Source organism: Dactylosporangium sp. CA-233914, assembly GCF_050942935.1.
GTDB lineage: Bacteria > Actinomycetota > Actinomycetes > Mycobacteriales > Micromonosporaceae > Dactylosporangium.
This window is the reverse complement of record NZ_CP192030.1, coordinates 3,581,123-3,637,045: the sequence shown is the minus strand read 5'-3', so window position 1 is coordinate 3,637,045 and position 55,923 is coordinate 3,581,123. Positions and strand designations below refer to the sequence as shown.

Sequence of the window (55,923 nt, the reverse complement as noted above, 5' to 3'; positions counted from 1 at the left end):
GGCGATCGCCGACGCCATGGTCAGCCCGACCTCCTGGACCGCGTCGCACCCCGCCTCGCGAGCGTGGTAGCCGGTGATCGAGATGCCGTTGAACCGCGGCAGGTGCTCCGAGGCGAACTCCACCACATCCGCGACGAGCCGGATGGACGCCTCGGGCGGGAAGATGAACGTCTTGCGGGCCAGGAACTCCTTGAGGATGTCGTTCTGCAGCGTACCGGCGACGTCTTCCAGCCGCGCCCCCTGCCGCTCGGCCGCGACCAGGTAGAAGGCCAGGATGATCGGCGCCGTCGCGTTGATGGTGAAGTTCACGGACAGCTGGTCGATCGGCAGGCCGGCGAAGACGGCCTCCATGTCCTCGACGGTGTCGATGGCGACGCCGACGCGGCCCACCTCCGCGGCCACGTCAGGTGAGGTGGAGTCGTAGCCCAGTTGGGTCGGCAGGTCGAACGCCACCGACAGCGCCGTCTGGCCCTGCGACAACAGGTAGCGATAGCGGGCGTTGGTGTCCTCCGCCGAGCCGTACCCGGCGTACTGCCGCATGGTCCACAGCCGTTCCCGGTACATGGTCGAGTAGGGGCCACGGGTGAAGGGTGCCTGCCCGGGCCGGCCCAGTCGATCGTCCAGACCGGGCGCGACGCTGTGCGCGAAGTAGATCGGTTCCAGCGGGATGCCCGAGTCGGTGGTAGCCGCCGGTGTCTCGTCATTCATCGTCCGCCCTGCCCTCCCTGGCGATGTCGAAGATCCGGTTGACGACATCCGGCAGGGGCGTTCCGGCGGGGAAGACGTCGCGCACGCCGAGTGCCTTGAGCCGGTCGACGTCGGCGGGCGGAATCGTGCCGCCGACCACGATGGCCACGTCGTCGAGGTCCGCCTCGTGGCGGGCGCGGATCAGCTGATCGGCCACGGCGATGTGTACGCCGGAGAGCACGGACACGCCGATCACATCGACGTCCTCGGCTCGTGCGGCACCCACGATCTGGCTCGCGGACTGCTGGAGGCCGAGATAGAGCACCTCGGCCCCGGCGTCGCGCAGCGCCATTCCGACGACCTTGACGCCTCGGTCATGCCCGTCGAGCCCTGGCTTGGCCAGGATGACCCGCGGGCGCACGAACGCCCGCGCCCTCACGTGTTCCCCTGGTCCCCAAGTGCCAGCGCCGCGAACGTCGTGTAGACCTTCGTGGCCTCGACGAGATCGTCGATGGACAGGTGCTCGTCGGCGCAGTAGACCGGCTCGCCACCGGGCCCGAAAATGATCGTCGGCACCTTGGAGCCGAAGCTCGCGGTATCGCCGAGCCAGCCGGCCGCCAGCAGCGGCGGCTCGCTGCCCCGCACCGCGCGGACCGAGTCACGCATCAGTTCGACAACACGGTCACCCGGGTTGGCCAGGTAGCCGGACTTCACGTCGGCCAGCGTGACGTCCGCCCTGAACCGCGGGTCACGGGCCGTGGCCGCCTGCAGGCATCGGTCGATCTCCGCCCGCACCTCCTCAACGGACACGCCCGGCTGGGGCCGGCAGTCGACCCGGATGACGCACTCGTCCGGAATCATCGACGGACCGCCCGGCGGGAGCCCACCGTAGATGCGCCCCGGCGCCATGTACGTCTCCTCGCCGAACAGGTCGGCCACCCAGCTCTCCAGCTGAGGGGTGAGCCGCGACTGGTCGAGCTCGAGCACCGCGTGCGCGGCGAGCATGTTCGCGTTGACGGCAAGCGGCTTGTGACAGGTGTGCGCGGACGTGCCGCGGACGGTGATGTCGAAGTAGTACCGGCCGCGGTGGCCCAGGAAGATCTCGTTGCCGGACAGTTCGCCGAGCACCGCCAGGTCGGCCGGGTGCTCCTCGAAGTAGACGATGGAGCCCCGTTGGTCGCCCATGTGGTCGGACACGGCGGCCATCGCGACCGATCCGGCCAGGGGGACGCCGGAGTCGCGCAGTGCCTCCATGGCCACGATCTGGCAAACCAGCGCCGCCTTCATGTCCATGATGCCGTGGCCGTAGATGGCGTTGTCGATGAGCTCGCCGGAGAACGGGTCGGTCTTCGACCATCCGTGGGAGACCGGCTTGGTGTCCATGTGACCGGTCATGACCACGCGGGGCCCAGCGCCGAAGTTCAGCTCACCGATCGCGTTCGGTCGCTCCGGCAGCACCTCCTGCAGCGCCGTCTTCTCAAAGCCGGCGTCGCGCATGACGCCGACCAGGAACTTCGCCAGCGGGCCCTCGTCGCCGAGGACGCTCGGGATCCGGCAGACCTCTTGCACCAGGGCGGTCAGCCGGTCGTACTTGATCGCGTTCACCGCACGAGCGGCAGCACCAGCGTTCACCTCGGTGGTCATGCGTGGTCCTTCCTGAAGCGGGTCAGCGTCTCAGATCTGATATGCAATCTACCTCGACGATCTGAGCCTGTCACCGGTCCAGGGCCGGCAAAAATCTAAGATCTAATGTCTGAGTCGCGCCGAGTCGATCGACGGGCGGGTACGAGGACGCCGGACAGCGCCGGGATCCGATCGGCATCGGATCCCGGCGCTGGTCGAGTACACCGAGCCGGTGGCGCCGGGCCTGTGGCGGCGATACCTGATGCTGCTGCTGGACGGGCTGCGCTACGGCGCGACGGCGCTGCCGGTGGCGGCGCCGGACCTGGACACCCTGGCGGAGATCGGGCAGCGGTGGACGCCGCCGCGCCGGCCGGCCACCGGGTGACCAGCCCGGGCCATTGGGTGCCGGTGAGCCCGGGCAGCAGCTTGGCGGTGATGGCGCGGAGCTGTTCGACGTGATCGTCGGTGAGGTGGGCGCCGCCGTCGCGGCCGGCCGGGTTGGTGCGGACCCGGTCCGGCCGCGAGGCGCTCCCGCGCTTCAGCAGCAGCGCACGGAAGTGCCGCTCTTCAGCCGCTCGAACTCCCGGCGGGTCAGCGGGGCTCCCGCCGTGCGGTGTTTCCGGTGGTGCACGACGTAGTGGTCGTAGCTGGTCTCGCCGGCCAGTTCGCGCAGATACCACCAGAGCCGCGCCAGCCGGTGCTGTAGGTTCATCGGTCGCTGTCCCCATCGCCGGCCGCCGCGATGACGAGTTCCCGCCGCTCGCCGCCCGTGGTGAAGAGGCCGGACGGTGCGACGATCACCGATTCCACGAACGGCGCCTCCGTCGTCGGGAGTTCCCGGCCCCGGACGACTGCCTGCAGGCACACCCGCGCTCCGTCGACGATCACGATGATGATCAGGACCGCGAAGAGCACCGACAGGACGCCCTGCACCGTGGAGTTGGTGACGACCTGTTGCATCTGGTCGAGGTTCTTGGCGGGTGCGAGCACCTTGCCCTGCTCGAGTGCGTCGGCGAAGCGCTGGCGCTGGGCGAAGAAGCCCATCTTCGGGTCGGCGGAGAAGATCTTCTGATAGCTGGCGGTCAGCGTCACCGCCACGTCCCAGGCCAACGGGATGGCGGTGACCCAGGCCCATTTGAGCCGGCCGCTCTTGACCAGGATGACCGTGACGACCGTCAGCGCCACGGCGGCGAGCAGTTGATTGGCGACGGCGAACAGGGGGTAGAGCTGGTTGATGCCGCCGAGCGGGTTGGTGACGCCGGTGTAGAGGAAGTATCCCCAGGCACCGACAACGGCCGCGCTCGTCAGCCACAGGCCGGGCCGCCAGCTGACCCGGCCGAGCGGCTTCCAGATGTTGCCCAGCGTGTCCTGGAGCATGAACCGGCCGACCCGGGTTCCGGCATCGACGGTGGTCAGGATGAACAGCGCCTCGAACATGATCGCGAAGTGGTACCAGAACGCCTTGAGGCTCGCTCCGCCGAGGAAGCCGGAGAAGACCTCGGAGATGCCGACCGCGAGCGTCGGCCCGCCACCGGTGCGCGACACGAGCGTCGGTTCGCCGACGGCGGCGGACGCGGCCTGCAGGGTATCGGGGGTGACGGTGAATCCCAGGTTGGTCACCGCCGTCGCGGCGCTCTGGAAGGTCGCGCCGACGACGCCGCCGGGTGAGTTCATCGCGTAGTACAGCCCAGGGTCCAGCATCGACGCGGCGATGATGGCCATGACCGCGACGAACGACTCCATCAGCATGGCGCCGTAGCCGACGAGCCGGACCTGCGACTCCTTCTGGATCATCTTCGGCGTGGTGCCCGAGGAGATCAGGGCGTGGAAGCCGGACAGCGCTCCGCAGGTGATGGTGATGAAGGCGAACGGGAAGAGGGCGCCGGCGAAGACCGGGCCGTTGCCGGTAGAGGCGAATTTGGTGACGGCTTCGTTCTGCAGGACCGGGTTGGTCAGCAGGACGCCGACCGCGAGCAGCCCGATCGTTCCGATCTTCATGAACGTGGAGAGGTAGTCGCGTGGTGCCAGCAGCATCCAGACGGGCAGGACGGAGGCGACGAAGCCGTATCCGACCAGGCAGAAGACCAGCGTTTCGGGCTTGAGGGTGAAGATGCCCGCCCAGCTGGAGTCCTGGACCCAGCCGCCCGCGGCGATGGCGAGGACCAGCAGGCCGACGCCGATCACGCTGGCTTCGACCACCCGGCCCGGTCGGAGCATCCGCATGTAGACGCCCATGAACAGGGCGATCGGGATGGTCATGGCGATGGAGAAGGTGCCCCAGGGCGACTTCGCGAGCGCGTTGACCACGATGAGCGACAGGACGCCGAGCAGGATGATCATGATGGAGAAGACGGCCACCAGGGCCGCGACGCCGCCGACGCGGCCGATCTCGTCCCGGGCCATCTGGCCGAGGCTTTTCCCGTCGCGGCGCATGGACAGGAACATGACCACCATGTCCTGCACGGCTCCGGCGAAGACGACGCCGACAATGATCCAGATGGTTCCGGGCAGGTAGCCCATCTGCGCCGCCAGGACCGGCCCGACCAGCGGCCCGGCGCCCGCGATCGCGGCGAAGTGGTGGCCCAGCAGCACGCGGCGGTCGGTGACGTGGTAGTCGATGCCGTTGTCCAGCCGCTCCGCGGGCGTGGCCCGCCGGTCGTCGACCTTGAGCACGCGCCGGGCGATGAACCGCGCGTAGAACCGGTAGGCGATCGCGTACGAGCACAGCGCCGCGACCACCAGCCAGATCGCCGAGATGCGCTCGCCGCGGGCCAGGGCGATGATTCCCCAGGCGACCGCGCCGGCGATCGACACGGCCGTCCAGATCACGATGGACCGTACGCCCGGGCGGGCCCGGGTCGTCGGGGTGAAAATGCTCATGCATGTTCTCCAGGGTGGGGGTGTCCGCCCGGATCGGTCCCTGGCGCGCGGACCCCGGGGTCCGTGCGCCGCAGCAGCAGATGGCTGGCCGCCATCAACGCCACACTGAGGAAGATCCAGGCGAACTGGAACCAGTAGAAGAAGGGCAGCCCTGCCAGCCGGGGCGTGGTCCGCGCGTACAGCGGGACCCAGAGGATTGCCACGAGCGGCAGTGCCAGGCCGGTGTAGGCGGCGACCCTGATCGCTTTGCGGAATCTCGCCACACCGGCCTCCCGAGCAGTCGTCGACGATGCCTGAATGTTGCGCACCCATGTCATACGGTTTACTGCCCGATTGCCTCTTGTTTCGCGTCAACCAATCCGGGAGCGTGCGCAACACACAGAGGACTGAGAGGGTGCCCATGGTCGATCCCGCCAGCACCACCGCGTTCGCGCTGGTCGTCGCCGGCACGTCGCTGCTCGCGATCGTCGCGCGGCGTTTCCGGGTCCGCGACGAGCTACCGACGCTCGACGGCTGGGCGTTGGCGGGGCGGCAGTTCGGGCCCGTCCTCACCTGGTTCCTGCTCGGCGGCACGATCTACACCGCCTACACGTACGCCGCGGTGCCGGGCCTGGTGTACGGCATCGGGGCCCTGGGGTTCTTCGCGCTGGCGTACACGGTGATCGTCTACCCGCTGGCCTTCGTGCTGCTGCCGAGGCTGTGGCGGGTGGCGAAGGACAACGGCCACACGACGGTGGCCGACTACGTGCGGGCCCGCTACGACTCGCCGCTGCTGGCGCTGGCGGTGGCGCTGACCGGAATCCTCGCCACCATGCCGTACATCGCCCTGCAACTGATCGGCATCCGCGCGGTCCTGGTCGCCGGCGGCCTCTACCCCACCGACGGGATCGCGGGCGACCTCACGCTGGTCGCGGTGTTCGCGGTGCTGGCCGGCGCCACATACCGCAGCGGACTGCGCGCACCGACCGTCATCTCCCTGGCCAAGGGGGTCCTGGTGGGCACCACGGCCGTCGGCGTCGTCGTGCTCGTGCTCGCCCGGCTCGGCGGGCCACCGGCGGTATTCCGGGCCGCCGAGGACGCCATCACCGCCCGCGGCATACCGGAGGCATCCTTGACCCTCACCCCCTCGCACTACACCACCTACGCCACGCTCGCGCTCGGCTCCGCGCTCGCGCTGCTCATGTATCCGCACGTCCTGACCGCGTCCTTCGCCGCTTCCAGCGGCGACCGGCTCCGAAAGGCGATCATCGGGTTGCCGGCGTGGACCGCGGTGCTGGGCCTCTTCGCGCTGCTCGGCGTCGCGGCGCTCGCCGCGGGCGTGCAGGCCAGGCCCGGCAACGCCGAGGCGGCAGTGCCGCTGATGGTGCGGGAACTGACCTCACCGGTCGCCGCGGGGCTCGTGTTCGGTGCCCTCGCCGTCGGGGCGCTGGTGCCCGCCGCGGTGATGTCGGTCGGCGCGGCGACGTTGTTCGTCCGCAACGTCTACGTCGAGTACTTCCACCCGACCGCGACGCCGAAGCACCAGGCCCAGATCGCCCGCGCGGTATCGCTGGTGGCGAAGTTCGGCGCGCTGGCGTTCATCTTCGGCCTACCGGACCAGGACGCGATCAACCTGCAGCTTCTGGGCGGGGTGTGGATCCTGCAGACGTTCCCCACGGTGGCGCTCGGGCTGTTCACCCGCTGGCCGCACCGCACCGCGCTGCTCGCCGGCTGGCTCGTCGGCATGGTCGCGGGGACCATTCTGGTGGCCTCCGGCGGCTTCTCTTCGGTCATCTCGTTCGCCGGCGTGCACGTGTACGTCGCGCTCGCCGCGCTCGTGCTCAACCTCGCGGTCGCCGCCGCGCTGACCCCAGCGCTGGACCGGCTCGGCGTGGCCCGGGAGCTCGGCGGCACCGCCGCCGGGGCGGTGGCCCCGTGACCCAGCAGGTCTCGTCACGCTCGCTCGCACCGGCCGCCGACCCGGCGCCGGCCAGGCTGGACCCCGCCGGAGTGAACCTCGCCGGCCTCGAACGCGAGGCCGCACTGGCCAGGCTCTTCGACGCCAACCACACCCCGCTGCTGCGCCTGGCGGTACTGCTCGGCGCGCAGGGCGAGGCCGAAGACATCGTCTCGGAGGCGTTCTACGAGCTGTACCGGCGATGGCACCGATTACGCAATCACGACGCCGCACTGAGCTACCTGCGCGCCGTCGTGTGCAACCTGGTGCGGATGCGGGTGCGTCGGCTGCAGGTGGCGCGCAGGCACGCGGAGCAGGTGATCGAATCGGTCGGGTCAGCCGAGGCCGAAGTGCTGCTGCGCGACGACCAGCACGCCCTGGTGGAGGCGATCAAGCGGCTCCCGGCCCGGCAGCGGGAAGCGCTGGTGCTGCGGTACTGGCTGGATCTGCGAGAATCGGAGATAGCCGCGGCGATGGGCATCTCGGCCGGCGCGGTCAAGTCACACACGTCGCGGGGTATGGCCACGCTCACGCGCTTACTGGAGGAGCGAAGATGAGTGGCGTTCCACCGGGTCAGGCTCCCGGCAAGACACCCGGAACCGGTTCGGCCGCAGGCTCCGGGGTCGCCGAGGAGCAGCTTCGCGACGTGTTCGACGCACTCGCCACGTCGGTGCACGGCGCGCCGAACCGCTACCCGGCCGCACTGGCCGACTGGCGGCGCCGGGAACGCCGGCGGCGGATCGTGGTGGCGATCCTCGCCGCGGTGATCTTCGCGCTGGCCGACATCATCGGTCTGTGGGCACTCGGCCGGGCCGACGTCAACACGCACATCATCTTCAACGACCGGCCGGGCAGCAGCATCGAGGCGCCGAGAAGCGGTATCGGGCCGCCGCCGTAGCCGGCACCTCCGCCGTGCGTCAGCCCACGGTCGCCGCGCCGGCGGTGAACCCCGCGACGAACCGCTTGAGCAACAGGTTGAAGACCACCGCGACGGGCACCGCGACGAGTACGACAGCGCCCTGCAGGGACTGCCAGTAGAACAGGTCGCCGCGGATCAGCTCGGTGGGGATCCCGGTCGAGACAACCTTCCCGGCGGTGGGTGAGACGAACGCGATCGCGTACAGGTACTCGCTCGCGCACAAGACGAAACTGAGCACCGCGACCGCAACCAACCCGGGCACCGCCAGCGGCAACGCGACACGGCGGAAGGCGGCGAACCGGCTGCAGCCGTCGACCAGCGCCTGCTCCTCGACCTGCAACGGAATCGCGCTGAAGAACCCCATCAGCAGCCAGACCGACACCGGTACGGTCAGCGTCGGATAGACCAGCACCAGGGCCCAGTCCGAGTCCTGCAGGCCGGCGGCCGCCACGAGCCGCGACAGCGGCAGGAACAGCACGCTCGGCGGGACCAGATAACACAGGAAGATCGCCATGCCGAGACGGCCGGCCCACGCCCATCGCAGCCGTGCCAGCGCGTAGCCGGTCGGCGTGGCGAGCAGGAGCGTGGCCGCGACTACCGCCGTACCGACCCAGACCGTGTTCCACGCGAATGCCGGAAAGGCCGTGTGCCGCCACAGGTACGCGAGGTGATCGGCGGTCGGCGGTGCGTTGAACCAGAACGGGTTGTGCGCCGGGTCGTACAGGTCCCGGTTGAGTTTGACGGCGGTAACCATGCTCCACAGGAACGGCGCCGCGCCCAGCAGCGCGACCGCGTAGGCCGCCACGTGTACGGCGACACCGCCCAGCCGTTGCCGCCGCCGCGCCCGCTCGGCGCGCCCCGCGGGAATCATCGGGCCACCATCCGGCGTGCGAGGCCGAGGATCGTCAGCGTCGCGGCCACCAGGACCGGTAGCAGGAACAGGGCCACCGCCGCGCCCTGGCCGACGTCGCCGCCGTCGATGCCCCTGCGGAACGCCAGTGTGGCGAGCACCTCGGTGGAGTGGGTCGGGCCGCCGTTGGTCAGGACTCGCACCACCGCCATGTCGCTGAACGTGAAGATCGCGCAGAACAGCCCCGCTATCGCAACGATCGGGGCGGTCAGCGGTACCGTCATGAAACGGGCCCGCAGCCAGCGGCCGGCGCCGTCGATGCGGGCGGCCTCATAGATGTTGCGGGGTATCGCCACGAGCCGGGCCATGATGATGACGGCGGTGAGCGGGGTGAGCCGCCACGCCTGCACGGCCACGACCGAGGCCATGGCCGTCGACGGCCGGCCGAGCCAGTTGACGCTGTCCCCGGCGCCGAGCAGGCCGAGCTCCCGGCCGGCCCAGTCCAGCGGCGAGTAGACCGAGTCGAGCATCCACAGCCACGCGACCGACGACACGGTGACGGGGGTGACCCAGGGCAGCAGCACGCACAGCCGCACCAGCCAGCGTCCGTACACCCGGGCCAGCATCAGCCGGGCCACCACGTTCCCGCCGACCACGGCCAGCGACGTGGTCGCCGCGGTGATGATGCACGTGTTGAACAGTGCTTGCCAGAACACGGGATCGGCCAGCACGACTTCGATGTCGGCCAGTCCGGCCCAGTCGAAGGACGGGTCGGCGACGGTCACGTCCGACATGGCGTACGCGACGGCCAGGACGACCGGCCCGAGGATCAGGGCGGCGACATAGCCGACGGTCGGCACGACGAACACCGATGCCAGCACGCGATCGCGATCGCGGACGCGGCGCCCACGCGGCGGGAATGCATGGTGTCCCATCACGCCACCAGCCCTCGAGCCCGCCATTTGGCGTAGACGGACCGAACCCGCGCCGCGGCGTCAGCGACCGCAACCGCGGCGCTGACGTCGCCGCGCGCCGCCCGGGCGAACATGTCAGGGATGACGAAACCGCTGGCGACCTCCCCGATGGCAGCGTTAGCCGTACCGGGGTGACCGAGGTCGGCGCTCCACCGGGCGGCATCGACGAGCAGCGCCAGTTTGCCGGGCGGGTCAGCGCGAAACGGGTCGCACCGCAGCCAGGGCGCAAGCTGCGGGGTACAGCTTGGCCAGGCGCACAGGTCGTACAGCATCGACGAGTAGGTGGCGGCGGCGAAGTTCGCGGTGTAGTGCAGCAGGAACTCCTGACCGGCGGCGGCCCCGGTGGCGTACTTCGGGATGACCCAGTTGTGCACGAGGTGGTGCGCGGCCATAGCACCCGCCGGGCCGGCCAACGCCGGCACGAAGTCGATGTCGGCCGCAACCGCGGGGGTGGAGCGCTGCGCGGTACGCCAGGCGGAGATCGAGTTGCTGATGTACGACAACCGGCCGGCGACCAGCCCCTGATTGTTGGAGCTGGGAATCCACGAGAAGACCTCGTCGGTCATGGCCTCGCGGTACAGCCGGGTCATGAACTCCACCGCCGCGACGGCCTCCGGCGCCTCGAGCGTGACCCGGCCCTCACCGTCCTGAATGGACGATCCGAACGACCACAGCACAGAACGGCCGACCATGTTCGAATCGAGCTCCTGCGACATGCCAAGCCCAAGCCGGACGCCAGTAGCACGGCGGATCTCGGCCCCGCCGCGCAGCAGCTCGTCCCAGCTCGACGGGCCGCTGGGCAGGCCGACCTTCGACCACATCGAACGCCGGTAGTTCCCGGGATCCGGAACCCAGCCCGGCGCATAGGCGAAGTACCGGTTCGTCACCGGGTTGAAACTCGACCGCCGGCACAACTCCAGCTGCGGACCCCACCGCCGGTTGGCCTCCTGGACGACGTCGGTCAGATCCAGCATCGCCGGTTCGAACTGCGGCAGCGGCGCCACGTACTGAATGAGGTCGTGTCCGCGGCCGGCGTAAATCTCGGCCGCCACTCGGGTGGTGATCTGCCCCAGGTCGATGTGGTCGACGGTTACGTCGACGCCGACCTGAGCGGCCCACCGGTGGACGAAGCCGTCGAACCAGCGGTCGTACGTCGGCACGAAGTGGCTCCAGGCAAGAATCCGCAGTGCCCCGGACAGGTTGACCGTCGGCGGCGTGAATTGCTCCGCTGGCCCGCCTGCGAGCACACCGGCGCCGAAGGCGTCGTCTTCTTCATGCGCACAGCCGGCGGCCAGCGCCACACCGGCGACCGCCGCACCGCCGACGATGCGGCGCCGGCTCAGCCGCGCGGACAGTAGGTAAGATGAGATCACATCCTTCTGTTGCCGCAGCGGCCAAACCGTTTACCCGCCGGGCCGTCCAGGTTGCTTCCTCATAGCGGCACGCCGCCGGGCCAGCCCTGGATGCAGGAGCCCAGGCATGACCGGCGGCATCAGCGTTCAGCCGATCATGCGTCTCTGGCGGTCCTTGGCGTGCCGGCCGTGCGGATGCCGCGGCCGCAGGTAGCCCCGATGGCGAGGAGGATCAGGAAGGACGTGTAGAGCGTGATGGTGTCGACGGGCCCGGCCCGCTGGAGCAGGAGACCCGCGAACAGCGGTCCGGCTGGTAGGGCTGCTCCGGTGATCAGGCCGATGGCCGCGTTGACGCGGCCCTGGAGCCGTTCGGGGGCATGAATCAAGACGTGGCCGACGATCGCAGCATTCGCGGCGGGCCCAAGGAAGAAGACAGCCGCGCCGACGGCGCCGATGAGGTACGGAGAACGGGCGACGCAGAGCAGCGGTGTGACAAGGGCTGCGCACCAGCCGAACGCGATGATGACGGTTCTCGCGGCGAACCGGGCCGTCAGGCGCGGGGCGGCGAGTGCACCGGCGAGGCCACCCGCGCTGGTGATGGAGAACAACGCGCCCAGCTCGGTCGGCCCGGCGCCATGGTCCTTCGCGAGCACGACAGACACCAGACCGATCGACTGGAAGACGAACATGACACCGGCCAGCCACAGCACGGCACCGCGGACGAACCGCTGCCGCCACACCCAGACGAGCCCACCAGCCGGCGATGCCCGGACCGGCCGTACGCCTGAGGTACGTTCGCGCCGGCCCGTGGGCGGATTCAACGGTTGGCGAATGAGGGCGAGGCTCAACGCGGACACGGCGTACGACACGGCGTCCACCAGGAACGGGAGCGTGCGTCCCAGGCCGAACAGCATTCCCCCGAAGGTCGGCCCGAGCAGCGTGGCGATGTAGATGCGCGACTGATTTCTCGCGGCGGCCTCCTGCAACTGCTCAACCGGAGCGATGTGCCGCAGCGCAGCCGCCTCGGCCGGCTCGAAGAAGGTCCCGAGCCCGGCGTCCAGCACAGCCACGACCGCGAGGTGCCCGAACGACAACTCGTGCGTCAGACTGGCGATCGGCAGCGAAATCAACGCGACGGACCGGCCGATGTCGGCGCTGACGACGATCGCCAGACGGCTACGGGTGTCAGCCAGCACTCCCGCCGGAAGCCGCAACGCGAACGATGTGAAGCCAGCGAGCCCGGCGATCCAACCGGCATCGGCCGCCGAGCCGGTCAGCGCGAGTGCCAGCAGGACGTAGGCGATGGAACTGATCTGAGCACCGAGCGACGAGACGGTCTGCCCGCTCCAGAGCAAGACGAAAGCCCGGTTACGCCAAAGGCTCCCCCGTACCGAACCAACCCGGTCCGCGGAGCCCGCCTCGGTTCCATCCATGGCCATCCAGCTTCCGCCGTACTCCACCGACACGATCTGTCGCCAACGCCGGACGCTAATTCAGAGCGGAAGATCAAAGCATGCGTGATCTGGATCACGCATGGGACCGGCCGGCCTCGACGAACTCCTCTGACGTCGTTACAGCTCGGTACCGAGAAATTTGACGACGGCCGCGACCCGCCGGTGGGTGTCCGGGGTGCTCTCCAATCCGAGCTTGTGGAAGATCGCGTTCACGTTCTCTGGACTTTCGCAGTTTTTGATGAGGGGTCGGCGGTGGGTGTGACACGCCGGGTGGCCTGGGAGTGCGTGATCTTGGGGTGAGATGACGGAAGCATCGACGGTCCTTGTACCACTGTCGTTGCCGAAAGTGATCCGTCGATGCTTCCAGGAGTCAGCCTACCGATCTCGTTGCGTCGGTTGTTGGACGCCTTCGGTGGGTGTTTCACGGCGCCGACGTTCGGGGTCTTCTCCGCGATGGTCGTCGGGTTGGTCGCGCAGACCGGGCAACGTACGGTCTGCGGGATGCTCACCGGGGCCGGGATGGCCACGTCCTGGTCGCATGATCGGGCGCACCGGTTCTTCTCGACCACGCGTTGGGCCATCGACCAGATCGGCCTGACGGTGTTCGATCTGGTCCTGACCCACCTCGTCGCCGACGGCGCCGATCTGCACCTGGCGGTCGATGACACCGCGCATCGCCGTCGGGGTAAGAAGGTCCACGGCGTCGGATGGATCCACGACGGCTCGGCGCCCGCCCGGAACAAGCTGGCGTTCGGTCACCGCTGGGTGGTCGTCGGGGTGATCGTGCGGCCCTCGTTCCTGTCCCGGCCGTTGTGCCTGCCGGTGTTGTGCCGGCGCTGGCAGGGCAAGGGCACCGCCTCTACCGTGGAGTTGGCCGCCTACATGATCACCGTCATCGCCGCCCGGACGCCGGGCCGGCGGGTCCACGTGGTCGCCGACGCCGCGTACCACGGCCATGGCCTGCGGGACCTGCCCGCCACCGTGACATGGACGACCCGGCTGCCCCGCAACGCGGTGGTGTATCACCGCGCACCGGCCCGCAGCGGTAAACGGGGCCGGCCACGATTGAAAGGCGCCCGGATCGGTACCCCCAGCGAGGCCGCCGCCACCGCGGTGTGGCAGACGGTGTCCGTGACGCGTTACGGGCGGGTCGACACCGTGCGTATCGCGGTCCTCGACTGCCTCTGGTACGGGGTGTTCGGGCCCCACCCGGTACGGATGACCCTCGTGCGTGACCGAGAAACCGGGCCGATGCCGGCCCTGATCACCACTGACCTGAGCGTCACCGCCGCCGATCTGGTGGCCCGCTACGCCGCCCGGTGGGCGATCGAGGTCACGTTCTTCGACACCCGCCAGACCCTCGGCGTCGGACAGGCCCGTAACCGCACCGCGGAAGCCGTGAACCGCACCTGGGCGTTCGGGATGTACGTCTACACCCTCGTCGTGCTCTGGTATGCGCTGTACGGTCACCGATCCGGGATCGTCGCCGACCGCCGCATCCACGCACCCTGGTACCTGTCGAAAACCGACCCGTCGTTCACCGACATGCTCACCGCGCTACGACGCACCCTCATTGCCGCTCGATTTATGGGCTCCCGCCCAGCTCAACCCACCAACGCAGAAATCCGGCAGGTCCAGCGAGCATGGGCACTCGCAGCTGCATAGACCGCGAAAGCCGAGCGAATCAAGACGTACGAAAATTGTGTCGGCGGCCGCATCGCGCGGGCAACGCCAATGGTGTTCGAGTCTGTTCGGGACAGTTCGAGCGCCGTTCAGCGCAGGCGCGGACGACGGCCGGACGCGGGCAGAGCGGCCTGGGTCGCCGTTCGCACCTTGGCCCAGGCTTCCTGGTCGGTGTCGGCGAGCAGTTCCAGGGCCCGGCGGCGGTGCTCGTGGGCCTCCGCGGCCCGGCCGAGCGCCGCGCACGCGTCGCCCAGCACGCGATGGGCCAGCCCGGCGCCGCGCCGGTGGTTGAACTCGCGGCACAGGGCCAGGGCGTGCGCGGCCTGCTCGGCGGCGGCCCCGTGGTCGCCGGCCAGTTGCAGCGTCTCGGCCAGGTTGAGCAGCATGAAGCCCTCGCGGTGCCGGTCGCCGAGGTCGCGCGTGATGGCCAGGCCGGCCAGGTGGTGCTCGACGGCGAGACCGTACTGCCCGGTCAGCTGGTACACCAGGCCGAGGTTGTCCAGGACCGAGCCCTCCTTGTGCCGGTCGCCGAGCTCGCGGCGGATCGCCAGGCTCGCCCGCAGGTGCCGCAGCGCGGCTGCGGTGTCGCCCTTGTCGCGCAGCGCGTTGCCCAGGTTGTTCAGGCATGATGCCTCGCCGGCGCGGTCGCCGCGCTCGCGCTGCGCGACCAGGTTGCGCCGCAGGATCTCGATGCCCTCGTCGAGCCGGCCGCCGCGGAGCATGGCGACGGCGAGCACGTTGCGGGCCGACACCGCGCCCGCGTCGTCGCCGAGGCGTTCGGCGGCGGCGATGGCGAGGCGGCCGAACTGCTCCTGCTCGGCGATGTATCCGGAATTCTCGACGAACCGGTAGACGACCAGGGCGACGTCGCGCACCTCGGCCAGGAACAGGCCGGCGGCGAGCTGCTGGCGGGCCACGGCGAGCAGGTTGCGGTACTCCCGGTCGAGCCAGGCGAGGGCCTCCGCCTCCCCGGTCAGCCCGGCCGCCGCGCCGGCCTCGGGGGCGTTGACGGACGGGAGGTCATCGTGCGGGTACAGCATCCGGGCCGCGGTTGTGGCGACGGCCCGGAGGTGACCCATGAGCCGGCCCAGCGCCGCGGCCCGCTCGGCGGCGGGCTCGGTCGCTTCGGCGCGCTCGCGGGCGAAGAGCCGCACGGTGTCGTGGAAGCGGTACCGGCCATCGCCGGTCGGCTCGAGCAGGTGCGCGTCGAAGAGCGTGTCGACGGCTTGCTCGGCCTCGGTGACCGTGCCGCCGAGCAGGGCCGCGCACTCGGGTGCGGCCGTGTCGGCCCAGTCGGGCACGGCCATGAGCCGGAACAGCCGTGCCGGTACGCGCGAGTGGCCGGACAACGCGCGATACCCCAGCTGCAGACTGGCCCTGACGGAGAGGTCGCCGACGGCCAGCTCATCCAGGCGCCGGCCCTCGTCGCGCATCCGCTCGGCAAAGCGGGCCAGCCCGGACTCAGGGCGCGCGGCCGCACGGGCACCGACGATGCGCAGCGCCAGCGGCAGGCCACCGCAGCGGCGCACGATCGCGTCGGCCGCCGCGCGCTCGGCCCGCAGCCGTTCGGGCCCGCACAGCCGCCCGAGCAGCTCGACCGCGGCGTCGTCGGGCAGCGGGCCGACCGGGAACCGGTGCGTGACGTCGAGGTCGGGCAGCTTCCAGCGGCTGGTGACGAGCGTGGTGCAGCCGGGCCCGGTGGCCAGCAGCGGCCGCACCTGGGCGGCGGAGGCGGCGTTGTCGAGCACGACGAGGACGCCTTCGGCCGCGGTGAGCGTGCGGAACAGCGCGGCCGCCTCCTCGAGCGAGGCGGGCACCGCGCGGGCGCCGAGGGCGCGCAGGAACCGGGCGAGGACCTCGGCGGGCTCGGCCGGCCCGACCCCGGCGCTGGCGCCGTGCAGGTCGGCGTGCAGGCAGCCGCCGGGATGCCGGCCCGCGACGGCGTGCGCGACGTGCAGCGCCAGCGCCGACTTGCCGATGCCCGCCGGGCCCTCGAGGAGGCACACGGCGTGCTCGCGGGCGTTCGCGGCCGCCGCCAGCCGGGACGCCAGGTCGGCGCGGCCGACGAAGACCGCGGGCGCTGGAGGAAGCTGAAACGGTACTGCATGAGGCGCCTCCACCGGCGCGGGCCCGGCGGCCCCGTCGCCGGCCAGCCGCTCCCACGCGGCCAGCCAGGCACCCCGGCGCTCGCCCGGCACGTCGCAGGCCCGCAACAGCGCCACCACGAGCTCGCGGCGTGGCAGCGTCGAGCGCTGCAGCATGGTGGCGAGCGTGCTGGCCGGCAGGGCGTCGCCGTGGTCCGCGGCGCGGCGGGCGATCGCCCGGAACGTCAGCCCGGAGCGGGCCCGGACCTGGCGCAGCAGCGCCACGAACTCCTCGGCGGTTGCCGCGGTCGTCGGGTCGATGCCGACCTCCCTCCCCCGTGCGCGCCATTTCAGCACACTTAGGTGAACGCCGATGGAACATGAGCGACGACAACGGCGGTCGATGCCACGGAGGTGCCAGGTTGCGGATAGGGGCATGGCAGATGTTGCGTTGCCACAGGCGGTACGCTCTCCGCCATGTCAGCGGCCTTCGATCTTGCGGTGGACTTCGGCACGTCCAACACCACGGCGGTGCTCCGCCGCGGGGACGGCCGGGTCCAGCCGGTGCTGATCGACGGCTCGCCCCTGCTGCCGTCGGCCGTGTGCCGGGAACCGTCGGGCCGCCTGCTGGTGGGCAAAGACGCGATCGCCGGTGCCCGCATGTATCCCGGCTCGGCCGAGCCGAACCCGAAGCGCTGCATCGACGACGGCGAACTGCTCCTGGGCGGCGGGCCGCTGCCGGTCGCCGAGGTCATCGCCGCAGTCCTCGACCGGGGTGTGGGCGAGGCCCGGCGGATCGGCGGTGGCGCACCGGCCCGGGTCGTGCTGACCCACCCGGTGGCCTGGGGCGCCCGCCGCCTCGAGGTCCTGCGCACCGCCGCGGCGCTCGCCGGTGTCCCGGCACCCGTGCTCGTCGCCGAGCCGATCGCGGCCGCGGCGTCGTTCGTCGCCGGCGCCACGGCCCCGCCGGCGGTCGGCGACCTCGTCCTCGTCTACGACTTCGGTGGCGGCACGTTCGACGCCTCCGTCGTCCGCCGTACCCCCACCGGCTTCGAGTGCCTGGCCTCGGACGGGCTCCGCGACGCGGGCGGCCTCGACATCGACGCGGCGGTGGTGGCGACGATCGGCGCCGCGTACGCGGGCCGGGACGCCGAGGCGTGGGGGCGCATGGACCGCGCCGCCGCACCGGCCGACCAGCGCGCCCGCCGCCAGCTCTGGGACGACGTCCGGGCGGCGAAGGAGATGCTGTCGCGGGCCAGCAGCGCCATCGTCCACGTGCCGCCGCTGGACGTCGACGTGCCGATCGGCCGGGAGCAGCTCGAGCTGATCGCGCGTCCGGTCCTGGACCGGACGGTCGCCTGCGCCAGGGCAACGGTACTGGAGGCCGGCCTCACACCGCGGCACCTCTCCGCCGTCCTGCTCGTCGGCGGCTCCAGCCGGATGCCACTGGTCGGCACGCTGCTGCACCGCACGTTCGGGATCGCGCCGATCACGTTCGAGCAGCCGGAGCTGGTCGTCGCGGAGGGCGCCCTGCGCGCCGTCGCCGCAGGACCACCGGCACCCGCTCCGGTCGCCGCGCAGATGCCCCCACCCGCCCCGCCGGCACCGCCCTGGGCGGCCACACCACCGCCGGTAGCGCCCACCGCACCCTGGGCGCCCGCGCCAGCAGCGCCCGTAACGGCCACGGCACTGCCAGTGTCCGCGCCGCCAGGACTGCCAGTGTCCGCGCCGCCGGGACTGCCGGTGTCTACGCCGTCGGCACTGCCGGTGTCCGCGCCGCCGGGACTGTCAGTGTCCGCGCCGCCGGCGCCGGCCACGACCGGGCAGTTCCACCACCCGCCGCCCGGGGCAGTGCGGCCGCCACACGAGGAGCCCACGGCCACCGCGGCCCCGGACGAGCCGGCCAGGCCGTGGCAGCGTCGCGGACTGCTGATCGGCGCCCTCGCACTCGTCCTCGTCGTCGCCTCGGTCGTCACGATCGTCGCCGCGAAGGGACTCGGCGGACCGTCCGGCACCGAGGGGCTCGGCGCCCGCGGCGGCGGGCCGGAAACCGGGCAGTCCGGCGGCGCCGTCTCCGGCACCGAGCCCGGCGGCGCGGGCGCCGGCACCGAGCCCGGCGGTGCCGTGGCGGCCGGGTCCAGCGGCACGGCGAGCGCTTCGGTCCGCGGGAGCGCCTCGCCCACCAGCACCGCCCGGGCCTCCACGACCGCCCCCGCGCCGAACCCCACCAGGACGACAGCCGGCGCGGGCAGCACGAAGACCTGCGCCGCGTACACGAAAGTCTCGTTCACCAGGACGTCCGGCTCCGGCTCGACGCAGCCCAACCTGAGCGTCCGCAGCTGCACCGAGCTCCAGAAAAGCGCCGCCACCGGCAAGATGTACGTGTGGGGCGGCGGCGACTTCGTCGCCACGACCGAGGGCTCTTTCAGCCACCGGAAGTCGACCAAGATCCTCAACTGCTCCGGCAACCTCCTGAAAAACCCGGGCGACGAGACCGGAGGCGGCCTGAACACCAAGCCCGGCAGCGACCTCGGCTCGGCCGGTATCGCGCCGGAGACCTCCGCCGACTACAAGACGGAGTTGACGTTCTCCATCACCGTCACCGACGGGTCCGACACGAAGTGGAGCGGCGGGCCGGTGACGGTCACGACCGGCTGTTTCAAGCCGTGATCCGCGAACGACCGATGCCGGCATCCAGCACCTCCCATGCGTCGCCTCCCACCAGCGCGGAAAGCCTGGCCGCCGACGACTGATCGGAAAGTTTCAGGTGCATTCGCGCCTGTGTGGCGGGCCCCGGCCACCACGGATTGACGGCGATCGTGCCCGCGCCCACGATGCGCAGACGAACGTCGTCACGGAACGGAGTGTGACCCGTGGGTCTCAGACGCATCAGGACGCGAGGGGCCGTTGGGGGCGCGGTGGCCCTGGCCGCCGTCGCGGCCACCGCGCTCGTCGCCGTAACACTCACCGCCGGCACGGCATCCGCCGGCACCGGCACCGGCTACCTGCACACCAGCGGCAACAGGATCGTCGACTCGACCGGCGCGACCGTTCGGCTGACCGGCATCAACTGGTTCGGCATGGAGACCGACAACCACACCTTCCACGGGCTGTGGGCGGGCAAGCCGGCGACCTGGACCCAGCAGATCGACCACATGGCGCAGCTCGGGTTCAACACCATCCGGGTGCCGTACACCGGCGACTCGCTGCGCTCGGGCGCGGCCGCCACGAGCATCAACACCGACACCAACCCGGACCTCATCGGGCTGTCCCCGCTGCAGATCCTGGACAAGGTCGTCAACTACGCGGGCGGCAAGGGGATGCGCATCATCCTCGACCGGCACCGGCCCACCGCCTCCGGCCAGACCGCCCTCTGGTACAGCGGGACCGCCACCGAAGCCAGCGAGATCGCCGACTGGCAGATGCTGGCGACGCGGTACGCGAACAACCCGACCGTCGTCGGTGCGGACCTGTTCAACGAGCCGCACGCCGACGGGACCGAGCCCAACGGCACCGGCTCCTGCTGGGGCTGCGGCGACACCACGAAGGACTGGCGGCTGGCCGCCGAGCGCATCGGCAACGCGATCCTCGGTACCAACTCCAACTGGCTGATCTTCGTCGAGGGCGTCAGTTGCGACGGCAACGGCGGCTCCCCGAACCCGTACGACAACATCCCGGACGATCCGATGGCGTGCGACTGGTGGGGCGGCAACCTCTCCAAGGCGGCCGCGTACCCGGTCCGGCTCAACGTCGCCAACCGGCTGGTGTACTCCGCCCACGACTACGGCATCTCCGTGTACGACCGGCAGCCGTGGTTCAAGGACTCCAACTTCCCGAACAACCTGCCCGACGTGTGGGACCACTTCTGGGGCTACCTGTACAAGCAGAACATCGCCCCGATACTCGTCGGCGAGTTCGGCAGCACCCTCGCCAACCCGCTGGACACGCAGTGGATGACGAAGCTGATGTCGTACCTGGGCACCGGCGCGAACGGGATGTCGTTCACGTACTGGTCCTGGAACCCGGACTCGGGCGACACCGGCGGCATCGTCGGCGACGACTGGATCACGGTCAACCAGGCGAAGATGAACATCATCGGCCCCTACCTGAACCCGCCCACCGGCGGCGGCGGACCGACCGGTAGCAGCACCAGCTCCCGCCCGCCGACGAGTTCCCAGCCGCCGGCGAGCTCGCCGCCGCCGACCAGCTCCCCGCCGGCGAGTGGCGCCTGCACCGCGACGTACACGGTCACCAGCCAGTGGCCGGGCTCGCCGGGCGGGTTCCAGGGCTCGGTGACGGTGAAGGCCGGCACCGCGGGCATCTCCAAGTGGACGGTCAAGTGGACGTACGCCAACGGCCAGACCATCGGCCAGCTGTGGAACGGCACGCTGAGCACGTCCGGCTCCGCGGTGACGGTCACGAACGCGGCGTACAACGGCACGATCCCGGCCAACGGCTCGACCGAGTTCGGATTCACGGGCACGTGGAGCGGTACCAACGCCGTCCCCGCACTGACCTGCACCGCCTGATCACCGGCACCGGCCCGGCGCGGCCGACCCTCACGGTCGGTCGTGCCGGGCCCGGTCACGCGCCGCCGTGGTCGACCAGGCCGACCCGGCGAAGGTGCACTACTGGATGGTGATCGTCCGCTTCTGCACGCCCCAGCTGTCGGCCTCGGCGCCGGGGAGCCACACGTCCACGATCTGGCCCTGGATCCAGGTGCCGATGTCGGCCGCGTAGCAGTACCCGTACCCGTCCACCTTGAAGCGGGTTCCCCACGGGATGTACCGGGTGTCGACCGCGCAGATGCCCAGCGCGGTGTTGATGCCGCTCGCCGTCTGGCCGAGGTCGTTGTACGACGTGATCTCGTATTCGAACTGGGTTCCGGCGGGAATGGCGTACGGCTGGACGGCCCCGCTGTCGGCGAGGATGTACGGCTGGGACAGCGCGCCGGTGGAGGCGTCGCTCCCGTCGGAGCGCAGTGCCGCGACCGTGTAGTGCGCGTTGCGGCACGGTGCGGTGTCGGTCACGGACAGCGTCGCCTGGCCCCAGTCGTCGACCCAGCCGATCGACTGGCTGTTGCGCCACACCCGGTACGCCGCGGCGCCCGTCACCCGGCTGAAGGTGATCGTCACGCTCGAGCCGCTGAGCGCACCGGTCACCGTGGACGGTGCGGGGAGCCGGCCGCTCAGGCTGATCAGCGGCGCCTGGCTCGTCGAGTTGTGGCTCGGCCCGACGACCCGGGCCGGTGGGGTGACGGTCGACCAGAACGGGCAGGCCGCGAGGCTCGCACCGGGGCCCGTGCCACCGGTCGGCGACGGCGTCGGGCTCTTCGTCGGCGTCGGGCTCTTCGTCGGCGACTGGCTCTTCGTCGGCGTCGGGCTGGCCGGAGCGGAGGTCGGTGGCGGCGTCGTGGGGGTGGGCGGCGCCGTCGTGCCGCCGCCGCCCGAGCCGGCCGTCAGGACGAAGTCGTCGGCGTAGTACGTCGGCTGCCCGTACCACCCGTGCACGAACACCGTCACGCTCGTGGTCGTGGATGATGTCGTGAAGGACGTCGTGAGCTGCTGGAACGTCCCACCGGTGGACGGGGTCCAGATGCTCGCGCCGGCGGCCCCGACGTACACGTAACTGCCGTTGACCCACGCCGTCAGCGTGTACGTCGTGTTCGGCGAGACCGGTACGGATTGGGTGCACTGGGCCGTGTCACCGGCGCTGGGCGTCGCCTTCAGCGCGTACGTCCCGGAATGGACCGTGCCCGTCGCGGCGCTCGTCGTGCCGCTGCACGACCACCCGGACAGGCCGGACTCGAACCCCGGATCGCCGACCGGGTTCGTGCCGGCGCTGGCCGGCAGCACCATCGCGGAAATCGCCACCACGGCGGCCGTCACGCACCCGGCGCCGATCGCCAGACCTCTCCACCTACGCATACATTGATGAGAATGGGTCGCTCCACCAAATGTCAAGGTTTGTTAACTATTTCTGAAGATCATTTATGGTGGCCTTCAGTTCCGCCTGCAGCACGCGCAGACGGTACGGCGACCCGCCGCCGTACCGTGGACTGCCGCGTGCGTCAGCTCACCAGCTCTCGCATCTTCTTGGCGATCAGGGGGATCGCTCGTGCGGGCATGAGGCGGGAGATGCGGTCGAGCATCCGTGCGTCCTTGCCGATCGTGACCCGTGGTGCGCCGCTGACGACGGCGTCGACGATCTGCCGCGCCGCTTGCTCAGGAGGGGTGAGCTTGACCGCCGCCCCGGCCTGACCAACGGCGCTGCGAGCGTCGATGCCGGAGTTGCCGAGGATGTTGGTGGCTATGCCGCCCGGGAAGACTACGGTCACCTTGAGCGGCCCGCTCTGGTGCTCGGCGATGAGCCCTTCGGTGAACAGCTTCACCGCCGCCTTGCTCGCCCCGTAGGCGCCCTGCCCCGGAAAGGGCACGAGCGCGCCCATCGAGGCGACATTGACCAGCGACGACGCGGGCCGGGCGGCCAGCAACGGCAGGAAGGCCTTCGTGGTGTTCACCGTGCCCCAGAAGTTGACCGCCAGGACCCGCTCGATGTCCTCGAAGCTCAGCGCGGCGATCGGCTTGAAGGCGTGCACGATGCCGGCGACGTTGACCAGGCCGTCGACCTGTCCGTGGGCAGCGACGATCGCCGCGGGCAGGTCCAGGACCGCCGCGCGGTCGGTGATGTCGACGGGCACGGTAGCCAGCCGGTCACCGGCCCGGGCCAGGTCGGCAGTGGCCTTGAGGCCGGCCTCGCTGAGGTCGACGGCGGCGACCCGGCCGCCGCGGGCGAGCAGCGCCAGGGCGACCTGGCGGCCGATGCCGTTGCCGGCGCCGGTGACGACGAAGACGTTGTCCCTGATCTCCACCGCGGTCCCCCTAGTTTCCGTGCGCCATGTGGCGGGCGGCGCGCAGCCCGAACACCACGGCCGGGCCGATCGTCGAGCCGGGACCCGGGTAGGTCCGGCCCATCACCGAGGCCGAGTTGTTGCCGGCCGAGTAGAGCCCGTGGATGACCGATCCGTCCTCGCGCAGCGCGCGGGCCTCGGCGTCGGTGACCACGCCGCCCTTGGTGCCGAGATCGCCGATGACCACCTTGACCGCGGTGAACGGTCCGTGCTCCAGCGGGCCGAGGTTGGGGTTGGGGTGGACCAGGGGGTCGCTGTAGTAGCGGTCGTACGCCGAGTTGCCCCGGCCGAAGTCGCCGTCGACGCCGGAGCGGGCGAAGCCGTTGAACCGCTCGACCGTTGCGGTCAGGCGGGCCGGGTCGATGCCGACCTGCTTCGCCAGTTCCGGCAGCGTGGCGGCCTTGAACAGCACCCCCTCGCGCTGCATCGCGCGCTTCGCCTTCGGATCCAGCAGATAGTTGCGCAGGTAACGGCGGGCGTGCCGGCGATCGGCGATCATCCAGTAGGGGCCGGCCTTGTCGTGATCCAGCATGTGGTGACCGAGGTCGACGTAGGACTCCGACTCGTTGGCGAAGCGGTCGCCCCGCGCGTCGACGATGATCGAGAACGGGAACGACCGTTCGCCGACCATGAACGACGGCTCGGAGACGCTCGTCGCCGCGACGGACGCGCCCCACCACGCGTCGTCGAGCAGTTCGGTGGCCGCACCGTGGGACATCGCGATGTCGATCGGCCTGCCCAGATTGCCCGGTGCACCCGACGGGGAGCCGTCGATGCCGTGGTACTTGCGCCGCCACTCGCGGTTGTAGTCGAACCCGCCGGCCGCGAGCATCACCCCACGGTTCGCGCCGACCGTGAGCTGCCTGCCCTGATGGGTGACGCACACGCCGGCGACCCGGCCGTCTTCGACGACAAGGTCCAGAAGTGGCGACTCCAGCCACAGTTCGGCCTTGTGCCTGACGACCACGACGTGCAGGAACGACGCCATCAGGCCGGCGCCGATGCCCGCGAGCCGGGCACCGCGGACCAGCCCGCCGGCCGTGCGGAAGACGAGCCGGGCACCGCGGCGGAACCCGCTCGGCGTCGACCACGCCCGGCCCAGCAGCCACACGTCGTCGGTGAGGATCGGCATCGCCGCGGGCGCCTGCGACGAGCGCCACCACGGGCCGATCCTGCGCACGTCGAACGGCTTGTGCTCGATCGCGCGGCCGATCTTCCCGCCCGGCCGCTCCGGGTAGTAGTCGGCGTACTCCGCGGCGCGCACGAACGCCATGCCGTACTTCTGCGCGGTCCCGACGAAGTCGGCGACGCCGTCGACGAACGCCTCCTTGCGCTCCCGGCTGGACGACCGACCCTCGTCGCCGACGGTGGCCTCCAGGTAGGTCAGTGCCTCCGCGCGGGAGTCACCCGCACGGTCGCGGCGCATGAGCGGGTTGTCGGGCAGCCACATGCCGCCGCCGGACTTCGCGCTGTTGCCGCCCCACTTCGCGGTGCTCTCCAGCATCAGCACCGACAGGCCCTCGTCGATCGCGCCCAGGGCGGTGGCGAAGCCGGCCGCGCCGGTGCCCACGACGACGACGTCATAGCTCTTGTCGAAGGTCATCGGTACCTCCTCCAACCGGACAATGTTGTCCGGTTATACTGCCAGTGTGCCCGGCAACACCCGGAAGGTCAACCGCGGCCCGGCTGCGTCGGCTGACAACCGCCGGGCGATCCTGGCCGCCGCGCGCAAGGTCTTCACCGAGCGCGGATACCACGCACCGCTCTCCGCTGTGGCGAAGGAGGCCGGCGTCGGCCAGGGCGTGCTCTACCGGCACTTCCCGACCCGGCTCGAACTCGCCTTCGCGGTCTTCGACGAGGACTGGACGGACTACGAGGCGATCTCCGCCAGCCCGGACCCCGGCGCCTTCGCCCGCCTGTGGTCGCGCATCATCGACAAGACCATTGACGAGGCCGCGTTCGTGGAGATGGTCGTCGACGCCCGGCGCCAGGCCGTCGGCTACGACGGGGCGGAGCGCATGCGGGTACTGCTCGGCCCGCCCCTGGCCCGGGCCCAGGACGCGGGCCTGGCCGACCCCGCGCTCACCGTCGACGACGTCATGCTCGCCCAGCGCATGGTGTTCGGCATCGTCGTGACCAGCATCGACACGGCCGGCCTGCGAGACGAGGTGTCACGCGCGCTCGCCGTCGCGGGGCTGCTGCCGCCGGCCTGAGCGGTGTGCCGGTACTCGGCGCACGGGATGTGCCTGGCGACGGGTCAGGGCGACACGCCACCCAGCAGCGCGCGGGTCAGCTCGGCGCCCGGGCGGTGGCCGGTCTCGTCGTGCACCGCCAGGGCCCGGCCGGCCAGGTCGGCCGCCGCCGCGCGGTCGCCGAGGGCCAGGGTCGCCGCGGCCAGCTCCGTCAGCGCGCGGCCCTCGTGCAGCCGGAACGAGGCCTGCCGGGCCAGCGCCACCGCCTGCTCGGCCGGCTCCATCGACAGGACCGGCCGGCCGGCGCACCGGTAGGCCACGGCGAGCCCGATCAGCGCCTGGACCCGGGAATACCGGTAGCCGGCCTCCTCGGCGATCTCGAGAACCGCCCGGTGCTGCTCGATCGCCGCCGCGATGCGGCCGTGCCCGCACTGCACGGTGCCGAGCGTGTTGCGGGCGTCGGCCTCGAGCCGGCGGTGGCCGGTGTGCTCGGCCAGCTCCAGCGCCTGCTGGGCGAGGTCCAGGGCCCGGGCAGCGGCGCCGGGGCCGCGGTCGCGGCAGACGGCGGCGAGGCTGCGGGTGGTGTCGGCCTCGTTGCCGCGGTTGCCGACCTCGCGGTGCAGGGCGAGCGCGGCGGTCAGCAGCTCCTCGGCGCGGTCCAGGTCGCCGCGGGCGTGGCACACCTCGCCGAGCGCGGCGAGGCTGTTGCCTTGGGCACCGCGGTGGCCGAGGCGGCGGCTCAGCACGATGGCGCGCTCCAGGTGGCCGGCGGCCTCGTCGAGACGGCCGAGCTCGGTACAGATCGCCCCGAGGTTGCCGAGGTTGACCTCCAGACCGGCGTCCCAGCCGGTCCGGGTGTTGATCTCCAGGGCGCGGCCGAGGTGCTCGAGCGCCTCGGCGAGGCGGCCCTGGTCGGCGTGGACGGCGCCGAGGTTGCCCAGCACGGTCGCCTGTACCGCCGGCCAGTCGGCGCGCTCGCCCGCGGTCAGGGCCTCGCCGTACAGCCGGATCGCCCGACGATGGTGGCCGGTGAACCCGTAGAGGCCGGCGAGGCTGAGGCGGGCGGCGGCCTCGGCGGCCGGCTGCCCGTCGGCGAGCGCGGCGGCCAGGCCCGCGCGGGCGACGGCGAGCCAGTCGACGGTCGGCATGCACATGAAGAAGTGGCCGCGCATCAGGTCGGCGAGCGTCCAGGCGACGTCGAACGGGCCGTCCTGCGCCGCGCCGGTGACGGCGGCGACCAGGTTGGCCCGCTCGTCGGTGAACCACGCCGAGGCGCGCTCGTGCGGGCCGCCGTCGTCGTCCGGGGCGGCCGGGAACAGCGAGCCGGGTGGCGCGAGCGGCGTGTCCAGGTTGCGGGGCAGGCGCAGGATCTGCGGGTACAGCAGGCGGGCGCCGGCATCGGCGGTGGTCGCGTAGTAGGCGTGCAGCCGCTCGAGCGCGGCCCGCCGGTCGGCCGGCGCGTCGTCGCGGGCGGTTCGGTCCGCGGCATAGGCGCGCACCAGGTCGTGCAGGGCGAACCGGCCCGGGGCGTGCTCCTCGACCAGGTGGGCGGTGGCGAGCCGGGCCAGCGCGACGGCCGCCTCGGGCATCGGCAGGCCGGCCAGGGCGCCCGCCGCGGCGGCGGTCACGTCGGGGCCCGGCAGCAGGCCCAGCCGGCGCAGGACGAGCCGCTCGGCCGCGGAGCGCCCGGTGTAGGACAGGTCGAACGTCGAACGGACCGCCGCGTCGGGGTCGCCCGGCACGGCGAGCGCCCCCAGCCGGTTGCCGTCGCGCAGTTCGGCGACGTAGCCGGCCAGCCCGGGCGTGCCCGGATCGGCGAGGTTGGCCGCGGCGATGCGCAGGGCCAGCGGCAGGTGCCCGCACAGCCCGGCCAGCTCGGCCACGGCCGCCTCGGCCGGCGCGGCGCGCTCCTCGCCGAGCAGCCGCCCCAGCAGTACCCGGGACTCCGCGGGCGCCAGCACGTCGAGCGCGACCCGGTGGGCGCCCTCGATGGCGACCAGTCCGGCGAGGGCGTCGCGGCTGGTGACGACGACGGCGCAGCCGGGCGCGGCGGGTAGCAGCGGGCGCACGTGCGCGGCGTCGCGGGCGTTGTCGAGCAGGACGAGCATCGAGCGGTCCGCGACCAGCGTGCGCAGCAGCGCGGCCGCCTCCTCGACCTCGATCGGCACCTGGTCGGGCGCGACGCCGAGCGCGTGCAGGAACCGGGCCAGCGCGGCGACCGCCGGCATCGGGGCGCCGGACGCGTAGCCGCGCAGGTTGACGTACAGCTGGCCGTCGGGGAACCGCGGGCGCAGCCGCCGTGCCCAGTGCACGGCGAGCGAGGTCTTGCCGACACCGCCGGCGCCGGTGACCACCACGAGCGGGCCGGGGCCGTGCGGGTCCGTGGTCAGCACGGCGGCGAGGCGGTCCATCCGGGACAGCTGGGCGGCCCGGCCGACGAACGCGGCGGCGCCGGGCGGCAGCTGGGCCGGGGCGGGCGTGCCGGCGCCGGGCCGGGCGAGGCGGGGCCGCCGCGCCGGCCGGCGTAGCACGTGCAGGTGCGCCGCGGCGACCTCCGGGCCGGGGGTCACGCCCAGCTGATCGTCGAGGCGCCGGCGCAGGTCCTCGAAGACCCGCAGCGCCTCGGCCTGCTCGCCGCCGTCGGCCAGCGCCCGGATCAGCCGCGCGTGCAGGCCCTCGTGCAGTGGCTCGGCGGCGACCGGGGCGCGCAGCTGGGCGAGGGCCTCGGCGGGGCGGCCCGCGGCGAGGGCCCGGTCGGCCTCGGCGAGCGCCACGTTGGCCCGCAGCCGGGACAGGTTCACCGCCGCCGGATGGTGCCGCAGCCGCGGCTCGGCGTCGCCGAACAGCTCGCCCCGCCAGCACGAAAGCGCCTCGGCGCCGGTGGCCGGGTCGGCCGCCAGCTCGGCGAAGCGCACCGCGTCGACGTGGACCGCCTCGGGGTCGAGCAGGTATCCGTCGGCGGTGCGGCGGATCGCCCGGCCGGGGCTGCGTTGCGAACGGGAGGGCTCCAGCAGGCGGCGCAGGCGGCCGACGTACACCTGGATGAGGTTTCGGCACGTGCGCGGCGGGTCGCCGGGCCACAGCACGTCGATCGCCGCGGCGGTCGAGACGGGGTCGCCCGCCTGCAGCGCGAGGAGGGCCAGCAGCGTGCGTGGCATCGGCTGGTCGAGCTCCACCGTGGCCCCGCCGCGCCGGACGAGCAGCGGACCGAGCACGCCGATCTCGATGTCCGGCCCCGGGGCGGACGGGGCGGGCGGCGGGCCGGCGGCCAGCGCGTGCAGGACCGCGACGCGCTCGGCCTCGTCGATCGGCAGCGCGGCGAGGAGCCGGTGCAGCGACGCGTTGCGCGGGCGGCGCACCCGGCCGAGCTCGATGTCGCGCAGAGCACGGACGCTGACGCCGGCCCGGGCGGCGAGCTCGCGCTGGTCGAGCCGCGCGCGGTCGCGGTGGTGGCGCAGCAGGCGGCCGAGGTCCGCCGGGTGCAGCTCGGCCATCCTCGCCCCCGTCCCCGTCACCAGATCTGCCGCCGTCGATTCTGCCTGTTCTGCCGCCGATCTGCCGCCCCGTCCGGCGCCGCGCCGCATTTCGGCAGCTCAGCAGGGTGTGCGGGCGCCGCCGGCCGGTTCAACGCCGGTTCAGTCGCAGTGCCCGCGGTCGCTCATAGCGTCGAAGGCGACGGCGGCACCGGGGAGGGCTCGTGCAACTCGAGGGTTTCGTGAACGTGGGGTGCGCGGCCCTGGTCGGGCTGGTGTTCGCCGCCGCGGTGGCCGGCAAGGTACGGGGGCGGGCCACCGGCGGGTCGCTGGCGGCGTCGCTCGCGGCGACGGGTCTGGTGCCCCGGCGGCTCGCCCGGCCGGCGGCGGTCGTGCTGATCGCCGCCGAGGCCGCCGTCGCCGCCGGGATGGCGCCGCCCGCGACGCGGCCGTGGGCGCTGGCCGCCGCCGTGGCCGTGGCCGGCGCGCTCGCCGCCGGCGTGGGCCTGGTACTGCGCCGCGGCGTCGTCGCGCAGTGCCAGTGCTTCGGCGCGACCCGGGAACGCCTGGGCCCGCTGCATCTGGCGCGCAACGTCATGCTCCTGGCCGCCGCGGCCGCCGGGCTCGCCGCCGACCTGGCCGCCGGTGGCGCCGCCGCGATCGGTGCGCCCGGCGCGCTGCTGGCCACCGGGGCCGGTGCCGTCGGCGCGCTGCTGCTGGTGCGCATCGACGACCTGGCCGTCGCGTTCCGTCCGTCCGCCACCTCGTAAGGAGAGCTTCGATGCCGTACCTCACCGCCGCCGTCGTCCTGATCGGCGCCCTCACCCTGCTCGATCTCGTGCTGACGCTCGGCGTGCTGCGCCGGCTGCGCGACCAGGCCGCCGGAGCGGCGCCGAGCCCGGCCCCGACGCTGAGCATCGGCGTCGGCGAGCGCCCCGGCGGGTTCCTCGCCGCGTCCACCCGCGGCGAGCCGGTAGAGCCCGAGGCCCTCCCCGGCGTCCTCGTCGGCTTCTTCTCCCCCGACTGCACCCCGTGCCGGGAGCGGGTACCGCAGTTCACCGCCTACGCCGAACAGCTGCAGGCCGGCCGCGACGCGGTGCTCGCCGTCGTAATCGACGGCGGCGCCGGCGACGAGGACGGCAGCGCCGGGGCGGCCGGGATGGTCGCGGCGCTCGACGGCGTGGCCCGGGTCATCGTCGAGGCGCCGCACGGCCCGGTGGCGCGGGCCTTCGGCGTCACCGCGTACCCGATGCTGTGCCTGCTCGACGGCGCCGGCGCGGTCGCCGTCGCCGGCAGCGACCTGAGCGCCTTCCCGGCCACCATCCTCGGCGCCGACCTGCTGCGCACCGGCCGATGACCGCCGGAGCGTCCCTGGCCCGGCGGCTGCGCGGCGCGCTGGGCCTGGCCTGGACGGCCGCGCCCACGGCGACCGTGACCCTGGTCGTCGCCGCGGCCGCCGGCGGCCTCGCCCCGGTCGCGACGGCCTGGCTGGTCAAGGCGCTGCTGGACGGGTTGGCCGCGCCGGGCGGCTCGCTGGCCGGCGTCGCCGCGGGCCTGGTCGCCGCGGGCGTCCTCACCGCCCTGCTGCCGCACGCCGCCCGGCACGGCGGCGGCGAGCTGGACCGGCGCAGCGGCCTGGTGGCGCAGGAGCGGCTGTACCGCGGCGTCGCTCGCCAGGCCGGCCTCGCCCGGCTGGAGGACCCGGCGTTCCAGGATCGGCTGCAGCTCGCCGAGCACGGCGGGCACTTCGCGCCCGGCCAGGTGGTCGCGGGCGGCCTGAGCGTCGTGCAGGGCATGGTCTCCGTCGCCGGCTTCCTCGCCACCCTGATGCTCATCAGCCCGGTCACGGCGCTGGTGGTGCTGGCCGCGGCGGTGCCGATGCTCCTGGTGCAGCTGGCGCTCAGCCGCGACGAGGCCGCGACCGCCTGGCGCACCGGCCACGCCGAGCGCCGCCGGATCTTCTACGGGCAGCTGCTGCGCACCCCGCAGGCGGCCAAGGAGATCCGGCTGTTCGGGCTCGGCGACTTCTTCCTCGGCCGGATGCTCACCGAGCTCGGCGGGATCAACGCCGAGCATCGGCGGCTCAGCCTGCGCCGGCTGCGCGCCCACACGGTGCTCGCCGGCCTCGCCGCGGTCGTCGCCGGCGGCGGGCTGGTCTGGGTGATCGGGCGCGCCCGGGCCGGGGCGGTCAGCGTCGGCGACGTGTCGGTGTTCGTCGCCGCCCTGGCCGGGGTGCAGCTGGCGCTGGTGAGCGCGGTCCAGCAGGGCGCCGGGGCCTACCAGGCGCTGCTGCTGTTCGAGCACTACGAGTACGTGTGCGGCGCCCCGCCCGACCTGGACCCGCCTGCCGAACCGGGTGCGGCCCTGCCGGCCCTGCGGCGCGGCATCGAGCTGCGCGACGTGTGGTTCCGGTACAGCCCGGCGCACCCGTGGGTGCTGCGCGGCGTGAACCTGTGGATTCCGCACGGCTCGTCGCTCGCCCTGGTCGGCGTGAACGGCGCCGGCAAGAGCACGCTGGTGAAGCTCCTCTGCCGCTTCTACGACCCGACCCGCGGGACCATCACGTGGGACGGCACCGACGTACGCAGCGTGCCACCGGCGGTGCTGCGCGAGCGGATCGGCGCCGTCTTCCAGGACTTCGCCACCTACGACCTGACAGCGGCCGAGAACGTCGCGGTGGGCGACCTGCCGGCCCTCGGCGACCACGCCCGCATCGCCGCCGCCGCCCGCCGCGCCGGCGTCGACGAGGTTCTGCGCGGCCTGCCCCGCGGCTACGACACCCTGCTGACAAGGGCGTTTTTCATCGGTACCGCGGACAAGTCCGCCAAGCAGACCGGCGTCGCGCTGTCGGGCGGGCAGTGGCAGCGCGTCGCCCTGGCCCGCGCGCTGCTGCGCGACGAGCGCGACCTGCTCGTGCTCGACGAGCCGAGCGCGGGGCTCGATGCGCAGGCCGAGGCCGAGGTACACGCGGCGCTGCGACGGCACCGCACGGGCCGGACCTCGGTGCTCGTCTCGCATCGGCTCAGTACACTGCGCGACGCCGACACGATCGTGGTGCTCGACGGCGGCCTGGTCGCCGAGCGCGGCACCCACGCGGAGCTGATGCGTCTCGACGGCCGCTACGCCGCGCTGTTCACCGCGCAGGCCCACGGCTACACCACCGAGCCGCTCGGCAGCGCCGCATGAGCCCCTGGGCGGTCCCGGCGCTCGCGCTGGCCGGCGGGCTGCTCGCCGCGGCGCTCGTGGTGCTGCGCCGGCGGTACCTGCTGGTCACCGTCACCGGCCTGAGCATGGCGCCGACCCTGCGTCACGGCGACGCGGTCCTGGTCCGCCGCGCGGGCCTGCGGGCGGTGCGCCGCGGGCAGCTGGTCCTGCTGGAGCCGGTCGGCGCCGGAAGCGGGGCCCGGCTCGTCAAGCGCGTCGCCGCTCTCCCGGGCGACCCGATGCCCGCCGTGACGTGGCATCCGCCGGCGGTACTGCACGTCCCGCCCGGCCACGTCGTCGTGCTCGGCGACAACCCGGCCGTCAGCCTCGACTCGCGCCGGTTCGGCTCGGTGCCGGGCGACCGGCTGGTCGGCGTCATCACCCGCCGCCTCACCGGCGGCCCCCTCAGGACTCCGGCGGCACCCGCCCGCCGGGACCGGCCACGGCACCCGCCGCGCGCCGCCGCCCAACCCGAAGAGGAGCACGCATGATCAACACCGTCGAGAAGCTGGGCCTGCGCCTGCTCGCCCGGCTCGTCCCGCAGACCGAGGCGAAGGCGTTCTGCATCCCGCAGTGGCTCTGCTCGTACTGCGGCTCGGGCCCCCGGTACCGCAGCGTCTACCAGAACGCCGACTGCAGCTACAGCGACTACGGATTCTGCTCGGCCTGCTGACCCCGCAGCCGGTGATGCGGCGCGAACGTCCGCGCGCCGCATCACCGGCACCACTGCGAGCGGGTCGGCTACCCGGCCGGTCTGGCCGGCGCCACCGTGTTCGCGATCGGCGGCGGCACGGCGAACCTGACCGGACTGATGGTCAGCATCATCACCGCGCCGCTCCTCGCGGCAACCTTGGCGCCCGCGGGACGCAGCTCATCGCACTGACGATCGTTGTGGCACAGGCGGCTGCCAGCCACTGGTGGATGCGGCGCTTCCGGTACGGCCCCGTCGAATGGGCGTTGCGCGCGTGGATCCATGCCAGCTGCCCGCAGGACGCCTTGCCGGCACCGGGACGTGCTCACACGCCGCCACGCGGCCCGGTCCCGATGCAAGCGTCCGGGCCGGCCGCGCGCTCGATCCGCGCCGTGGTGCTGCGCCTCATTGGCCGCGACGAGTGGGCACTTCGAGGAGCGTCGGTTCCAGGAGGGCCCGCGTGCGCACGAGCGCGTCAGCGGCGGCCACGATCAACCGGGCGTCCTCCAGCCGGTTGCCGCGCAGTTCGATGGCGCCGCTCGACCCCGACTCCCGGTGCGCCATCAGCCAGTCGTAGAGCAACCACTCGACCGATCCGGCGGAGACGAACGGGTCGGCGCCGGTGTCGTCGGCCGCGGCGGCGACCTGGCGCAGGGCCGCCCGGTGCTCGTCCAGCGCCGCATCCTTGTTCACGCCAGAGCTGTCGAACAGCAGCATCGACAGCGTCAGCGGATAGCGGGCGCCGTGCTCGGCCTGGACGACCCAACGCGCGCCGCGCCACAGCGTGCTCTCGTCCACGAAGACGAGCCGGCCGTGCCCGGACACCACTCCCACGCCGGGATCGGTGAGTGTGCCGGCCAGCGGCGTAGGACCTGACACCCCGAGGACCATCCGGGCCCGGATCGCGATCAGCTGCGCCGTCCCGACAATCAGGCCCGCACGCAGCTCGGCCTCGGTCTCGACCACGGCCAGCGCCGCGGCGTACTCCTGGCACAGCCGGTCGAGCACCCGGTGCAGCTCGCCCAGATCGAGCCGCTGGGCTTCCGTGACCGCCGGCTCACCGCCACCGAGCAACCGCCCGAACCGGCCGGCCGCGTCGATCAACGCGTCGTCGAGCGCGGCCAAGTGGGTCGGCAGCAGGCGCTCAGGCTCAGGATCGGTCCGTACCAGATCCGTGAGGCCGACGGGCCGCCCGCCGTCGGTGAGCCAGTGGAAACCGATCTGCTCGTCGGTCTGTGCGATGGATGGCCGCCCACTCATGCCGCCACCCCACATCGCTCCGGACCGCTCATGCGCCCTCCGCTTCGCTCCGGATCGCTCATGCGTCCCCTTTCCGATGCGGGTGGTCTCGTTCAGACGCCGACCCACCCCAGCGGGTGAAGCCGGCGCCGCCTGCTCCGTCAGACGATGACCCGATCGGAGGAGGCCCTTGATGCTCGGACAGTTGATCGTACAGGCGGTGCACCGGCTCATGGGTAGGCGCCGGCGCTCGCAACCTGGGCTCGAAGCCGGGGAACGCGTGCTGCTGCACGAGACGTCGCCGTTCGGGGCCTGCTACGTCGCTACCGACCGGGCGCTGCACTACCGGTGCTCACCAGGGCTGGACTGGCGCAGGCTCGGTTGGCCGGACATCCGGTCGGTGGATCGCTCCTCCGGAGCCCGGCTCAGGCTGACCCTCCCGGACGGCCGGCCCATGCTGCTGTCCACGGCCGAGGGGTCACGGCTGCCGGCCCTGGCCGCTGAGCTGGTAGGGGCCTGTCACCTGATGACCAGGCGGATCACCTTGCCCAGTGGCCGGATTGCCCTGGTCCGGGCGAGCCGCGCACACCACCGGGCCGAAGTCGTCTGGACGATCGACGCGTCGTGCACGGCCGGCGAGAAGGCGGCGGTGCTGGCCGAGATGCGGTCGTTGTCCGGCATCTGACCTCGCCCCGCCGCGGTCAACCGCCCTTGGCGAACACGCTGCTGCCGCGCACATCCGCCTCGGTCAGGGTGATCAGGTCCGTCCGGCCGACCGGCCCGGGCGCGGCGGCGAGCCGGGTCGCCTGCCGCAGCCGGCACCGCTCCAGCGCATTGCGGATGCTGCGGGCATTGGCGAAGCGCGGCATCGCCGTCCTGAGTTCCGTATAGGACCGGAACGCCAGTCGTGCGTCCGGGCTGAACCGGTAGTCGTCGCGGGCCAGGATCAGCTCGGCTATCCGGACGAGTTCGTCGTGGCTGTAGTCGTCGAAGTGGATGTGGTGCGCCACCCGCGAGCTGAGCCCCGGGTTGGACGAAAGAAAGGCATCCATCCGGTCGGCGTATCCGGCGAAGATGACCGCGAGCGAACCGCGCTCGGACTCCATCTCCTGAAGCAGGATCTCTACCGCCTCCTGCCCGTAGTCCCGTTCGTTCTCCGGGCGGTGCAGATAGTACGCCTCGTCGATGAACAGCACTCCCCCGGCGGCCCGGGCGATGGCCTCCTTCGTCTTCGGTGCGGTGTGTCCGATGAACTGCCCGACGAGGTCGTCCCGGGTCACCACGACCACTCGCGGGGTGCGCAGGTAGCCCAGCGCGTGCAGCATCTCGGCCATCCGCAGGGCCACGGTCGTCTTGCCGGTGCCCGGGCCTCCGGTGAAGCTCATGTGCAGCGACGGCTTGCTGTCCGACAGGCCGAAACGGGCCCGGGCCCGGCGCACGACGAGCAGGGCCGCGATCTCCGCGAGGCGCCGCTTCACCCCGGCCAGCCCCACCATGTCGCGGTCGAACTCGGCCAGCACCGCTCGCGCCCGCAGGCTCATCTCGTCGGCGTTGAGATCGACCAGCGCCGCGGCGTCCAGTATCTCCTCGGGCGCCGGATCGGCGCGCCGCATGGCGAAGCCCCCGGTCACGGTTCCTCATAGCGCGCCCCCGGCGGGGCCTGCGTCGCGTAGGGCTGCAGGGCATAGCGCTGCACCCGGTCGTGTGCCTCGGTACGCGCCAGCCGGAAACCCGGCTCCCGGGAGGGGCGCTGCACGAGGAAGCTCAGTGCGGTGGTCTGGCGCCCGAGCCGCGCGTCGTAGGCCAGCACCCGCACGTACTGCTGCGGGAAAGCGGCGCGGCAGTCCGCGATTTCGCGCAGTACCGCGTCCGGCTCGGCGAGGTCGAACATGGGTAGGCCCCACATGTCCCAGTACACGTTGCGCGGGTGCGGATCGTCGGTGTATTCGATCGAGACCGGCCATCCGTTGTCGAGCGCGTAGCGAATCTGTGCGGCCAACTCGTCTTCGGTCAGCTCGGGCAGATAGGAGAAGGTTCCGTGGCGCAGGTACATGGGTCGGCTCCTAACGGCTGGCGGTGGGGACGGTATCCGGGGCGTCCGTGGACGCGTAGTCGAACGTGACCTCGCCCCAGGTGGCGAGGGCGGCGTCGAGCGCAGGGCAGCGCTGGGCCGCGGCGCGCAGGATGGCGGTACCTTCCCGGAGCAGGTCGCGTCCCTCGTTGCGGGCCTTGACGATCGCCTCCAGCGCCACCCGGTTCGCCTCGGCGCCGGCCGCGATGCCCATCGGATGACCGATCGTGCCGCCGCCGAACTGCAGGACGACGTCCTCGCCCAGCAGGTCGACGAGCTGATGCATCTGCCCCGCGTGGATACCTCCGGAGGCTACCGGCATCACTGCGGGCATGCTGGCCCAGTCCTGCTCGACGTAGATGCCGTTGGCGGGATTGGCCGGGACGTGGTCGAGGCGCAGCGTGTCGTAGAAGCCGCGGGTGGTCGCCGGGTCTCCTTCCAGCTTGCCCACCACGGTTCCGGCGTGGATGTGGTCGACCCCGATCAGCCGGCTCCACTTCGCGATGACCCGGAAGCTCACTCCGTGGGTCTTCTGCCGGGTGTACGTGGCGTGGCCGGCCCGGTGCAGGTGCAGCAGCACCCCGTTGCGGCGGGCCCAGGCGGCCATCGACTGCATGGCCGTGTATCCGACGGTCAGGTCGATCATGACGACGACGCTGCCCAGATCCTTGGCGAACTCGGCCCGCTCGTACATCTGCTCGACGGTCGCCGCGGTGACGTTGAGGTAGTGGCCCTTGATCTCACCGGTCTCCGCCATCGCCCGGTTCACGCCTTCCATGCAGTACAGGAATCGGTCGCGCCAACGCATGAACGGCTGCGAGTTGATGTTCTCGTCGTCCTTGGTGAAGTCGAGCCCGCCGCGGCACGCCTCGTAGACCACCCGGCCGTAGTTGCGCGCGGACAGCCCCAGTTTCGGCTTGATGGTGGCGCCCAGCAACGGACGGCCGTACTTGTTGAGCATTTCCCGCTCCATCACGATGCCGTGCGCCGGCCCCTGGAACGTCTTCACGTATGCCACCGGAATCCGCATGTCCTCCAGCCGCAGCGCCTTGAGCGGCTTGAAGCCGAACACGTTGCCGATGATGGACGAGGTCAGGTTGGCGATCGAACCCTCCTCGAACAGGTCGAGGTCGTACGCGATGTACACGAGGTATTCGCCGTCGCGGCCGGGCACCGGGTCCACCCGGTACGCCTTGGCCTGGTAGTGGTTGTGCGCGGTGAGCCGGTCGGTCCACACCACGGTCCAGGTCGCGGTCGAGGACTCGCCGGCGACGGCCGCGGCCGCCTCGATCGGGTCCACGCCGGGCTGCGGGGTCACCCGGAACACGGCGAGCACGTCGGTGTCCCGGGGAACGTAGTCAGCGTTGTAGTAGCCCATGCTCGCATAGCTGTGGACCCCGGGGTTCCACCGTTCCTCACTGGTCATGCGTTCGAGGGTGCCGGGCCGACACTCAACTCGTCCAGCGAGCTTTTGCTGTGCTTACTTGAGCATTTCCTTGTCTATCCTCGTACGGCATGACGCCCGTACGATTGCGAACCTTCCTGGCGGTGGTCGACTCCGGTTCGGCCCGGGCCGCTGCCCAGCGGCTGTCGGTCACCGAGTCTGCGGTGTCCGCCTCGCTGGCGGCACTGCGGCGCGAGGTGGGCGTCGTGCTGTTCGAGCGCGACGGGCGCGGCCTGCGGCTGACCGAGTCCGGTGAGGTGTTCGCCGGCTACGCCCGGCGCATCCTCGGGCTCATCGACGAGGGTGTGGCCGCGACCCGGCGGGGGCTGGCCGCGGAGCGCGGCCGGCTGCGCATCGGCGCCGTCACCACGGCCGGCGAGTCCCTCATCCCGGGCCTGCTCGCCTCGTTCCGGCAGCGGTATCCGGCGGTGGAGTTGACGCTCGACGTCGGCGTCCGCGACCGGATCTTCACGCTGCTGGCCGACCACCGGCTGGATGTGGTGATCGGCGGCCGTCCTGGACCGGGCATGATCACCCGTGCTACCCGGGCCAACTCGCTGGTGGTCGTGGCGGCGGCCGGGCTGCAGCCCGACCTGGCCACCGCGACCTGGCTGCTGCGTGAGGCGGGCTCGGGCACCCGGGAGGCGACCTTCGCGTTGCACCAGTCGTTGCAGATCCAGCCACCGCTGCTGACCCTCGGCTCGGTCGGCGCGGTGGTGTCGTCGGCGGCGCTGGGCCTGGGCGTCACGCTGGTGTCCGCCGATGCGGTCGAACAGCTCCTGAGCAGCGGCGCTCTGCAGCGGGTGCCGGCCCGGGGCATCCCGCTGCGGCGGCCGTGGCACGCGGTCACCTCCGCCGCCCCGACCGCCACCACCGAGCTGTTCCTGGCCCACCTGACCGATCCGCGCCATGCCGGTCGGCTGGCGTTTCGGGTGGCACGGGCTCACCCCCGGCTACGCCCCCGCGGGTGAGGCACGCCGGCCGGGCCTCCCTCTACCGTCGCTCCAGCCTCACCCGATGCCGCGGACGCGGCTGGACCGTTGGGAGCCCTCGTGTCCGATCTCATGGAAACCGCCGCCGGCCTGGTCGCGCCAGGCACCGGCATCCTCGCCGCCGACGAGAGCATCGCGACGATGTCGCGGCGGCTCGAACGCGCCGGTGTGGACGCCACGGTGGCGAACCGGCGCGACTACCGGGCACTGCTGCTGACCACGCCCGGCCTCGATCGGTGGATCTCCGGGATCATCCTCTGCGACGAGACGCTCGGACAACCCCTTGTGGACGGCACGCCCTTCCCGGTCGCCGCTCGCGAGCGCGGCATCCAGCCGGGGATCAAGGTGGACACCGGCGTCAGCCCGCTCCCCTTCACCGACGGGGTGACCGTCACCGAGGGACTGGACGGGTTGCGGGGGCGACTCGAGCGCTACCGTGCGCAGGGCGCCACCTTCGCGAAATGGCGGGCGGTCTTCAACGCCCGGATCTGCGCCACCCCCGGCGGCAGGTCGCCGAAGAACGGCAGCCGGCGCGGGATCCGGGCGAACGCCCACGGCCTGGCCCGATACGCGGCGCTGTGTCAGGAGGCCGGACTGGTGCCCATCGTCGAGCCCGAGGTCATCATGGACGGCGACCACCACATCGCGGTGTGCGAACGGGCCACGGCCAATGTGCTGGCCCAGGTGTTCGCCGAACTCGACCTGATGGGCGTGGACCTGCGGGCCATCGTACTCAAGCCGAACATGGTCGTCCCCGGGACCCACCACGAGACACCGGTCCCGCCGGCCGGGGTCGCCCGGCGCACGTTGCAGACCCTGCGTGCGCATGTCCCCGCGGCTGTGCCCGGCATCGCCTTCCTGTCCGGCGGGCAGCGCAACGACCATGCTTGCGCCAACCTTCAGTCGATCAACGAGCTTGCCGCCGAGGAGGCCGCACCGTGGCGCCTGACCTTCTCGTTCGGCCGGGCCCTCGTGGACGACGCCCTGGTCACCTGGCACGGCGATCCCGGCGCCACGGCCATCGCGCAAGCGGCCCTGGCCGCCAACTGCGCCCGTGCCGCAGCCGCGCACCGATACACGCCCGAGCCGTCGCCGGCGGTGCGTCCGTGACCGCCGGCATGCAACCGTCGCAGCCTGGGCGCATCACGCTGACCCGGCACACGATCGAGCAGGAGCACCGGCACCCCGGCTCGACCGGCGACTTCTCCGGGCTGCTCAACGCGATCTCCACCGCCGTGAAGATCATCGGTAACCAGGTCAACCGGGGCGGGCTCGCCGACCTGCACGGCGGCGCCGGCAGCGAGAACGTGCACGGCGAAGTACAGCAGCGCCTCGATCTCGTCAGCAACGAGGTGATGCTGGCCGAGACCCTGTGGGGCGGGCATCTGGCCGCGCTGGCGTCCGAGGAGATGCCCGACATCCTGCCGGTTCCCGCTCCGTACCGGCGGGGCAAGTACCTGCTGCTGTTCGACCCGCTCGACGGTTCGAGCAACATCGACGTCAACATCACGGTCGGCACCATCTTCTCCGTGCTGCGCGCCCCGGATTCGGGCGAGGAGCCCCGGCTCGAGGACTTCCTGCAGCCGGGTGTGACCCAGGTCTGCGCGGGGTTCGCCCTGTACGGGCCGGCCACCATGCTCGTGCTGACGACCGGCAACGGCGTGGACGGCTTCACCCTCGACCGCGACATCGGCGCCTTCGTGCTCACTCACCCGCGGATGCGGATACCGGAGCAGACCCACGAGTTCGCCATCAACGCCTCGAACGAGCGCTTCTGGGAGGATCCTGTGCGGCGGTACATCGCCGAATGCCTGGCCGGCCGGAGCGGGCCGCGCGGCCAGGACTTCAACATGCGCTGGGTCGCGTCGCTGGTGGCCGACGCGTATCGCATCCTGACCCGCGGCGGGGTGTTCCTCTACCCGGCCGACACCCGCAACGCCAACGGACAGGGGCGGCTGCGGCTCATGTACGAGTGCAACCCGATCGCGTTCCTCGTCGAGCAGGCCGGCGGGCTCGCCAGCACCGGCCGGGAGCGGGTGATGGACCTCGCCCCCACCGGGCTGCACCAGCGTGCGCCGCTGGTCTTCGGCTCCCGGGCCGAGGTCGAACGGATCGAGCGCTACCACCGGGAACCGGACGATCGCGGCTTCGACGGGTCGCTGTTCAACGTCCGGTCGATGTTCCGGGCCGGGCGCTGATGTCGGGCGCGTTCCCCGTCGTGGCCATCACCGGGTCGTCGGGCGCCGGCACGACGTCGGTGACCCGGACGTTCCAGCACATCTTCCGCCGGGAGGGGCTGAGCGCGGCGATCGTCGAAGGCGACTCGTTCCACCGCTACGACCGGACGGGGATGCGGCAGGCGATGACCGACGCCGCCGCATCCGGCAATCCTCACCTCTGCCACTTCGGGCCGGAGGCGAACCTGCTGCCGGAGCTGGAGGCGCTGTTCGCCGAGTACGGCCGCACCGGCTCCGGCAAGGTCCGACGATACCTGCACGACGAGGAGGAGGCCCACCCCTTCGGCCAGCCGCCGGGCACCTTCACGCCGTGGGAGGACATCCCGGCCGGCACGGACCTGCTGCTGTACGAAGGGCTGCACGGTGCGTTCGCGGACGCCGAGGTCGACGTGGCCCGCCACGCCGACCTGCGCATCGGCGTGGTGCCGATCATCAACCTGGAGTGGATACAGAAGCTGCATCGCGACCGGACCCAGCGCGGCTACTCGGGCGAGGCCATCATGGACACCATCCTGCGCCGCATGCCGGACTACGTGCACCACATCTGCCCGCAGTTCTCCCGGACCCACATCAACTTCCAGCGAGTGCCCACAGTAGACACTTCCAACCCGTTCGTCGCCCGGTTCATCCCGAGCGCCGACGAGAGCTTCGTGGTCATCCGCTTCGCCGACCCCCATGGCATCGACTTCCCGTACCTGCTGTCGATGCTGCACGACTCGTTCATGTCGCGGCCGAACATCATCGTCGCGCCCGGCGGCAAGATGGAGCTCGCGATGCAGCTCATCCTCACCCCGATGATCCTGCGCCTCATGGAACGGCGGGACCGCTCATGAACGGAGGTTCCGGGCTCGTGATCGTGCCCTCCATGCTCGCCGCCGACCAGTCCCGGCTCGGCGAGGAGTGCCGGGCGCTGGCCGCGGCCGGCGCCGACCGGGTGCAGTGGGACGTGATGGACGGGCGGTTCGTGCCCGCCATCACCGTCGGGCCGGACGTGGTGGCGGCCTGCCGGCGCGTGACCGACCTTCCGTTCGAGGCCCACCTCATGGTGGAGGATCCCGACGAGGCCGCACCGCACTTCGTCCGCGCCGGCTGCGATCTGGTGATCGTCCACGCCGAGGCCTGCCGTCACCTGCACCGGACGCTGACCGGCATCCGGAGCCTGGGTGCGCGCGCCGGTGTGGCGCTCAACCCGCACACTCCGGTCGACACGATCGCGCACGTCCTCGACTTGACGGACCTCGTCCTGGTGATGACCGTGAACCCCGGCTTCGGCGGGCAGGAGTACCTGCCGGCGATGGAACCCAAGATCGCGGCGGTACGCGCGGTCATCGACCGGCACGGCGCCCCGATCGAGTTGGAGGTCGACGGCGGCATCACCGACGTCACCATCCGGCGCGCGGCCGCAGCCGGGGCCGGCGTGTTCATCTCGGGCAGCTGGCTGTCGCGCCACCCGGCCGGGCGGGCGGCCGCCATCGCCGAGCTGCGCGCCGCCGCCCGGCAGTCGATCGGAGCCCGCGCATGACGAACCGGGGAGATACCGAACTGGACGACCTGGCGGTCGACACGATCCGGCTGCTCAGCGCCGACATGGTCGAGGCCGCCCGGTCCGGCCACCCAGGCATGCCCATGGGTTGCGCGGCGATGGCGTGGGCCCTGTGGTCGCGCCATCTGCGCCACGATCCCGGCCGCCCCGACTGGCCGGACCGGGACCGCTTCGTGCTCTCGGCCGGACACGGCTCCGCACTGCTGTACGCGCTGCTGCACCTGTTCGGCTACGACCTGCCGATGGCGCAGCTGCGCGCGTTCCGGCAACTGGGCTCGGCCACGCCGGGGCACCCCGAGTTCGGGCACACGGTGGGCGTCGAGACCACAACCGGGCCGCTGGGGCAGGGGTTCGCCAACGCGGTCGGCATGGCCCTGGCCGAACGCATGCTGCACGCGCGCTTCCCGGCCGCGGTGGACCACCGCACGTACGTCATCGTCGGCGACGGTTGCCTGATGGAGGGGATCAGCCATGAGGCGGCGTCGCTCGCCGGGCACCTCGGCCTGGGCCGGCTCGTGGTGCTCTACGACGACAACGACGTGACGATCGACGGCCCGGCGTCCCAGTCCTGCCGCGACGACGTACGGGCACGCTTCGCCGCGTACGGCTGGCACACCGCGGCCGTACCCGGCGGGAACGACGTCGCCGCGATCGACCGCGCGATCGGTGCGGCCCGGCTCGATCCCCGGCCCAGCCTCATCGCGGTGCGGACGGTCATCGGTTACGGCGCTCCCGGCGTCGCCGGGTCTGCGGCGGCCCACGGCAGCCCGCTCGGCCCGGAGGTCCTCGCGGCCACCCGCCGCCGGCTCGGCCGCTCCCCCGAACCGTTCCACGTGCCGTCCGCGGTGCGGGACCGCTGCCGGTCGTTGGCCGCGACGGGCGCCGCGCAACGGGCCGGCTGGGTAGCCCGGTTCGACGACTGGGCCCGGGCGAACCCCGTGGCGGCGGCGGAATGGCGCCGCTGCCAGGCCGGAGGACTGCCGACCACGGTGGACACCGCGCTCGCGGACCTGGCGACCGGTGGCCGGCTCGCCACCCGGCAGGCTTCGGCCCAGGCGCTCGCCGCGGCCGGGGCGGTGCTGCCGGAGCTGGTCGGCGGTTCGGCCGACCTCGCCGGGTCGACGGGCCTCGGCGCGCTGCCCGGCGCGGTGGTCGCCGCCGGCGACTACGGCGGGCGCCGGATCCACTTCGGCGTTCGCGAGCACGCGATGGCGGCCGCGCTCAACGGTATCGCGGCGCACGGCGGGCTGCGCCCGGTGGGCAGCACCTTCCTGGCGTTCAGCGACTACCTACGGCCCGCGCTGCGGCTCTGCGCCATGATGCGGTTGCCGGTCGTGCACGTGCTGACCCACGACTCGATCGCGGTGGGCGAGGATGGGCCGACGCACCAGCCCGTCGAGCACATCGAGTCGCTGCGGCTGATCCCCGGCCTGGCCGTGCTGCGGCCGGCGGACGATGCCGAGACCGCCGCCGCCTGGTACACCGCGTTGCGGCGTACCGACGGCCCGACCGCGCTCATCCTGTCCCGCCAGGGCCTGCCGGCGCTCGGCCCGGCCGAGGTCTCGTTCATCACCGAGCGCGGCGCGCGCATCGTCGGACCGCCGGTGGACGAGCCGGCCGTTACCATCCTCGCCACCGGATCCGAAGTGGCCTTGGCGGTGGCCGCCGCCGAGCGGCTCACCGCGTGCGGGCGGCCCACCCGGGTGGTGTCGGTGCCATGGCGGGAGCGCTTCGCCGACCTGTCCCCGGCCGAACAGGAGGCCTTGACCGGTCGACCGGCCCGCCTGGTCGCGGTCGAAGCCGGCGTGCCGACCGGATGGGCTGCCCACGTCGGCGCCGGCAACGTGCTCGGCCTCAGCCGGTTCGGCGTCTGCGGCCCCGGGGAGCAGGTGCTGGCTTCGCTCGGGTTCACCGTCGAGCTGCTGGTTGCCCTGGTCGAGCGCGCACCGGTCGCGGTAGCTGACGGCGGCGCCGATGCCTGACAAGCTGGTACGCATGTTGCGTTCGCGTCTGGCCGAGCCCGCCGGAGCCCGGCCGGTCATGCTCGCGCTCGGCGGCGACAGCGGCTCGGGCAAAACCACGCTCGCGGAAGGGCTGGTGGCTGCCATCGGGCCGCAACGGTGCACCTTCGTGTGCGTGGACGACTACCACCGCTACGACCGGGCCGAGCGGCGTGCGCTGGCGCTGACCGCGCTGCATCCCGAGGCCAACTACCTCGACATCATGGAGCAGCACCTGCAGATGTTGGCCACCGGGCAGCCCATTCTCAAACCGGTGTACGAGCACAGCACCGGCACCTTCGCCCGCCCGGCCTACGTGCAGCCACGCGAGTTCGTCATCGTGGAAGGGCTGTTCCCCTTGTACTCCAAGCTGTCCCGGGCGTGCTTCGACATCACCGTCTTCCTCGACCCGCCGGAGGAGGTCCGGCACCGTTGGAAGATCATCCGTGACACCACCAGTCGCGGCTACAGCGAGGACGAGGTGCGCCGTGAGCTCGCCCGGCGCGAGCCCGACTCGGCCGCGTACATCCGGCCGCAGCGCCGTTACGCCGACATCGTGGTGCGGTTCGCGCCGGCTGCCGACCGGGTCGACCCGCCGGGGACGCCGCTCGGTGCCGAACTGCTGCTGCGGCCCACCATCCAGCACCCGCCGCTCATCGACACCCTCATCGACGACGTCAACGCGGCCATGAACCTGAACATCATCCGCGACGACGACGGCACACCGGTCGACTGCCTGCGCGTGCACGGCCATGCCACGGCCGACGAGGCCCAGTTGCTGCAGAAGGCACTCTGGGACGGCGTCGCGGGCGGCCGGACGATGCCACGGGGGCTGGGGCGGCTCGGCGACGGCACCCGCAGCGCGCCGCTCGCGATCACCCAGGAACTGCTGCTGTTCCACCTCACGCAAGAGGTGTACCAGCGGTGAGCACGCGCCCGTCGCACCAGTTGCGCGCGGTGGTCTTCGACGTCGACGGCACCCTGGCCGAGACGGAGCGCGACGGCCATCGCCGCGCGTTCAACCTCGCCTTCCGCGACCACGGCCTGCCCTACGAATGGGGCGTGTCCGAATACGGCCGGCTGCTGGCCATCACCGGCGGCCGCCGCCGGCTGGAGGCATACCTCGCCGGGCGGGGTCACACCGACGCGGCCACGCTGGCGCGCTCCTTGCACGAGACGAAGACGACGCACTTCATCAGCTGGGTTCACACCGGGACGCTGAGGGCCCGGCCAGGCGTACACGAGCTGATGCGCGACCTGCGCGACCGCGAGGTCGCCGTCGCGGTGGCCACCACCGGCAGCCGGGCCTGGGTGACTGTCCTGCTCAAGCGCCTGTTCCAGGACATTGCGTTCACGGCGGTGGTCACCGCCGACGACGTGACGCGCCTCAAGCCGGACCCCGAGGCCTACCGGCAGGCCCTGGCCGCGCTCGGCGCCTCGCCCGAGGAAGCCCTGGCGGTGGAGGACTCCCCACCCGGCCTGGACGCCGCGGTCCGGGCGCACCTGCCGTGCCTCGTGGTCACCTCGGCATATCACCGCGGCGCGCAGTTCCCCGGCGCGGCCGCGGTCCTGCCGAGCTACCAGGCCATGGACCTGTTCGACGCGGCGGTGCCGGCCTACCTCCGCGGCGGTGTCACCGCGGAGGCGCTGCGGCGGCTGCGGGCGGCGGCCCGGTCCCGGTAGAGGCGTTCGTTCGTCATCGCGAGCCGGTCCACCGTGCGCTGCCGGAGCCGAGTCACATCGTCGCGGGTGAGCCGGTCGCACGCCCAGTCCCAATGCAGCGCCAGCCACTCGCCCGGCCGGGGATCGGCGACGAAACTCCAGCCGTTGATCCGGAACCGTACCTCGTGTTCGCGCTCGGGCAGCAGGTCGAGGCGCTCGCCGTCCCAGCCCAGCGGCTGACGCCGGATCACGATGTGGCCGTCCCGCACCCGCGTCACCTGGCCCCAGCTGATGCGGCACGAGTCCAGCACGTGCAGCGGCTGCTCGGGCGGCCCGGCCGGGAGCAGCCGGGACCACGGGTAGACGCCGAACACGTGGAAGCCGTGGTCCGGCGCCGCCTCCGGCAGGAGCGCCTCGTCGAGGTGGTGCCAGTAGTGCCCGGCCTGCGTGCCGAGGCGGTGCAGCAGGCGGGCGCCGAACTCGGCCGCCTCGACGCCCTCGGCGGGCGCACCCGTCCAGTACGCCCGCACCAGCCCCTCGTCGAGCGGATCGGTGCCCCCGGTCACCTCGGCCAGCAGCACCAGGTATGGCCAGACTCCCGAGAACCGGCGGGCGATCGCCTCGATGTCGCCGGCCGCGTGGCCGTTGGCGGCCAGCTCGAACAGGGCGCGTGCGTCAGCCGGTCCGCAGTAGCCGAGGTCGTTGGGCGGGAAGGCGTAGCGGGCGAACAACCGCTCGCCCTCGCGGCTCACGCGCCGGACCGGCCGACGAGCAGCGCCGTCTCGCGGTGCAGCCGGCCGAAGTTGTAGTACGCCGCGCAGGCGCCCTCCGGCGAGACCATGCAGGTGCCGATCGGCGTCTCCGGTGTGCACGCGGTGCCGAACACCTTGCACTCCCACGGCTTGATGACGCCCTTGAGCACCTCACCGCACTGGCACGCCTTCGGGTCGGCCACCCGCACCCCGGGCATGTCGTAGCGCAGTTCGGCGTCGAAGTCGGCGTAGCGCCGGCCGAGCTTGAGCGCCGACTGGGAAATGAAGCCCAGCCCTCGCCACTCGAAGTGCGGCCGCAGCTCGAACACGTCGGCCAGGAGCGCGAGCGCGGCCGGGTTGCCCTCGTCGGCCACCACCCGGGAGTACTGGTTCTCCACCTCGCAGCGGCCCTGCCGGATCTGGGTCAGCAGCATGTGTACGGCGGCGAGGATGTCCAGCGGCTCGAAGCCGGCCACGACGATCGGCTTGCCGTACACCTCCGGGACGAACCGGTAGGGCCGGTTGCCGACCACGGTGGACACGTGGCCCGGACCGATGAAGCCGGACAGCCGCAGGTCGGGCGAGTCGAGGATCGCCTTGATCGGCGGCACGATCGTGACGTGGTTGCAGAACACGGTGAAGTTGGTGACCCCGAGCTCACGGGCCCGCACGAGGGTGACGGCGGTGGACGGTGCCGTCGTCTCGAACCCGACGGCGAAGTAGACCACCTGCCGGTCCGGGTTGTCGACGGCGATGCGCAGGGCGTCGAGCGGTGAGTAGATGAAGCGCACGTCCGCGCCCCTGGCCTTGGTCTCGAGCAGGCTGCCGCGGCTGCCGGGCACCCGCATCATGTCACCGAAGGTGGTGAAGATGACGCCTGGCTGCTCGGCCAGCCACATCGCGTCGTCGACCCGGCCCATGGGGATCACACACACCGGGCAGCCCGGCCCGTGCACCAGCTCGACCGAGGGCGGCAGCAGGTACTCCAGGCCGTGCCGGTAGATGGTGTGCGTATGTCCCCCGCAGACCTCCATGAACTTGAACTCGTCGTCGCCGGCCAGCTCGGTGATGGACCTGACCAGCGCCCGGCCGGCGGCCGGGTCGCGAAACTCGTCGACGAACTTCATCTGGACTCCAGAGTGATCGCGGTGGAATCGAAGGCGGCGAGCTCGTCGTCGTACGCCTGGCCCATCTTGCGCATCGCCTCGATGGTCAGCGCGGCCTCACCTTCGTCGATCTTCGCCATGGCGAAACCGACGTGGACCAGCACCCAGTCCCCGGCGGCGACGTCCTGCTCGGCCAGCAGCCGCACGCTGATGGTGCGGCGGATGCCGTTCACGTCAACCTTCGCCAGGTACGCCCCGGGGTCGACGATCTCGACGATCTGGCCCGGAATCCCCAGACACATGGCAGACCTCCTCAGCAGATCCGGGGCAGCGGGTCACCCACGAGCATGTCCACGATGCGGCTGCCACCGAACGGGGTCCGCAGCGCCACGACGCCCTCGGGCTGCTCGGTGATCTCGCCGATCACGGCGGCGTGGCCGCCCAGCGGATCGGCACGCAGCGCGGCCACCGCCGCCTCCGCCTCGTCCGCCGGCACGACCGCCACGAACCTGCCCTCGTTGGCCACGTAGACCGGGTCGATGCCGAGGAGGTCACAGGCGCCCTGCACCAGCGGCGACACCGGCAGCAGCCGCTCGTCCAGGATCACCCCGACCCCGGCGTCGACCGCCAGCTCGTTGCAGACGGTACCGAGCCCGCCGCGGGTCGGGTCACGCAGCCAGCGGGTGTTGGGCGCCGCGGCCAGCAGGGCCTCCACCAATCCGTTCACCGGTGCGGTGTCCGACTCGATCTCGGCCTCGATGTCGAGGTCGCCCCGGGCCAGCAGCACGGCCATTCCGTGGTCGCCGAGGGTGCCGGAAAGCACCAGCCGGTCCCCCGGGCGGACCGCGGCCGCGCTGAGCTCCCGTCCGGCCGGAATGACGCCGACCCCGGCGGTCGTGATGTAGAGCCCGTCCGCGGCACCGGCCGGTACCACCTTGGTGTCGCCGGTGACCAGCCGTACCCCAGCCGCGCGGGCCGCGGCCGCCAGGTCGGCCACGATCTCGCGCAGCTCGACGATCGGGAAGCCTTCGGCGATGACGAACGCGCACGACAACCACTGCGGCACCGCGCCGCACATCGCGAGGTCGTTGACGGTGCCGTGCACGGCGAGGTGGCCGATCGAGCCACCCGGGAACCGCAGCGGTGACACCACGAACGAGTCCGTACTGAATGCCAGCCGTTCTCCGGACGGCAGGGTCAGCACCGCACCGTCGGCGAGCTGTTCCAGTTCGGGGCCGCGCAGTGCCTCGAGGAAGACGGCGTCGATCAGGGCGGCCGACGACTTGCCGCCGGCCCCGTGCGCCATCGTCACGACCTCGTCGACGAGCCGGGGCCGGCGCTTGCGGACGTTGGAGATCCGCTCGAGTACCTGCCCCTCCCTGTCCAATGTAGACTCAGCGGTCATTGGTGGACTCCTTTTCGGTCGGTCCGCCGGCGGCGGCAGCCCAGAGGTGATAGCCGAGCAGCGCCTGGCTTTCCTGGATACGGTGCACGCTCTGCGAGTCGATCACGAAGCAGTGCTCGACGTGCGGGCTGGCGGCCATGTCACCGCCTCCGTACCCGGCGAAGCCGATCGTGAGCAGCCCGCGGGCCCGGGCCTCGCGCAGCCCGGCCATCAGATCAGCGGAGCTGCCGCTGGTGGAGAACGCGACCGCGATGTCGTGGTGTCCGCAGTAGGCGGCGATCTGGCGGGAAAAGACCAGGTCGAAGCCGACGTCGTTGCCGAGCGCGGTGACCACCGCCTGGTCGGCCGCGAGGTTGATCGCCGGCAACGGCGAGCGGGTGAGCGGGTTGGTGAACAGGTCGGCGAAGGTTGCCGCGTCCGTCGAGCTGCCGCCGTTGCCGAACACGAGCAGCCGGCCGCCGTCGGCGAACCGCCGCGCCATCGCCGCGCCGGCCTGCGCGATCGACGTGGCGTTCGCGGCCAGCGTGCGCCGCTGCAGCGCCGCCGACTCGCGCGCCTTGGCCCGGGCGGACGCGGCCAGGTCGGCCAGCAGTGCGCCGGCGTCGCGCTCGTCACCGTTGAGGAACGGGTAGAGGAAACTCGTACCGCTCATGCGCCCTCCGCTTCGCTCCAGATCGCTCATGGCTGCACCTGCGGGTCGATCCGGGTGAGCGCCGAGCCGGCGTGGACCAGCAGCAGGTCTCCGGGGCGCACGGGTGACACCAGTGTGACGTCGATGTCCTCCGCGCCGTTGGCGGTGCGGGCCCGGGCCGGCCCGAACGGCGTTTCCGGCGCCTGGAGCACCTCGGCCAGCCTTCCCTCGTCGCTGCACGTGACGCAGACCTCGTCGGTGCACTCCGGTTCGCCGCCCACCAGCAGGCCGGGGTGCTCGAAGCAGACGTGGGTCAACTCCCACAGCAGGTGGTACATCAGCACGAACCGGCCGTTGGCCGGGGCCAGCGGATCCGGGTCGTCCTGCCAGAGCACGTGGTCGGCGGCGCCACCGGGCGGGCGGTGGCCCGAGCCGATCCACACCGTGTGCGCGCCCCACGCCGGGGCCCGCCGCATCAGCTCCAGCACGCCAGGTTCGCCCGCCGCGGCGACCGCCACCACGATGTCGCCGCTGCGCACGCACACCCGGGCCTGGGCTACGACGTCGGGGCCGGTGAGCGCGACCGCGGGTAGCGCCCGCTTGCCGACGATGACCGGGTGGACGAACTCCACCGCGATGTGGTGCGCATGGGGCGTCCACTGTGGAGCAATGCACCACATGGTGGCGCCCGCCTGGAAGCGGCGGGCCAGTGCCAGCGCCGCCGTGGCCAGGTCGTCGGCGAGCGTTCCGTCGAGCAGGTCGGCGGTGATGCCTTCGGAGCCGGTGGTCATGCCGCTCCCTCCATGGTGGTGCGTTCGGTGGGCAGTACCCCGTACTCCCGCATCAACTCGAGCGTCGAGGATGCGGTCTCTTCGTCGACCCGGGTCAGCGCGAAGCCCATGTGGGCGATCACGTAGTCGCCCGGGCCGAGATCTGGCAGGTAGGCCAGGCAGATCCGGCGCCGCTCGCCGGCGAAGTCGACGTCGGCCATGGGGGCGCCGCCCTCGTGCCACACCTCGACGATGCGTCCGGGAACTCCGAGGCACATCAGCGTCCGCCTTCCTGGAAATCCGGTGTACGAGCCGCGACGAGGCCGGCCACGACCGCCTGTCCGAGGGCCAGACCGCCGTCGTTGGGCGGTACCAGCCGGTGGGTGAGCACGGCGAGGCCGGCCGCGCCCAGCCTGTCCCGGCACAGCTGGGTGAGCCGCACGTTCTGGAACACGCCGCCGGTCAGCCCGATGCTGGACACCCCGCTGGTCGCCGCGGCCCGGGTCGCGACGGCCACCACGGCGTCGGCCACCGCTTGGTGGAACGCGTCCGCCAGCACGGCCGCGTCCGCCCCGGCCCGCACCCGCTCGACCAGGCAGCGGATCACGGGCCGGTGGTCGAGCCGGCCGTCGTCGGTGAGGCCGAACGGTGCCAGCGGTTGCGGTGGCTCGCCGGCGCCGAGACCGGCCAGGTGCTCCAGTTCGATGGCCGCCTGCGCCTCGTACCCGATTCGCTGCCGCACGCCCAGCAGCGATGCGACCGCGTCGAAGAGCCGCCCCATGCTCGAGGACCGCACGGCGGAGGTGGCCAGCAGCAGCCGCACGGCGGCCAGTTCGGCCGGGGCGCAGGCGGCGACCGGCGCCAGGTCCGAATCCCAGTCGACGCCCGCCGCGGCGAGGTAGCCCAGCGCGGTCCGGCACGGGTTCCGCACGGCGGCGTCTCCACCGGGCAGGTCCACCGGGAGCAGGTGGCCGATCCGGGTGAAGCGCGTCGGGTCGGCGCCGACGAGCAGGAACTCGCCGCCCCACACCGTCGCGTCGGTTCCGAATCCGGTGCCGTCGAAGGCCACCCCGATCACCGGCTCACCGATCCGGCCGTGCTCGGCCAGCAGCGAGACCACGTGTGCGTGGTGGTGCTGCACGAGGTGCGGTGCGGTGCCCGCGGCGTGCCGCTCGGCCCAGGCGCGCGTCTGGTACCCCGGATGGGCGTCAGCGGCCAGGATCACCGGGGTGACCCGGCGCAGTGTCGTCAGCTGCCCGGCCGCGCGGTCGAAGGCGCGAAGGGTGGCCAGGCTGCCCATGTCGCCGATGTGCGCCGAACAGAACGCGTACTCGCCGTCGAGCACGCAGCAGGTGTTCTTCAACTCACCGCCCACGGCCAGGACCGGCGGCAGCGACCGCCCGAGCGGCACCGGCAGCGGGGCGTGCCCGCGGGCCCGGCGCAGCGGTAGCTCCTGCCCGTCGACGACCCGGACCACCGAGTCGTCGCACGGCACGTGGATCGGCCGGTCGTGGGTCAGCACGGCGTCGGCCAGGTGCGGCAGCCGGGTGATCGCGTCCTCGTCGTCGAAGCACAGCGGCTCCTCGCTGAGGTTCGCACTCGTGTAGACAAGGGCGTCGGGCGGGGCCAGGCTCATCCCCGGCACCTGCGCGAGCAGCAGGTGCTGCACGGGATTGCCCGGCAGCATGACACCCAGCCACGGGTTGCCCGGGGCCACCCCGGCCGTGACCGGGGCGTCGGCGCGCCGGCGCAGCAACACGATCGGGCGGGCCGGGCCGCTCAGCGCCCGGGCCTCGTCATCGTCCACCACGGCCAGTCGCCGCGCCGTGGCCAGATCGGCGGCGAGCACGGCGAACGGCTTCTCGTCGCGCAGCTTCCGCTCGCGCAGCCGCCGCACCGCGTCCTCGTCGTCGGCCCGGCAGGCCAGGTGGTAGCCGCCGATGCCCTTGACCGCCACGATGCGCCCGGCCATCAGCGCCCGCTGGGCTTCGGCGACGGCGGCGTCGGTGCCGGTGACGCGCAGGCCGTCGTGCTCGAACCAGAGCGTCGGTCCGCAGTCGGCACACGCGATGGGCTGGGCATGGTAGCGGCGGTCGTTCACCGTCTCGTACTCGGTGCGGCAGGCCGGGCACATCGGGAACGCGGCCATCGTGGTCGCCGGCCGGTCGTAGGGCAGATCACGGATGATGGTGAACCGCGGGCCGCAGTCGGTGCACGTGATGAACGGGTGGCGGTAGCGGCGGTCGGCGGGGTCGAACAGCTCGGCCAGGCAGGCGGCGCAGGTGGCCACGTCGGGGCCGACCAGGGTCCGGCGGCTGCCGGCACCGCCCACGCTCGCCACGATCGTGAAGCCGCCGCCGGGCCCGGCCTGGGCCGCGATGGTCCGGGCCCGCACCTGGGCGATCCGGGCCAGCGGCGGGGCGTCGGTGTGCAGGCGGCGCAGGAAGGCGGTCACCGCTTCGCCGTTGCCCTCCACCTCGCCGATCACCGCCTGCTCGGCGTTGCCCACGAATCCGCTCAGCCCGAGTTCGACGGCGAGCCGGTGCACGAACGGGCGGAAGCCCACCCCCTGCACCACTCCGGTGACGGTGAACTCGCGGCGGTCCCTGGCGGTGGTGCTCATCCGCACCGCCAGATCATGACACGGTTGTTGCCGGAGTCGGCCACCGCCAACCGGTCCCCGGCCAGCGAGATCCCGTAGGGCCAGCACATCGAGTCGGGGGTCACCGCGGCCCACCGGTTCTCCCCGTTGGCGGCGAACGTGGGCTGGCCGAGCACCACGTCCGCGCGCTCGCCGCGTGGGCCGTCGGTCCAGATGAGCACGCGGTTGTTCGCGGTGTCCGCCACGGCGAGGCGGCCGGCGTCGGTGTCCGCGGCGTACGGGGAACGCAGCAGATCGGCCCGCTGCGGCGAGTACGGCCACTCCTGCGTACTCGTCAGGTCGGGCTGCCCGATGACCAGGTCGGCCCCGGCGTCGCGTATCGGGTGCGGACGCCAGCCGAGCACCCGGTGGTTGCCGGCGTCGGCGATCAGCAGCCGGTCCTGATCGCCGCAGACGTCGTGCGGCCAGCGGAAGCTGTCCGGCCCGGGCGGCCCGCCCCGGTTCTCCTCGCGGCCGGCCGCGTCGGGCTGGCCCAGTACCAGGTCGGGCCGGCGGCCGGGCGAGTCCGGCACGCCCTGCGACCAGCCGAGCACCCGGCGGTTGCCGGTGTCACAGACGTAGAACCGGCCGCCGACGACACCGACCCCGAACGGCCAGTACATCGTCGTGGCCCCGCACTCCCCGCCGGCGTTCGGCTCGACCCGGTCCGGGCCGGGCTGGCCGAGTACGAGATCCGGCCGCGCGAACGGCGACTCGGGCAGCCCGTCGTACACGAGGATCCGGTGGTGCCACGCGTCGGCGACGATCAACTGTCCGTTGTGGATGGTCACGCCGGTCGGCAGGAACATGCCCCGCGTGGTGCTGGTGCCGCCCGCCGCCGGTCCCTCGCTGGTCGCGTCCGGCTGGCCGAGCACCACGTCGCACGGCTGCTCGTCACGGTCCGGCAGCGCGTGCCAGATGAGAACCCGGTGGTTGCCCGTGTCCGCGACCACGAGGACGTCGCGCCCGCCGACCCGGCCGAGGTGCACCCCGCGCGGCGCGTAGAGCCAGGACGGGGTGGGGCGGGCGGCGGGCAGGGCGAGCCCGCCCGCCACTGGAGCGCCGAGCCACCGCTCGGGCCGCCAGCCGCCGGCCGAGTCGCCGACGGGCCCCGCCTCAGCGGGCCCGACCACCCGCTGAGCTGCGGTGCGGAACCGGACCGTCTTCATGCGGCCGTCCGTCTCACGCCGGCACCTCCGCAAGCTCCGGCGCCGGCGCGAGGAAACTGAACCCCATGGTGAGCGGCCCCTCCGCTTCGCTCCGGACCGCTCACGGGACCACCTGGACCCAGACGTCGCCGCCGATCATCCGCAGCGGTCGCTGTTCCAGCGTGGCACCGGGCGCGCTCAGGCACTCACCGGTGCGCGCGTCGTAGCAGAACCCGTGCCACGGGCAGGTCAACGTGCCCGCCTCGGCGTCGACCAGGGCCGCGCCGAGCGGCAGGCTCTGGTGAGCGCACCGGTCGTCGAAGGCGGCCAGGCCGTCGCCGATCCGGACCACGATGACCGGTGCCGGCTGACCGTCGGGCCGGGTGAGCTTCAGCGCGGTCACCTGCCCGTCCGGCACCTGCGCCGCGGGCAGCGCGTGAACCCAGCCGTGACTGGCCAGCTCCTCCGGCGTGTCCTCGCGCCGCCGTACGGCCGACAGGGGAATGACGGCCGGGCCGGGCTCGCTCGGCACCACCTCGACCGAGCTGATGGAGGGTACTGCTCGCAGCAGCGCCTGCTCGACGCTGTCGCGCATGGTGACGGACGCCATCGAACAGCCGTTGCAGGCCCCGGAGAACGCGACGTACGCGGTGCCCTCCGCGATCCGCACCAGCTCGACGTCGCCGCCGTGCCCACGCAGGCCGGGCCGGATCTCCTCGAGCGCGGACCGGGCGGCGGTCACCGGATCCGGCCGGATGATGCCGTGCAGGGAGAACAGCAGGTGCACCATCGGGTCGTCGACCAGTTCGAAGAGCAGCGCCCGGCCCGTCTCGTCGGTTCGCAGGCGCCGCACGATGGTGACCAGCGCCGCCCGGTGCGCGGCCTCGATCGCGGTGCGCAGGTCGTCCGCGGCCTTGCGCGGGGCGCCGTGCAGCTGCGCCACCGCCGCCGCGGCGTCGTCGACCGCCTTCGCCAGTTCTTCGAAGGTGAGCTCAGGCATCGGCGTTCGCTTTCGTCGCGGTCCGGGCCATCTCGTCGAGCAGCCCGCGCACCGTGGTGACCGCGTCGTACTCGTGGAACTCCTCGAAGATGAACCGGGCCTCCACCAGCTTTCCGCGGGCGTGCTCGAACATGCCCAGGTGCGCCAGCGCGTTGCCCTGGTTGGCCAGCACCCGCGCGTGCCCGAGCGGGTCCCGGTCGCGGTCCCGGACGGCGAGAACGGCCTCGTACAGCTCGACCGCCTCGACCAGGTTGTCGCCGCGGTGCGTGGAGGGCGCGTACACCAGCGCGTTGGCCAGGTTCAGCTGCACGCTCGACCACTGCCGGGGATGGGTGTGCCGCTCGTACACGGTCAACGCGGCGCGCAGTGA

53 protein-coding genes (2 of these 53 only partly in view) are annotated in these 55,923 nt (G+C 72.3%); 22 read left to right on the top strand and 31 right to left on the bottom strand.

Translation table 11 applies throughout. The annotated features are described in order from the left end of the window. The 3 genes in view from ACQPY0_RS16725 to ACQPY0_RS16715 are tightly spaced (at most 14 nt apart) and all read right to left on the bottom strand, a layout consistent with a single transcriptional unit that may run on beyond the window. Positions 1–708: the 5' portion of an acyl-CoA mutase large subunit family protein gene (locus ACQPY0_RS16725; RefSeq protein ID WP_432989726.1), read on the bottom strand. 885 nt of this gene lie to the left of the window's left edge; 708 of the gene's 1,593 nt are visible here — the first part of the coding sequence; it begins with the start codon at positions 706–708; the stop codon falls past the left edge of the window. Beyond that, a complete protein-coding gene (locus ACQPY0_RS16720; RefSeq protein ID WP_432995274.1) occupies positions 701–1,108 on the bottom strand; it encodes a cobalamin B12-binding domain-containing protein in 408 nt (135 codons plus the stop codon). Before ACQPY0_RS16720 ends, ACQPY0_RS16725 begins: the two co-directional genes overlap by 8 nt. A gap of 14 nt (positions 1,109–1,122) precedes the next feature. Next, positions 1,123–2,331 carry a M20 family metallopeptidase gene (locus ACQPY0_RS16715; protein WP_432989724.1) on the bottom strand — a complete coding sequence of 403 codons (1,209 nt, stop codon included), beginning with the start codon at positions 2,329–2,331 and terminating at the stop codon, positions 1,123–1,125. A 211-nt stretch (positions 2,332–2,542) separates the two neighbouring features. On the opposite strand from ACQPY0_RS16715, the gene ACQPY0_RS16710 reads away from it, so the two are divergent. Next, the gene (locus tag ACQPY0_RS16710) at positions 2,543–2,695 is read left to right on the top strand and encodes a hypothetical protein (RefSeq protein WP_432989722.1); all 153 of its coding nucleotides are present in this window, start codon (positions 2,543–2,545) and stop codon (positions 2,693–2,695) included. Between the two features lie 153 nt (positions 2,696–2,848). On the opposite strand, the gene ACQPY0_RS16705 is transcribed toward ACQPY0_RS16710, so the two are convergent. Genes ACQPY0_RS16705 through ACQPY0_RS16695 form a run of 3 tightly spaced genes read right to left on the bottom strand, consistent with a single transcriptional unit; the run spans position 2,849 to position 5,453 of the window. After that, positions 2,849–3,022: a YbdD/YjiX family protein gene (locus ACQPY0_RS16705; protein WP_432989720.1), complete on the bottom strand. Its 174-nt coding sequence runs from the start codon at positions 3,020–3,022 to the stop codon at positions 2,849–2,851. Further along, on the bottom strand, positions 3,019–5,190 hold the full coding sequence (locus ACQPY0_RS16700) for a carbon starvation CstA family protein (RefSeq protein WP_432989718.1): 2,172 nt from the start codon (positions 5,188–5,190) through the stop codon (positions 3,019–3,021). Before ACQPY0_RS16700 ends, ACQPY0_RS16705 begins: the two co-directional genes overlap by 4 nt. After that, entirely contained in the window at positions 5,187–5,453 is a 267-nt protein-coding gene (locus ACQPY0_RS16695; protein WP_432989716.1) for a DUF3311 domain-containing protein, read from the bottom strand. Before ACQPY0_RS16695 ends, ACQPY0_RS16700 begins: the two co-directional genes overlap by 4 nt. Positions 5,454–5,590: 137 nt before the next feature. Here ACQPY0_RS16695 and ACQPY0_RS16690 point away from each other — a divergent pair, with 137 nt between their 5' ends. The 3 genes from ACQPY0_RS16690 to ACQPY0_RS16680 are packed head-to-tail and all read left to right on the top strand — an operon-like array spanning position 5,591 to position 8,024. After that, on the top strand, positions 5,591–7,108 hold the full coding sequence (locus tag ACQPY0_RS16690; RefSeq protein ID WP_432989714.1) for a sodium:solute symporter family protein: 1,518 nt from the start codon (positions 5,591–5,593) through the stop codon (positions 7,106–7,108). Beyond that, a complete protein-coding gene (locus tag ACQPY0_RS16685; RefSeq protein WP_432989712.1) occupies positions 7,105–7,683 on the top strand; it encodes a sigma-70 family RNA polymerase sigma factor in 579 nt (192 codons plus the stop codon). Before ACQPY0_RS16690 ends, ACQPY0_RS16685 begins: the two co-directional genes overlap by 4 nt. Further along, positions 7,680–8,024, top strand: a complete 345-nt coding sequence (locus ACQPY0_RS16680; RefSeq protein ID WP_432989710.1) for a hypothetical protein — start codon at positions 7,680–7,682, stop codon at positions 8,022–8,024. Before ACQPY0_RS16685 ends, ACQPY0_RS16680 begins: the two co-directional genes overlap by 4 nt. A 19-nt stretch (positions 8,025–8,043) precedes the next feature. Here ACQPY0_RS16680 and ACQPY0_RS16675 read toward each other — a convergent pair whose 3' ends face one another. The 4 genes from ACQPY0_RS16675 to ACQPY0_RS16660 form a co-directional block, all read right to left on the bottom strand. Beyond that, on the bottom strand, positions 8,044–8,916 hold the full coding sequence (locus ACQPY0_RS16675) for a carbohydrate ABC transporter permease (protein WP_432989708.1): 873 nt from the start codon (positions 8,914–8,916) through the stop codon (positions 8,044–8,046). Next, complete coding sequence (locus ACQPY0_RS16670) at positions 8,913–9,776, bottom strand: carbohydrate ABC transporter permease (protein ID WP_432989706.1); 864 nt, start codon at positions 9,774–9,776, stop codon at positions 8,913–8,915. The genes ACQPY0_RS16675 and ACQPY0_RS16670 overlap by 4 nt, the downstream gene beginning before the upstream one ends. A 53-nt stretch (positions 9,777–9,829) precedes the next feature. After that, complete coding sequence (locus tag ACQPY0_RS16665) at positions 9,830–11,242, bottom strand: ABC transporter substrate-binding protein (protein WP_432989704.1); 1,413 nt, start codon at positions 11,240–11,242, stop codon at positions 9,830–9,832. 134 nt (positions 11,243–11,376) lie between these two features. Then, on the bottom strand, positions 11,377–12,660 hold the full coding sequence (locus ACQPY0_RS16660) for an MFS transporter (RefSeq protein WP_432995272.1): 1,284 nt from the start codon (positions 12,658–12,660) through the stop codon (positions 11,377–11,379). A 402-nt stretch (positions 12,661–13,062) separates the two neighbouring features. Here ACQPY0_RS16660 and ACQPY0_RS16655 point away from each other — a divergent pair, with 402 nt between their 5' ends. Then, positions 13,063–14,340: an IS701 family transposase gene (locus tag ACQPY0_RS16655; RefSeq protein WP_432989702.1), complete on the top strand. Its 1,278-nt coding sequence runs from the start codon at positions 13,063–13,065 to the stop codon at positions 14,338–14,340. 107 nt (positions 14,341–14,447) lie between these two features. Here ACQPY0_RS16655 and ACQPY0_RS16650 read toward each other — a convergent pair whose 3' ends face one another. Then, on the bottom strand, positions 14,448–16,799 hold the full coding sequence (locus ACQPY0_RS16650) for an ATP-binding protein (protein ID WP_432989700.1): 2,352 nt from the start codon (positions 16,797–16,799) through the stop codon (positions 14,448–14,450). Between the two features lie 120 nt (positions 16,800–16,919). On the opposite strand from ACQPY0_RS16650, the gene ACQPY0_RS16645 reads away from it, so the two are divergent. Beyond that, the gene (locus tag ACQPY0_RS16645) at positions 16,920–19,112 is read left to right on the top strand and encodes an Hsp70 family protein (RefSeq protein WP_432989698.1); all 2,193 of its coding nucleotides are present in this window, start codon (positions 16,920–16,922) and stop codon (positions 19,110–19,112) included. On the opposite strand, the gene ACQPY0_RS16640 is transcribed toward ACQPY0_RS16645, so the two are convergent. Next, complete coding sequence (locus ACQPY0_RS16640; RefSeq protein ID WP_432989697.1) at positions 19,102–19,275, bottom strand: hypothetical protein; 174 nt, start codon at positions 19,273–19,275, stop codon at positions 19,102–19,104. The two genes, ACQPY0_RS16645 and ACQPY0_RS16640, sit on opposite strands and share 11 nt — an antisense overlap. Before the next feature lie 40 nt (positions 19,276–19,315). Between ACQPY0_RS16640 and ACQPY0_RS16635 the strand changes: the two genes are divergently transcribed. Continuing rightward, the gene (locus ACQPY0_RS16635; protein WP_432989695.1) at positions 19,316–20,971 is read left to right on the top strand and encodes a cellulase family glycosylhydrolase; all 1,656 of its coding nucleotides are present in this window, start codon (positions 19,316–19,318) and stop codon (positions 20,969–20,971) included. Positions 20,972–21,070: 99 nt separating this feature from the next. Here the strand turns inward: ACQPY0_RS16635 and ACQPY0_RS16630 are convergent, their stop codons facing one another. The 3 genes from ACQPY0_RS16630 to ACQPY0_RS16620 all read right to left on the bottom strand — a co-directional run bounded on the left by ACQPY0_RS16630 (position 21,071) and on the right by ACQPY0_RS16620 (position 24,955). Beyond that, positions 21,071–22,369 (bottom strand): carbohydrate binding domain-containing protein, encoded by a 1,299-nt coding sequence (locus tag ACQPY0_RS16630; protein WP_432989693.1) that lies wholly within the window; start codon positions 22,367–22,369, stop codon positions 21,071–21,073. A gap of 143 nt (positions 22,370–22,512) precedes the next feature. Next, on the bottom strand, positions 22,513–23,313 hold the full coding sequence (locus ACQPY0_RS16625) for an SDR family NAD(P)-dependent oxidoreductase (protein WP_432989691.1): 801 nt from the start codon (positions 23,311–23,313) through the stop codon (positions 22,513–22,515). Between the two features lie 10 nt (positions 23,314–23,323). Next, a complete protein-coding gene (locus tag ACQPY0_RS16620; protein ID WP_432989690.1) occupies positions 23,324–24,955 on the bottom strand; it encodes an FAD-binding protein in 1,632 nt (543 codons plus the stop codon). 46 nt (positions 24,956–25,001) lie between these two features. Here ACQPY0_RS16620 and ACQPY0_RS16615 point away from each other — a divergent pair, with 46 nt between their 5' ends. Beyond that, a complete protein-coding gene (locus ACQPY0_RS16615) occupies positions 25,002–25,565 on the top strand; it encodes a TetR/AcrR family transcriptional regulator (protein WP_432989688.1) in 564 nt (187 codons plus the stop codon). Positions 25,566–25,609: 44 nt separating this feature from the next. On the opposite strand, the gene ACQPY0_RS16610 is transcribed toward ACQPY0_RS16615, so the two are convergent. Beyond that, on the bottom strand, positions 25,610–29,038 hold the full coding sequence (locus tag ACQPY0_RS16610) for a tetratricopeptide repeat protein (RefSeq protein ID WP_432989686.1): 3,429 nt from the start codon (positions 29,036–29,038) through the stop codon (positions 25,610–25,612). 203 nt (positions 29,039–29,241) lie between these two features. Here ACQPY0_RS16610 and ACQPY0_RS16605 point away from each other — a divergent pair, with 203 nt between their 5' ends. Genes ACQPY0_RS16605 through ACQPY0_RS16585 form a run of 5 tightly spaced genes read left to right on the top strand, consistent with a single transcriptional unit; the run spans position 29,242 to position 32,894 of the window. Then, a complete protein-coding gene (locus tag ACQPY0_RS16605) occupies positions 29,242–29,787 on the top strand; it encodes a MauE/DoxX family redox-associated membrane protein (protein WP_432989684.1) in 546 nt (181 codons plus the stop codon). Positions 29,788–29,798: 11 nt separating this feature from the next. Then, complete coding sequence (locus ACQPY0_RS16600) at positions 29,799–30,374, top strand: TlpA disulfide reductase family protein (protein WP_432989682.1); 576 nt, start codon at positions 29,799–29,801, stop codon at positions 30,372–30,374. After that, on the top strand, positions 30,371–32,203 hold the full coding sequence (locus ACQPY0_RS16595; protein WP_432989680.1) for an ABC transporter ATP-binding protein: 1,833 nt from the start codon (positions 30,371–30,373) through the stop codon (positions 32,201–32,203). Before ACQPY0_RS16600 ends, ACQPY0_RS16595 begins: the two co-directional genes overlap by 4 nt. After that, a complete protein-coding gene (locus ACQPY0_RS16590) occupies positions 32,200–32,712 on the top strand; it encodes a S26 family signal peptidase (protein WP_432989678.1) in 513 nt (170 codons plus the stop codon). The genes ACQPY0_RS16595 and ACQPY0_RS16590 overlap by 4 nt, the downstream gene beginning before the upstream one ends. Continuing rightward, positions 32,709–32,894 carry a hypothetical protein gene (locus tag ACQPY0_RS16585; protein WP_432989676.1) on the top strand — a complete coding sequence of 62 codons (186 nt, stop codon included), beginning with the start codon at positions 32,709–32,711 and terminating at the stop codon, positions 32,892–32,894. The genes ACQPY0_RS16590 and ACQPY0_RS16585 overlap by 4 nt, the downstream gene beginning before the upstream one ends. A 423-nt stretch (positions 32,895–33,317) precedes the next feature. Here ACQPY0_RS16585 and ACQPY0_RS16580 read toward each other — a convergent pair whose 3' ends face one another. Further along, complete coding sequence (locus ACQPY0_RS16580) at positions 33,318–34,172, bottom strand: hypothetical protein (protein WP_432989674.1); 855 nt, start codon at positions 34,170–34,172, stop codon at positions 33,318–33,320. Positions 34,173–34,344: 172 nt separating this feature from the next. On the opposite strand from ACQPY0_RS16580, the gene ACQPY0_RS16575 reads away from it, so the two are divergent. Further along, complete coding sequence (locus tag ACQPY0_RS16575; protein WP_432989672.1) at positions 34,345–34,836, top strand: hypothetical protein; 492 nt, start codon at positions 34,345–34,347, stop codon at positions 34,834–34,836. Between the two features lie 16 nt (positions 34,837–34,852). Here the strand turns inward: ACQPY0_RS16575 and ACQPY0_RS16570 are convergent, their stop codons facing one another. The 3 genes from ACQPY0_RS16570 to ACQPY0_RS16560 are packed head-to-tail and all read right to left on the bottom strand — an operon-like array spanning position 34,853 to position 37,648. Beyond that, entirely contained in the window at positions 34,853–35,782 is a 930-nt protein-coding gene (locus ACQPY0_RS16570) for an AAA family ATPase (RefSeq protein WP_432989670.1), read from the bottom strand. Continuing rightward, a complete protein-coding gene (locus ACQPY0_RS16565) occupies positions 35,779–36,204 on the bottom strand; it encodes a ribulose bisphosphate carboxylase small subunit (RefSeq protein WP_432989668.1) in 426 nt (141 codons plus the stop codon). Before ACQPY0_RS16565 ends, ACQPY0_RS16570 begins: the two co-directional genes overlap by 4 nt. Before the next feature lie 10 nt (positions 36,205–36,214). Then, on the bottom strand, positions 36,215–37,648 hold the full coding sequence (locus tag ACQPY0_RS16560) for a form I ribulose bisphosphate carboxylase large subunit (RefSeq protein ID WP_432989666.1): 1,434 nt from the start codon (positions 37,646–37,648) through the stop codon (positions 36,215–36,217). An 89-nt stretch (positions 37,649–37,737) separates the two neighbouring features. Here ACQPY0_RS16560 and ACQPY0_RS16555 point away from each other — a divergent pair, with 89 nt between their 5' ends. The 8 genes from ACQPY0_RS16555 to ACQPY0_RS16520 all read left to right on the top strand — a co-directional run bounded on the left by ACQPY0_RS16555 (position 37,738) and on the right by ACQPY0_RS16520 (position 46,121). Continuing rightward, entirely contained in the window at positions 37,738–38,637 is a 900-nt protein-coding gene (locus ACQPY0_RS16555; RefSeq protein WP_432989664.1) for a LysR family transcriptional regulator, read from the top strand. An 81-nt stretch (positions 38,638–38,718) separates the two neighbouring features. Beyond that, positions 38,719–39,768 carry a class I fructose-bisphosphate aldolase gene (locus ACQPY0_RS16550; protein WP_432989662.1) on the top strand — a complete coding sequence of 350 codons (1,050 nt, stop codon included), beginning with the start codon at positions 38,719–38,721 and terminating at the stop codon, positions 39,766–39,768. Continuing rightward, a complete protein-coding gene (locus ACQPY0_RS16545; protein WP_432989660.1) occupies positions 39,765–40,856 on the top strand; it encodes a class 1 fructose-bisphosphatase in 1,092 nt (363 codons plus the stop codon). The genes ACQPY0_RS16550 and ACQPY0_RS16545 overlap by 4 nt, the downstream gene beginning before the upstream one ends. A gap of 20 nt (positions 40,857–40,876) precedes the next feature. Then, positions 40,877–41,728 carry a phosphoribulokinase gene (locus ACQPY0_RS16540; RefSeq protein ID WP_432989658.1) on the top strand — a complete coding sequence of 284 codons (852 nt, stop codon included), beginning with the start codon at positions 40,877–40,879 and terminating at the stop codon, positions 41,726–41,728. Next, positions 41,725–42,417, top strand: a complete 693-nt coding sequence (gene rpe, locus ACQPY0_RS16535) for a ribulose-phosphate 3-epimerase (RefSeq protein WP_432989656.1) — start codon at positions 41,725–41,727, stop codon at positions 42,415–42,417. Before ACQPY0_RS16540 ends, rpe begins: the two co-directional genes overlap by 4 nt. Then, a complete protein-coding gene (tkt, locus tag ACQPY0_RS16530) occupies positions 42,414–44,420 on the top strand; it encodes a transketolase (protein WP_432989654.1) in 2,007 nt (668 codons plus the stop codon). The genes rpe and tkt overlap by 4 nt, the downstream gene beginning before the upstream one ends. A 13-nt stretch (positions 44,421–44,433) precedes the next feature. After that, positions 44,434–45,366, top strand: a complete 933-nt coding sequence (locus tag ACQPY0_RS16525; protein ID WP_432989652.1) for a phosphoribulokinase — start codon at positions 44,434–44,436, stop codon at positions 45,364–45,366. Next, entirely contained in the window at positions 45,363–46,121 is a 759-nt protein-coding gene (locus tag ACQPY0_RS16520) for an HAD family hydrolase (protein ID WP_432989650.1), read from the top strand. Before ACQPY0_RS16525 ends, ACQPY0_RS16520 begins: the two co-directional genes overlap by 4 nt. Here the strand turns inward: ACQPY0_RS16520 and ACQPY0_RS16515 are convergent. From ACQPY0_RS16515 to ACQPY0_RS16465, 11 genes are all read right to left on the bottom strand, one after another. Next, a complete protein-coding gene (locus ACQPY0_RS16515) occupies positions 46,055–46,852 on the bottom strand; it encodes a DUF6390 family protein (protein ID WP_432989648.1) in 798 nt (265 codons plus the stop codon). The genes ACQPY0_RS16520 and ACQPY0_RS16515 overlap by 67 nt on opposite strands. Further along, on the bottom strand, positions 46,849–47,979 hold the full coding sequence (gene hypD, locus ACQPY0_RS16510) for a hydrogenase formation protein HypD (RefSeq protein WP_432989646.1): 1,131 nt from the start codon (positions 47,977–47,979) through the stop codon (positions 46,849–46,851). Before hypD ends, ACQPY0_RS16515 begins: the two co-directional genes overlap by 4 nt. Next, positions 47,976–48,260 carry a HypC/HybG/HupF family hydrogenase formation chaperone gene (locus ACQPY0_RS16505; protein WP_432989644.1) on the bottom strand — a complete coding sequence of 95 codons (285 nt, stop codon included), beginning with the start codon at positions 48,258–48,260 and terminating at the stop codon, positions 47,976–47,978. The genes hypD and ACQPY0_RS16505 overlap by 4 nt, the downstream gene beginning before the upstream one ends. 11 nt (positions 48,261–48,271) lie before the next feature. Continuing rightward, positions 48,272–49,363, bottom strand: a complete 1,092-nt coding sequence (hypE, locus tag ACQPY0_RS16500) for a hydrogenase expression/formation protein HypE (RefSeq protein ID WP_432989642.1) — start codon at positions 49,361–49,363, stop codon at positions 48,272–48,274. Beyond that, the gene (locus tag ACQPY0_RS16495) at positions 49,353–50,015 is read right to left on the bottom strand and encodes a D-sedoheptulose-7-phosphate isomerase (RefSeq protein WP_432989640.1); all 663 of its coding nucleotides are present in this window, start codon (positions 50,013–50,015) and stop codon (positions 49,353–49,355) included. Before ACQPY0_RS16495 ends, hypE begins: the two co-directional genes overlap by 11 nt. A 26-nt stretch (positions 50,016–50,041) precedes the next feature. Next, a complete protein-coding gene (locus ACQPY0_RS16490; protein ID WP_432989638.1) occupies positions 50,042–50,785 on the bottom strand; it encodes a hypothetical protein in 744 nt (247 codons plus the stop codon). Next, positions 50,782–51,042, bottom strand: a complete 261-nt coding sequence (locus tag ACQPY0_RS16485) for a HypC/HybG/HupF family hydrogenase formation chaperone (protein ID WP_432989636.1) — start codon at positions 51,040–51,042, stop codon at positions 50,782–50,784. Before ACQPY0_RS16485 ends, ACQPY0_RS16490 begins: the two co-directional genes overlap by 4 nt. Next, a complete protein-coding gene (gene hypF / locus ACQPY0_RS16480) occupies positions 51,042–53,387 on the bottom strand; it encodes a carbamoyltransferase HypF (RefSeq protein WP_432995270.1) in 2,346 nt (781 codons plus the stop codon). Before hypF ends, ACQPY0_RS16485 begins: the two co-directional genes overlap by 1 nt. Next, positions 53,384–54,574 (bottom strand): NHL repeat-containing protein, encoded by a 1,191-nt coding sequence (locus tag ACQPY0_RS16475; RefSeq protein ID WP_432989634.1) that lies wholly within the window; start codon positions 54,572–54,574, stop codon positions 53,384–53,386. Before ACQPY0_RS16475 ends, hypF begins: the two co-directional genes overlap by 4 nt. A 100-nt stretch (positions 54,575–54,674) precedes the next feature. Beyond that, positions 54,675–55,553 (bottom strand): NifU family protein, encoded by an 879-nt coding sequence (locus ACQPY0_RS16470; protein WP_432989632.1) that lies wholly within the window; start codon positions 55,551–55,553, stop codon positions 54,675–54,677. Then, positions 55,546–55,923: the 3' portion of a hypothetical protein gene (locus ACQPY0_RS16465; protein ID WP_432989630.1), read on the bottom strand. Its footprint extends 840 nt past the window's final position; only the last 378 of its 1,218 coding nucleotides appear in the window; its start codon lies beyond the right edge, outside the window; it ends in the stop codon at positions 55,546–55,548. Before ACQPY0_RS16465 ends, ACQPY0_RS16470 begins: the two co-directional genes overlap by 8 nt.

Bases quoted from the DNA above. Each gene is read 5' to 3' on its own strand.
- ACQPY0_RS16705 (WP_432989720.1), bottom strand. From the start codon at position 3,022: ATGAACCTACAGCACCGGCTGGCGCGGCTCTGGTGGTATCTGCGCGAA.
- hypF (WP_432995270.1), bottom strand. From the start codon at position 53,387: ATGAGCACCACCGCCAGGGACCGCCGCGAGTTCACCGTCACCGGAGTG.
- ACQPY0_RS16600 (WP_432989682.1), top strand. From the start codon at position 29,799: ATGCCGTACCTCACCGCCGCCGTCGTCCTGATCGGCGCCCTCACCCTG.
- ACQPY0_RS16560 (WP_432989666.1), bottom strand. From the start codon at position 37,648: ATGACCAGTGAGGAACGGTGGAACCCCGGGGTCCACAGCTATGCGAGC.
- ACQPY0_RS16475 (WP_432989634.1), bottom strand. From the start codon at position 54,574: ATGAAGACGGTCCGGTTCCGCACCGCAGCTCAGCGGGTGGTCGGGCCC.
- ACQPY0_RS16495 (WP_432989640.1), bottom strand. From the start codon at position 50,015: ATGAGCGGTACGAGTTTCCTCTACCCGTTCCTCAACGGTGACGAGCGC.
- ACQPY0_RS16715 (WP_432989724.1), bottom strand. From the start codon at position 2,331: ATGACCACCGAGGTGAACGCTGGTGCTGCCGCTCGTGCGGTGAACGCG.
- ACQPY0_RS16610 (WP_432989686.1), bottom strand. From the start codon at position 29,038: ATGGCCGAGCTGCACCCGGCGGACCTCGGCCGCCTGCTGCGCCACCAC.
- ACQPY0_RS16485 (WP_432989636.1), bottom strand. From the start codon at position 51,042: ATGTGCCTCGGAGTTCCCGGACGCATCGTCGAGGTGTGGCACGAGGGC.
- ACQPY0_RS16490 (WP_432989638.1), bottom strand. From the start codon at position 50,785: ATGACCACCGGCTCCGAAGGCATCACCGCCGACCTGCTCGACGGAACG.
- ACQPY0_RS16645 (WP_432989698.1), top strand. From the start codon at position 16,920: ATGTCAGCGGCCTTCGATCTTGCGGTGGACTTCGGCACGTCCAACACC.
- rpe (WP_432989656.1), top strand. From the start codon at position 41,725: ATGAACGGAGGTTCCGGGCTCGTGATCGTGCCCTCCATGCTCGCCGCC.
- ACQPY0_RS16575 (WP_432989672.1), top strand. From the start codon at position 34,345: ATGCTCGGACAGTTGATCGTACAGGCGGTGCACCGGCTCATGGGTAGG.
- ACQPY0_RS16630 (WP_432989693.1), bottom strand. From the start codon at position 22,369: ATGCGTAGGTGGAGAGGTCTGGCGATCGGCGCCGGGTGCGTGACGGCC.
- ACQPY0_RS16555 (WP_432989664.1), top strand. From the start codon at position 37,738: ATGACGCCCGTACGATTGCGAACCTTCCTGGCGGTGGTCGACTCCGGT.
- hypE (WP_432989642.1), bottom strand. From the start codon at position 49,363: ATGACCGCTGAGTCTACATTGGACAGGGAGGGGCAGGTACTCGAGCGG.
- ACQPY0_RS16580 (WP_432989674.1), bottom strand. From the start codon at position 34,172: ATGAGTGGGCGGCCATCCATCGCACAGACCGACGAGCAGATCGGTTTC.
- ACQPY0_RS16525 (WP_432989652.1), top strand. From the start codon at position 44,434: ATGTTGCGTTCGCGTCTGGCCGAGCCCGCCGGAGCCCGGCCGGTCATG.
- ACQPY0_RS16675 (WP_432989708.1), bottom strand. From the start codon at position 8,916: ATGATTCCCGCGGGGCGCGCCGAGCGGGCGCGGCGGCGGCAACGGCTG.
- ACQPY0_RS16590 (WP_432989678.1), top strand. From the start codon at position 32,200: ATGAGCCCCTGGGCGGTCCCGGCGCTCGCGCTGGCCGGCGGGCTGCTC.
- ACQPY0_RS16660 (WP_432995272.1), bottom strand. From the start codon at position 12,660: ATGGCCATGGATGGAACCGAGGCGGGCTCCGCGGACCGGGTTGGTTCG.
- ACQPY0_RS16690 (WP_432989714.1), top strand. From the start codon at position 5,591: ATGGTCGATCCCGCCAGCACCACCGCGTTCGCGCTGGTCGTCGCCGGC.
- ACQPY0_RS16620 (WP_432989690.1), bottom strand. From the start codon at position 24,955: ATGACCTTCGACAAGAGCTATGACGTCGTCGTCGTGGGCACCGGCGCG.
- ACQPY0_RS16680 (WP_432989710.1), top strand. From the start codon at position 7,680: ATGAGTGGCGTTCCACCGGGTCAGGCTCCCGGCAAGACACCCGGAACC.
- hypD (WP_432989646.1), bottom strand. From the start codon at position 47,979: ATGAAGTTCGTCGACGAGTTTCGCGACCCGGCCGCCGGCCGGGCGCTG.
- ACQPY0_RS16565 (WP_432989668.1), bottom strand. From the start codon at position 36,204: ATGTACCTGCGCCACGGAACCTTCTCCTATCTGCCCGAGCTGACCGAA.
- ACQPY0_RS16470 (WP_432989632.1), bottom strand. From the start codon at position 55,553: ATGCCTGAGCTCACCTTCGAAGAACTGGCGAAGGCGGTCGACGACGCC.
- ACQPY0_RS16595 (WP_432989680.1), top strand. From the start codon at position 30,371: ATGACCGCCGGAGCGTCCCTGGCCCGGCGGCTGCGCGGCGCGCTGGGC.
- ACQPY0_RS16505 (WP_432989644.1), bottom strand. From the start codon at position 48,260: ATGTGTCTGGGGATTCCGGGCCAGATCGTCGAGATCGTCGACCCCGGG.
- tkt (WP_432989654.1), top strand. From the start codon at position 42,414: ATGACGAACCGGGGAGATACCGAACTGGACGACCTGGCGGTCGACACG.
- ACQPY0_RS16585 (WP_432989676.1), top strand. From the start codon at position 32,709: ATGATCAACACCGTCGAGAAGCTGGGCCTGCGCCTGCTCGCCCGGCTC.
- ACQPY0_RS16700 (WP_432989718.1), bottom strand. From the start codon at position 5,190: ATGAGCATTTTCACCCCGACGACCCGGGCCCGCCCGGGCGTACGGTCC.